The 52102-nt window shown below is 62.6% G+C and carries 72 protein-coding genes, 1 tRNA gene and 1 other RNA gene (2 of these 74 only partly in view); 53 read left to right on the forward strand and 21 right to left on the reverse strand.

Annotated elements, in window-relative coordinates; translation table 11 throughout:
• Nucleotides 1-504: the 3' portion of an alpha/beta fold hydrolase gene (locus HLH45_RS01630; RefSeq protein WP_008577653.1), read on the forward strand. The gene continues 282 nt to the left of window position 1, outside the view; 504 of the gene's 786 nt are visible here — the last part of the coding sequence; its start codon lies beyond the left edge, outside the window; its stop codon occupies nucleotides 502-504.
• A 51-nt stretch (nucleotides 505-555) separates the two neighbouring features.
• Here HLH45_RS01630 and HLH45_RS01635 read toward each other — a convergent pair.
• Nucleotides 556-632, reverse strand: a non-coding RNA gene (locus HLH45_RS01635) — sX9 sRNA.
• 60 nt (nucleotides 633-692) lie between these two features.
• Nucleotides 693-1619: a LysR family transcriptional regulator gene (locus HLH45_RS01640; RefSeq protein WP_008577652.1), complete on the reverse strand. Its 927-nt coding sequence runs from the start codon at nucleotides 1617-1619 to the stop codon at nucleotides 693-695.
• Nucleotides 1620-1751: 132 nt separating this feature from the next.
• Between HLH45_RS01640 and HLH45_RS01645 the strand changes: the two genes are divergently transcribed.
• A complete protein-coding gene (locus tag HLH45_RS01645) occupies nucleotides 1752-2414 on the forward strand; it encodes an FMN-dependent NADH-azoreductase (protein WP_008577650.1) in 663 nt (220 codons plus the stop codon).
• Nucleotides 2415-2417: 3 nt separating this feature from the next.
• Nucleotides 2418-2702, forward strand: a complete 285-nt coding sequence (locus tag HLH45_RS01650; protein ID WP_008577649.1) for a YciI family protein — start codon at nucleotides 2418-2420, stop codon at nucleotides 2700-2702.
• A gap of 68 nt (nucleotides 2703-2770) precedes the next feature.
• Here HLH45_RS01650 and HLH45_RS01655 read toward each other — a convergent pair whose 3' ends face one another.
• The 3 genes from HLH45_RS01655 to HLH45_RS01665 form a co-directional block, all read right to left on the reverse strand.
• Nucleotides 2771-3142, reverse strand: a complete 372-nt coding sequence (locus HLH45_RS01655; RefSeq protein WP_008577647.1) for a hypothetical protein — start codon at nucleotides 3140-3142, stop codon at nucleotides 2771-2773.
• A gap of 54 nt (nucleotides 3143-3196) precedes the next feature.
• Nucleotides 3197-3427 (reverse strand): DUF1653 domain-containing protein, encoded by a 231-nt coding sequence (locus HLH45_RS01660; protein ID WP_008577645.1) that lies wholly within the window; start codon nucleotides 3425-3427, stop codon nucleotides 3197-3199.
• 282 nt (nucleotides 3428-3709) lie between these two features.
• Nucleotides 3710-3892, reverse strand: a complete 183-nt coding sequence (locus tag HLH45_RS01665; RefSeq protein ID WP_008577644.1) for a hypothetical protein — start codon at nucleotides 3890-3892, stop codon at nucleotides 3710-3712.
• Nucleotides 3893-4089: 197 nt separating this feature from the next.
• Here HLH45_RS01665 and HLH45_RS01670 point away from each other — a divergent pair, with 197 nt between their 5' ends.
• A complete protein-coding gene (locus tag HLH45_RS01670; RefSeq protein ID WP_029820410.1) occupies nucleotides 4090-4335 on the forward strand; it encodes a hypothetical protein in 246 nt (81 codons plus the stop codon).
• Here the strand turns inward: HLH45_RS01670 and HLH45_RS01675 are convergent.
• Entirely contained in the window at nucleotides 4288-5766 is a 1479-nt protein-coding gene (locus HLH45_RS01675; protein ID WP_033479353.1) for a SulP family inorganic anion transporter, read from the reverse strand. The genes HLH45_RS01670 and HLH45_RS01675 overlap by 48 nt on opposite strands.
• A gap of 262 nt (nucleotides 5767-6028) precedes the next feature.
• A complete protein-coding gene (locus HLH45_RS01680; RefSeq protein ID WP_029820412.1) occupies nucleotides 6029-7786 on the reverse strand; it encodes a chloride channel protein in 1758 nt (585 codons plus the stop codon).
• 259 nt (nucleotides 7787-8045) lie between these two features.
• On the opposite strand from HLH45_RS01680, the gene HLH45_RS01685 reads away from it, so the two are divergent.
• Nucleotides 8046-8591 carry a hypothetical protein gene (locus HLH45_RS01685; protein ID WP_008577635.1) on the forward strand — a complete coding sequence of 182 codons (546 nt, stop codon included), beginning with the start codon at nucleotides 8046-8048 and terminating at the stop codon, nucleotides 8589-8591.
• A gap of 30 nt (nucleotides 8592-8621) precedes the next feature.
• Here the strand turns inward: HLH45_RS01685 and map are convergent, their stop codons facing one another.
• The 3 genes from map to HLH45_RS01700 form a co-directional block, all read right to left on the reverse strand.
• Nucleotides 8622-9398, reverse strand: coding sequence for a type I methionyl aminopeptidase (map, locus tag HLH45_RS01690; protein ID WP_008577633.1), 777 nt, complete (start codon nucleotides 9396-9398; stop codon nucleotides 8622-8624).
• Nucleotides 9395-9619 carry a ParD-like family protein gene (locus HLH45_RS01695; RefSeq protein WP_008577631.1) on the reverse strand — a complete coding sequence of 75 codons (225 nt, stop codon included), beginning with the start codon at nucleotides 9617-9619 and terminating at the stop codon, nucleotides 9395-9397. Before HLH45_RS01695 ends, map begins: the two co-directional genes overlap by 4 nt.
• Before the next feature lie 248 nt (nucleotides 9620-9867).
• Complete coding sequence (locus HLH45_RS01700) at nucleotides 9868-10791, reverse strand: LysR family transcriptional regulator (RefSeq protein ID WP_008577629.1); 924 nt, start codon at nucleotides 10789-10791, stop codon at nucleotides 9868-9870.
• A 131-nt stretch (nucleotides 10792-10922) separates the two neighbouring features.
• On the opposite strand from HLH45_RS01700, the gene HLH45_RS01705 reads away from it, so the two are divergent.
• The 4 genes from HLH45_RS01705 (at nucleotide 10923) to HLH45_RS21920 (ending at nucleotide 13566) form a co-directional block, all read left to right on the forward strand.
• Nucleotides 10923-11705, forward strand: coding sequence for an SDR family oxidoreductase (locus HLH45_RS01705; RefSeq protein WP_008577627.1), 783 nt, complete (start codon nucleotides 10923-10925; stop codon nucleotides 11703-11705).
• Between the two features lie 56 nt (nucleotides 11706-11761).
• Nucleotides 11762-12169, forward strand: a complete 408-nt coding sequence (locus HLH45_RS01710; protein WP_008577626.1) for a nuclear transport factor 2 family protein — start codon at nucleotides 11762-11764, stop codon at nucleotides 12167-12169.
• 246 nt (nucleotides 12170-12415) lie between these two features.
• Complete coding sequence (locus HLH45_RS21915; RefSeq protein WP_269147871.1) at nucleotides 12416-13039, forward strand: FAD-dependent oxidoreductase; 624 nt, start codon at nucleotides 12416-12418, stop codon at nucleotides 13037-13039.
• On the forward strand, nucleotides 13039-13566 hold the full coding sequence (locus HLH45_RS21920; protein ID WP_269147870.1) for an FAD-dependent oxidoreductase: 528 nt from the start codon (nucleotides 13039-13041) through the stop codon (nucleotides 13564-13566). Before HLH45_RS21915 ends, HLH45_RS21920 begins: the two co-directional genes overlap by 1 nt.
• A 286-nt stretch (nucleotides 13567-13852) precedes the next feature.
• Here the strand turns inward: HLH45_RS21920 and HLH45_RS21610 are convergent, their stop codons facing one another.
• On the reverse strand, nucleotides 13853-14197 hold the full coding sequence (locus HLH45_RS21610; protein ID WP_046934643.1) for a hypothetical protein: 345 nt from the start codon (nucleotides 14195-14197) through the stop codon (nucleotides 13853-13855).
• Nucleotides 14194-14361 (reverse strand): hypothetical protein, encoded by a 168-nt coding sequence (locus tag HLH45_RS01720; RefSeq protein ID WP_008577619.1) that lies wholly within the window; start codon nucleotides 14359-14361, stop codon nucleotides 14194-14196. Before HLH45_RS01720 ends, HLH45_RS21610 begins: the two co-directional genes overlap by 4 nt.
• 884 nt (nucleotides 14362-15245) lie before the next feature.
• Here HLH45_RS01720 and HLH45_RS01725 point away from each other — a divergent pair.
• Nucleotides 15246-16880 carry a hypothetical protein gene (locus HLH45_RS01725; protein WP_126952648.1) on the forward strand — a complete coding sequence of 545 codons (1635 nt, stop codon included), beginning with the start codon at nucleotides 15246-15248 and terminating at the stop codon, nucleotides 16878-16880.
• Between the two features lie 135 nt (nucleotides 16881-17015).
• Here the strand turns inward: HLH45_RS01725 and HLH45_RS01730 are convergent, their stop codons facing one another.
• Genes HLH45_RS01730 through HLH45_RS01745 form a run of 4 tightly spaced genes read right to left on the reverse strand, consistent with a single transcriptional unit; the run spans nucleotide 17016 to nucleotide 20691 of the window.
• Nucleotides 17016-17717, reverse strand: a complete 702-nt coding sequence (locus HLH45_RS01730) for a DNA-methyltransferase (RefSeq protein ID WP_046932103.1) — start codon at nucleotides 17715-17717, stop codon at nucleotides 17016-17018.
• Nucleotides 17635-17880, reverse strand: a complete 246-nt coding sequence (locus HLH45_RS01735; protein ID WP_043908800.1) for a Com family DNA-binding transcriptional regulator — start codon at nucleotides 17878-17880, stop codon at nucleotides 17635-17637. Before HLH45_RS01735 ends, HLH45_RS01730 begins: the two co-directional genes overlap by 83 nt.
• A 25-nt stretch (nucleotides 17881-17905) precedes the next feature.
• Nucleotides 17906-18928 (reverse strand): phage portal protein, encoded by a 1023-nt coding sequence (locus HLH45_RS01740; protein ID WP_008572701.1) that lies wholly within the window; start codon nucleotides 18926-18928, stop codon nucleotides 17906-17908.
• A complete protein-coding gene (locus HLH45_RS01745) occupies nucleotides 18928-20691 on the reverse strand; it encodes a terminase ATPase subunit family protein (RefSeq protein ID WP_008572703.1) in 1764 nt (587 codons plus the stop codon). Before HLH45_RS01745 ends, HLH45_RS01740 begins: the two co-directional genes overlap by 1 nt.
• A gap of 142 nt (nucleotides 20692-20833) precedes the next feature.
• Here HLH45_RS01745 and HLH45_RS01750 point away from each other — a divergent pair, with 142 nt between their 5' ends.
• From HLH45_RS01750 to HLH45_RS01800, 11 genes are all read left to right on the forward strand, one after another.
• The gene (locus HLH45_RS01750) at nucleotides 20834-21676 is read left to right on the forward strand and encodes a GPO family capsid scaffolding protein (RefSeq protein ID WP_008572705.1); all 843 of its coding nucleotides are present in this window, start codon (nucleotides 20834-20836) and stop codon (nucleotides 21674-21676) included.
• A gap of 46 nt (nucleotides 21677-21722) precedes the next feature.
• Complete coding sequence (locus HLH45_RS01755; protein WP_008572708.1) at nucleotides 21723-22742, forward strand: phage major capsid protein, P2 family; 1020 nt, start codon at nucleotides 21723-21725, stop codon at nucleotides 22740-22742.
• A 3-nt stretch (nucleotides 22743-22745) separates the two neighbouring features.
• Nucleotides 22746-23465, forward strand: coding sequence for a phage terminase small subunit (gpM, locus tag HLH45_RS01760; RefSeq protein ID WP_008572710.1), 720 nt, complete (start codon nucleotides 22746-22748; stop codon nucleotides 23463-23465).
• 98 nt (nucleotides 23466-23563) lie between these two features.
• A complete protein-coding gene (locus tag HLH45_RS01765) occupies nucleotides 23564-24031 on the forward strand; it encodes a head completion/stabilization protein (protein WP_008572712.1) in 468 nt (155 codons plus the stop codon).
• Nucleotides 24031-24240 carry a tail protein X gene (locus HLH45_RS01770; protein ID WP_008572714.1) on the forward strand — a complete coding sequence of 70 codons (210 nt, stop codon included), beginning with the start codon at nucleotides 24031-24033 and terminating at the stop codon, nucleotides 24238-24240. The genes HLH45_RS01765 and HLH45_RS01770 overlap by 1 nt, the downstream gene beginning before the upstream one ends.
• A gap of 4 nt (nucleotides 24241-24244) precedes the next feature.
• Nucleotides 24245-24601 carry a phage holin family protein gene (locus tag HLH45_RS01775; protein ID WP_005929454.1) on the forward strand — a complete coding sequence of 119 codons (357 nt, stop codon included), beginning with the start codon at nucleotides 24245-24247 and terminating at the stop codon, nucleotides 24599-24601.
• Nucleotides 24594-24869 carry a phage holin family protein gene (locus tag HLH45_RS01780; protein ID WP_008572717.1) on the forward strand — a complete coding sequence of 92 codons (276 nt, stop codon included), beginning with the start codon at nucleotides 24594-24596 and terminating at the stop codon, nucleotides 24867-24869. Before HLH45_RS01775 ends, HLH45_RS01780 begins: the two co-directional genes overlap by 8 nt.
• On the forward strand, nucleotides 24869-25507 hold the full coding sequence (locus tag HLH45_RS01785; protein ID WP_008572719.1) for a glycoside hydrolase family 19 protein: 639 nt from the start codon (nucleotides 24869-24871) through the stop codon (nucleotides 25505-25507). Before HLH45_RS01780 ends, HLH45_RS01785 begins: the two co-directional genes overlap by 1 nt.
• The gene (locus HLH45_RS01790) at nucleotides 25507-25995 is read left to right on the forward strand and encodes a hypothetical protein (RefSeq protein WP_008572722.1); all 489 of its coding nucleotides are present in this window, start codon (nucleotides 25507-25509) and stop codon (nucleotides 25993-25995) included. Before HLH45_RS01785 ends, HLH45_RS01790 begins: the two co-directional genes overlap by 1 nt.
• Entirely contained in the window at nucleotides 25992-26411 is a 420-nt protein-coding gene (locus HLH45_RS01795; protein ID WP_008572723.1) for a phage tail protein, read from the forward strand. The genes HLH45_RS01790 and HLH45_RS01795 overlap by 4 nt, the downstream gene beginning before the upstream one ends.
• Nucleotides 26399-26848: a phage virion morphogenesis protein gene (locus tag HLH45_RS01800; protein ID WP_008572725.1), complete on the forward strand. Its 450-nt coding sequence runs from the start codon at nucleotides 26399-26401 to the stop codon at nucleotides 26846-26848. The genes HLH45_RS01795 and HLH45_RS01800 overlap by 13 nt, the downstream gene beginning before the upstream one ends.
• A gap of 7 nt (nucleotides 26849-26855) precedes the next feature.
• Here HLH45_RS01800 and avrXv4 read toward each other — a convergent pair whose 3' ends face one another.
• Nucleotides 26856-27935 carry a type III secretion system YopJ family effector AvrXv4 gene (avrXv4, locus tag HLH45_RS01805; protein WP_008572727.1) on the reverse strand — a complete coding sequence of 360 codons (1080 nt, stop codon included), beginning with the start codon at nucleotides 27933-27935 and terminating at the stop codon, nucleotides 26856-26858.
• Nucleotides 27936-28352: 417 nt separating this feature from the next.
• Between avrXv4 and HLH45_RS01810 the strand changes: the two genes are divergently transcribed.
• The 16 genes from HLH45_RS01810 to HLH45_RS01885 all read left to right on the forward strand — a co-directional run bounded on the left by HLH45_RS01810 (nucleotide 28353) and on the right by HLH45_RS01885 (nucleotide 41908).
• A complete protein-coding gene (locus tag HLH45_RS01810) occupies nucleotides 28353-29243 on the forward strand; it encodes a baseplate assembly protein (protein WP_008572729.1) in 891 nt (296 codons plus the stop codon).
• Entirely contained in the window at nucleotides 29236-29781 is a 546-nt protein-coding gene (locus tag HLH45_RS01815; protein WP_033478665.1) for a phage tail protein I, read from the forward strand. The genes HLH45_RS01810 and HLH45_RS01815 overlap by 8 nt, the downstream gene beginning before the upstream one ends.
• Before the next feature lie 12 nt (nucleotides 29782-29793).
• Complete coding sequence (locus tag HLH45_RS01820; RefSeq protein WP_008572732.1) at nucleotides 29794-31593, forward strand: hypothetical protein; 1800 nt, start codon at nucleotides 29794-29796, stop codon at nucleotides 31591-31593.
• A gap of 77 nt (nucleotides 31594-31670) precedes the next feature.
• The gene (locus HLH45_RS01825) at nucleotides 31671-31964 is read left to right on the forward strand and encodes a hypothetical protein (RefSeq protein WP_008572734.1); all 294 of its coding nucleotides are present in this window, start codon (nucleotides 31671-31673) and stop codon (nucleotides 31962-31964) included.
• A 3-nt stretch (nucleotides 31965-31967) separates the two neighbouring features.
• Complete coding sequence (locus HLH45_RS01830) at nucleotides 31968-32642, forward strand: hypothetical protein (protein WP_008572736.1); 675 nt, start codon at nucleotides 31968-31970, stop codon at nucleotides 32640-32642.
• 143 nt (nucleotides 32643-32785) lie between these two features.
• The gene (locus HLH45_RS01835) at nucleotides 32786-33349 is read left to right on the forward strand and encodes a phage baseplate assembly protein V (RefSeq protein WP_008572737.1); all 564 of its coding nucleotides are present in this window, start codon (nucleotides 32786-32788) and stop codon (nucleotides 33347-33349) included.
• The gene (locus HLH45_RS01840) at nucleotides 33346-33705 is read left to right on the forward strand and encodes a GPW/gp25 family protein (RefSeq protein WP_008572739.1); all 360 of its coding nucleotides are present in this window, start codon (nucleotides 33346-33348) and stop codon (nucleotides 33703-33705) included. Before HLH45_RS01835 ends, HLH45_RS01840 begins: the two co-directional genes overlap by 4 nt.
• Before the next feature lie 11 nt (nucleotides 33706-33716).
• Nucleotides 33717-34883 carry a phage tail sheath protein gene (locus HLH45_RS01845; RefSeq protein WP_008572742.1) on the forward strand — a complete coding sequence of 389 codons (1167 nt, stop codon included), beginning with the start codon at nucleotides 33717-33719 and terminating at the stop codon, nucleotides 34881-34883.
• 29 nt (nucleotides 34884-34912) lie between these two features.
• Nucleotides 34913-35422, forward strand: a complete 510-nt coding sequence (locus HLH45_RS01850) for a phage major tail tube protein (RefSeq protein ID WP_008572743.1) — start codon at nucleotides 34913-34915, stop codon at nucleotides 35420-35422.
• Between the two features lie 45 nt (nucleotides 35423-35467).
• Nucleotides 35468-35770, forward strand: a complete 303-nt coding sequence (locus HLH45_RS01855; RefSeq protein ID WP_008572745.1) for a phage tail assembly protein — start codon at nucleotides 35468-35470, stop codon at nucleotides 35768-35770.
• Between the two features lie 8 nt (nucleotides 35771-35778).
• Complete coding sequence (locus HLH45_RS01860) at nucleotides 35779-35892, forward strand: GpE family phage tail protein (protein WP_005922203.1); 114 nt, start codon at nucleotides 35779-35781, stop codon at nucleotides 35890-35892.
• A 29-nt stretch (nucleotides 35893-35921) separates the two neighbouring features.
• On the forward strand, nucleotides 35922-38792 hold the full coding sequence (locus tag HLH45_RS01865) for a phage tail tape measure protein (protein ID WP_008572751.1): 2871 nt from the start codon (nucleotides 35922-35924) through the stop codon (nucleotides 38790-38792).
• A 12-nt stretch (nucleotides 38793-38804) separates the two neighbouring features.
• On the forward strand, nucleotides 38805-39206 hold the full coding sequence (locus HLH45_RS01870) for a phage tail protein (RefSeq protein WP_008572753.1): 402 nt from the start codon (nucleotides 38805-38807) through the stop codon (nucleotides 39204-39206).
• Nucleotides 39203-40192 (forward strand): phage late control D family tail protein, encoded by a 990-nt coding sequence (locus HLH45_RS01875; protein WP_008572755.1) that lies wholly within the window; start codon nucleotides 39203-39205, stop codon nucleotides 40190-40192. Before HLH45_RS01870 ends, HLH45_RS01875 begins: the two co-directional genes overlap by 4 nt.
• 133 nt (nucleotides 40193-40325) lie before the next feature.
• Entirely contained in the window at nucleotides 40326-40775 is a 450-nt protein-coding gene (locus HLH45_RS01880) for a hypothetical protein (RefSeq protein ID WP_126952649.1), read from the forward strand.
• Nucleotides 40776-40843: 68 nt separating this feature from the next.
• The gene (locus HLH45_RS01885) at nucleotides 40844-41908 is read left to right on the forward strand and encodes an N-acetylmuramoyl-L-alanine amidase family protein (protein ID WP_228996798.1); all 1065 of its coding nucleotides are present in this window, start codon (nucleotides 40844-40846) and stop codon (nucleotides 41906-41908) included.
• Between the two features lie 267 nt (nucleotides 41909-42175).
• Here HLH45_RS01885 and HLH45_RS01890 read toward each other — a convergent pair whose 3' ends face one another.
• Nucleotides 42176-42613: a helix-turn-helix domain-containing protein gene (locus tag HLH45_RS01890; RefSeq protein ID WP_008572760.1), complete on the reverse strand. Its 438-nt coding sequence runs from the start codon at nucleotides 42611-42613 to the stop codon at nucleotides 42176-42178.
• 70 nt (nucleotides 42614-42683) lie between these two features.
• Here HLH45_RS01890 and HLH45_RS01895 point away from each other — a divergent pair, with 70 nt between their 5' ends.
• The 16 genes from HLH45_RS01895 (at nucleotide 42684) to HLH45_RS01960 (ending at nucleotide 50617) form a co-directional block, all read left to right on the forward strand.
• The gene (locus HLH45_RS01895) at nucleotides 42684-42941 is read left to right on the forward strand and encodes a BcepMu_gp16 family phage-derived protein (RefSeq protein ID WP_008572763.1); all 258 of its coding nucleotides are present in this window, start codon (nucleotides 42684-42686) and stop codon (nucleotides 42939-42941) included.
• 2 nt (nucleotides 42942-42943) lie between these two features.
• A complete protein-coding gene (locus tag HLH45_RS21980; protein WP_008572766.1) occupies nucleotides 42944-43264 on the forward strand; it encodes an ogr/Delta-like zinc finger family protein in 321 nt (106 codons plus the stop codon).
• 10 nt (nucleotides 43265-43274) lie between these two features.
• On the forward strand, nucleotides 43275-43553 hold the full coding sequence (locus tag HLH45_RS01905) for a hypothetical protein (protein ID WP_008572768.1): 279 nt from the start codon (nucleotides 43275-43277) through the stop codon (nucleotides 43551-43553).
• Nucleotides 43550-43762 (forward strand): hypothetical protein, encoded by a 213-nt coding sequence (locus tag HLH45_RS01910; RefSeq protein ID WP_008572770.1) that lies wholly within the window; start codon nucleotides 43550-43552, stop codon nucleotides 43760-43762. The genes HLH45_RS01905 and HLH45_RS01910 overlap by 4 nt, the downstream gene beginning before the upstream one ends.
• A 9-nt stretch (nucleotides 43763-43771) precedes the next feature.
• Nucleotides 43772-46468 carry a toprim domain-containing protein gene (locus tag HLH45_RS01915; RefSeq protein ID WP_033478667.1) on the forward strand — a complete coding sequence of 899 codons (2697 nt, stop codon included), beginning with the start codon at nucleotides 43772-43774 and terminating at the stop codon, nucleotides 46466-46468.
• A 326-nt stretch (nucleotides 46469-46794) separates the two neighbouring features.
• Nucleotides 46795-47013, forward strand: a complete 219-nt coding sequence (locus HLH45_RS01920; protein WP_014091199.1) for a hypothetical protein — start codon at nucleotides 46795-46797, stop codon at nucleotides 47011-47013.
• Nucleotides 47010-47297, forward strand: a complete 288-nt coding sequence (locus tag HLH45_RS01925; protein ID WP_228996796.1) for a hypothetical protein — start codon at nucleotides 47010-47012, stop codon at nucleotides 47295-47297. The genes HLH45_RS01920 and HLH45_RS01925 overlap by 4 nt, the downstream gene beginning before the upstream one ends.
• Nucleotides 47297-47569, forward strand: a complete 273-nt coding sequence (locus HLH45_RS01930; RefSeq protein WP_008572778.1) for a hypothetical protein — start codon at nucleotides 47297-47299, stop codon at nucleotides 47567-47569. Before HLH45_RS01925 ends, HLH45_RS01930 begins: the two co-directional genes overlap by 1 nt.
• A gap of 78 nt (nucleotides 47570-47647) precedes the next feature.
• Nucleotides 47648-48073 carry a hypothetical protein gene (locus HLH45_RS01935; protein ID WP_033478668.1) on the forward strand — a complete coding sequence of 142 codons (426 nt, stop codon included), beginning with the start codon at nucleotides 47648-47650 and terminating at the stop codon, nucleotides 48071-48073.
• On the forward strand, nucleotides 48066-48248 hold the full coding sequence (locus HLH45_RS01940; protein ID WP_008572783.1) for a hypothetical protein: 183 nt from the start codon (nucleotides 48066-48068) through the stop codon (nucleotides 48246-48248). Before HLH45_RS01935 ends, HLH45_RS01940 begins: the two co-directional genes overlap by 8 nt.
• Nucleotides 48241-48513, forward strand: coding sequence for a hypothetical protein (locus tag HLH45_RS01945; protein ID WP_008572785.1), 273 nt, complete (start codon nucleotides 48241-48243; stop codon nucleotides 48511-48513). The genes HLH45_RS01940 and HLH45_RS01945 overlap by 8 nt, the downstream gene beginning before the upstream one ends.
• Nucleotides 48510-48734, forward strand: a complete 225-nt coding sequence (locus tag HLH45_RS01950) for a hypothetical protein (protein ID WP_008572787.1) — start codon at nucleotides 48510-48512, stop codon at nucleotides 48732-48734. Before HLH45_RS01945 ends, HLH45_RS01950 begins: the two co-directional genes overlap by 4 nt.
• A gap of 65 nt (nucleotides 48735-48799) precedes the next feature.
• The gene (locus tag HLH45_RS01955; protein ID WP_008572791.1) at nucleotides 48800-49003 is read left to right on the forward strand and encodes a hypothetical protein; all 204 of its coding nucleotides are present in this window, start codon (nucleotides 48800-48802) and stop codon (nucleotides 49001-49003) included.
• The gene (locus tag HLH45_RS21695; RefSeq protein ID WP_008572793.1) at nucleotides 49000-49209 is read left to right on the forward strand and encodes a DUF7696 family protein; all 210 of its coding nucleotides are present in this window, start codon (nucleotides 49000-49002) and stop codon (nucleotides 49207-49209) included. The genes HLH45_RS01955 and HLH45_RS21695 overlap by 4 nt, the downstream gene beginning before the upstream one ends.
• Nucleotides 49206-49430, forward strand: a complete 225-nt coding sequence (locus HLH45_RS21700; protein ID WP_008572794.1) for a hypothetical protein — start codon at nucleotides 49206-49208, stop codon at nucleotides 49428-49430. Before HLH45_RS21695 ends, HLH45_RS21700 begins: the two co-directional genes overlap by 4 nt.
• Nucleotides 49430-50617: a site-specific integrase gene (locus tag HLH45_RS01960; protein WP_033478669.1), complete on the forward strand. Its 1188-nt coding sequence runs from the start codon at nucleotides 49430-49432 to the stop codon at nucleotides 50615-50617. The genes HLH45_RS21700 and HLH45_RS01960 overlap by 1 nt, the downstream gene beginning before the upstream one ends.
• A gap of 67 nt (nucleotides 50618-50684) precedes the next feature.
• Here HLH45_RS01960 and HLH45_RS01965 read toward each other — a convergent pair.
• From HLH45_RS01965 to rpoD, 3 genes are all read right to left on the reverse strand, one after another.
• A tRNA-Ile gene (locus HLH45_RS01965) sits at nucleotides 50685-50760 on the reverse strand.
• A 272-nt stretch (nucleotides 50761-51032) separates the two neighbouring features.
• Nucleotides 51033-51353, reverse strand: a complete 321-nt coding sequence (locus HLH45_RS01970) for a hypothetical protein (RefSeq protein WP_011348769.1) — start codon at nucleotides 51351-51353, stop codon at nucleotides 51033-51035.
• 193 nt (nucleotides 51354-51546) lie between these two features.
• Nucleotides 51547-52102 carry the 3' end of an RNA polymerase sigma factor RpoD gene (gene rpoD, locus HLH45_RS01975; protein ID WP_008572798.1) on the reverse strand. Its footprint extends 1322 nt past the window's final position, so 556 of the gene's 1878 nt are visible here — the last part of the coding sequence; the start codon falls outside the window, past its right edge; it ends in the stop codon at nucleotides 51547-51549.

Below are 52102 nucleotides of genomic sequence, written 5' to 3' on the forward strand. Positions count from 1 at the left end.
GGGCACTCCTGGGGCGGCGCGGTGGTGACCGAATCGGGCAACGCCGACAACGTCAAGGGCATCGTCTATCTGTCGGCCCTGGTACCCGATACCGGCGAGTCGGTCGGCACGCTGCTGGCACGCCTGAAAGCGCCGATGGAAGGCCTGCAGCCGGATGCGCAGGGCCTGGTCTGGCTCGACGACGCGGCGACCTACCAGCACGTGATGGCCGCCGATGTGCCGCTGGCCAAGGTCAGGCAGCTTGCCGCCGTCCAGCAGCCGATGACCGCCGCCGCGTTCGGCGACGCGGTCTCGCAGGCCGCGTGGCATCGCAAACCGACGTGGTACCTGATCACCGACAACGACAATGCGTTGCGTCCGGATGTGCAGCGCGCCATCGCCAAGCAGATCGGTGCCACCAGTACCACCATCGCATCCAGCCATCTTTCGCTGGTTGCGCAGCCCGCCAAGGTGGCCGAGTTCATCGCACGTGCCGCGCGTACCATCGGTACGCCATCGCGGTGAGCACCAACACGAACCTGGCCTGTCGCGGCGGCCCTTGCATGCGCTCAGGTCGGCTAACAAAACGTAGCGAGCAGTCGTCCGGCGGGTGCGGACGGCGCGCTCGGAACCGCAGTGTACGAGTGGTATATGCCGATTCCGGGCAGCGGCCGCGCCCGCCTGGCGCTGCACAGTCGTTTTGTTCGCTGCGCTTAGCCTGATACCTCGTGTTCGGCGCTCTCCAGCACCGCAGGCAGGACGTCGACCAGGAACTCGATCAAGGCGCGCACGCCTGGCGCCAGTCCGCGACGCGAGGGATACACGGCGTGTAGTTGATGCACCGGCAACGTGTGGTCGCCCAATAGCACCACCAGTTCGCCACGGGCGATGCTGCCCCTGCACAGGGCCAGCGGCAACTGCGCCACGCCCATGCCGGCCAGCGCAGCGTGGTGCAGCAGCTCGACATCCTCGGTGAACAGGCGCGAACGGTAGTCCACCAGTTCGCTGGTGCCTTGCGGGCTGGTGAGCCGCCACCGGGGCGGCTCGCCATTGACGCCACGCGGGCCCATTCCCAGTACCTCATGCAGTGCCGCCGCAGAGGCGAACGGCCCATGCGCGTGCACGAACCCGGGGCTTGCCACCAACGCCTGCCGGCTGACGCCGAACGAGCGCAGGATCAAGCCGGAATCGTCCAGGCTCGAACGCACCCGTATCGCCACGTCGATGCCTTCGGCAATCAGTTCCACCCGTCGACTGGTCAGCTCCAGATCGACCTGCACATCCGGATGCGCCAACAAAAACCGCGGCAAGAGCTTGGCCAGAAACAGATGCGCCACACCGGTCGGGCAGCTCACGCGGATCCGGCCGGAGGGATGCTGCGTGGCGCGCTCGGCCACATCCAGCGCCCATTGCGCCGAGCGGGTGATGGATTTGCAGTGCGTATAGAACTCGGCACCGACCTCGGTGAGGCTGACCGCACGGGTTGAACGCTGCAACAGCCGCACGCCCAGGCGTTGCTCCAGATCTGCCACCCGCCGACTGACCTTGGAGCGGGGAAACCCCAACGCGCGACCGGCCGCCGAGAAGCTGCCGTGGTCGACCACTGCCACCAGCAGCGCGAAGTCGTTGAGGTCTTCCATCTGAATCCAACCCCACGCAAGGAGGCCGTCATTGTCCTGCCAGGCAGGACAGTTTGTCATCCGCCAGCGGCCTACCTGCGCCCGAGGGCGCTTCGTAGAGTGCCGCCACCGACCACAGCACACGAGCCCACCATGCGCTTGCTCCATCTCGATTCCAGCATCCTGACCGACACGTCGGTCTCCCGCCAGCTCACCGCCCAGGTGGTGCAGGACCTGCACGCAGCGATTGACGATCTACACGCCACCTATCGCGACCTTGCCGCGGTTCCCATCGCGCACCTTTCCGGCGCGATTGCTGCCGGCTTCCGCCCGCTGCCGCAACCAGCCAGCGACGCGGCATTGGTGGCCGAACATGCATTGTCCGAGCAACTGGTGGACGAATTCCTCGCCAGCGACATCGTGGTGATCGGCGCGCCGATGTACAACTTTTCGGTGCCGACCCAACTCAAGGCCTGGATCGATCGCATCGCCCAGCCCGGCCGTACGTTTCGTTATACCGCTAACGGGCCCGAAGGCCTGGCCGGCGGCAAGCAGCTGATCGTGGCGTCCTCGCGCGGGGGCATGTACACGCAAGGGCCGATGGCCTCACTGGATTTTCAGGAGGCGTATCTGACCGCAACGTTCGGCTTTCTGGGCGTGCGCGACGTGCACTTCGTGCGCGCGGAAAATCAGTCGCGTGGTCCGGAGCCGGCCGCGGCCGCATTGATCAGTGCGCAGGCCTCCATTGCCGATGTCGTGCGCAGTGTCGGGCGCGGGGTCGGGCGCGGGGTCGCGCGCGCGCGCGTGGAGGCCTGAGCCATGTTGCATCTCATCACCCTCACCTATCGCGTCGCCCCGCCGGCACTGGCCGCACATCTGGACGCCCACAAGCAGTGGTTGCGGGAGCACATCGACACGGGGCTGTTCCTCGCGGCCGGCCCATCGGCCGATGGTCTTGGCGGCATCGTGCTAGCCCACCACACCGATGCGTCGGCACTGGATCGGGTTGTGGCGCAAGACCCGTTCGTGCTGCATCAGTTGGTGGATGTCGGCATACGCCGTTTCGAGCCAGCACTGCGCGCCAAAGGGTTTTTGCCCGGTTGAACGAGACCATGCCGGTGGAATGCGACGCCGCGGTCAGGGCATTCGTCGTAGCGACACAGGCGTCGTTGTCAATCGAGACCTGCAGGCGTGTCGACGCTTGCAGGCCGGGGCGCGGGGCCGCTTGCCGCAAACCACGCAGCGTACGGGGTGTTCTTGACCAGATGCCGGTTGAAATCCTTGGCACCATCGGTCCACCACACCGCGCCGCGTTCACCCAAGGCGACCTTGGCTGCATCGACCGCACCGCGCGCGGCCAACAGGCGTTGTGCATCGTCGTCGCGCTTGGCGGCCTTGACCGCGCGTCGCGCATCCATGAGTGCACTGACCAACGCGGCACGCACCTCTTCGCTCAGGTGCGGGTTGCTGGTGCGCCACAGGCGCTCTCGCACGATGAGGTAACGGCCGTCGGGCGTCGTGAGGGGCGTGGTCGCGGCAGTCATCGCGCGCTCAAGGCCAGGCGTACGGTTGCCGCATCGCGGCAGTGCGCGCGGCACTCACTCCACGCGTTCGAAGCGAGCGCGGGCAACACCGTCCACCTCGACCTGCTCGACGAACATCGCATACGGGCGCACCCACAACCCGATATCGCGCTCCAGTGGCCGATACAGCACCAGCGGCTCCAGGGTTTCGCTGCTGCGCACCACACCGAGCACCTCATAGCGGCCGCCTTTGAAATGACGGTACTCGCCCAGTGCGATGGAAGGTAACGGCGGCAGGGTGTCCATGGCGGTATCAACGCGATCGAAAGGCCCTGGAGTTTAGGACCGCACGCAATGTGTGGCGAGCCGGCTTGTGTTGACGCTGGCCGCCGGCGGTCGATGACGGACATCCACACGCCTTGCATTCTCGGCAGGCCGGGTCCGCCGTGTCGCTGGCGCCTGCCTTGAAAGAGGCGCACCGGCCGCCACTGCAGCGACGGCCATGGCACCTCGCGCCGTCGACAGCATCGGGGCCTGTCGTGCGCCGTCGGGGCTCGCCGCAATCGCGTGCGTCCCGCAGAGCCAACCTCAGGTGTCCTCTTCGTCCTCTTCGTCCTCATCCAGTTCGTCCTCGATGCTGTCGTCGTCATCGATTTCGCTGTCCTGCGCAGGCCCGTCCTGCAGCAGATCCTCATTCTTGCCCGGCGCCTTGACGCCGTTGGGTGGCGTCGGGTCGTCGATACCCCGGTTGGCATTCTGGTTGTTGCCCATGGTCAGCTCCCGCGGCAGAAGACCGCCTGCCCACCCTCCTCCCGGCCCTGTGATGCGCACGTGTGCCGCACCCAAAAAATGCGCCGTTCATCGCAGTATCTGAACCATTGTGGCTCAGCGCAGGGTCGCCCCGCGCCGGCTTGCATCCGCGTATCGCCTCTCCCCGTAGACAGCAGGACGCCTACCGAGGAAACACCATGCCGAGCTTGATCTGCGATCTGGAAGACCTGCTCGCCTCCTGGAAGGCCGAGGCACGCACCTTCGACGCCTGCGACATGCCGGCCTCTGCACTGGCCTTCCGCGATTGCCATCGTCGACTGTCCGCATTGCTGGACGCGCATGCACGCCAATCGGCCTCGCCGACAGCCGCGCTGGCTGGACGCGAGCAGCCCAGCTCAGTGACCGAGCTGGAGCCGCGCGCCATCGCGCCGATGGGTTCCTAGGGTGTCGATCAGCGCGTCGCTGGCCTGATTCGCGCCAGCCACCTCGACCTCGGCGCCGTGCGCACGCAATTTGAACACCACCCGATCCAGCGCCGCTACCGCACTGATGTCCCAGAAATGCGCGTGGCTCAGATCGATCAGCACCTTCGGCGGCGTGCCGAGGAAATCGAAGCTGGCGACGAATTGCCCGGCCGATGCGAAGAACACCTGGCCGCGCACCGCATACACGCGTACCCCATCGTCACCATCGCTGGCCTGCACCTGCAGCATGCGCCCGACCTTGCGCGCGAAGAACAGTGCCGACAGCAGGACGCCGGCCAACACGCCGCGCGCCAGATCGTGCGTCCAGACCGTGACCACGACGGTGCCCAACATCACCACCGACGAACTTGCCGGGTGCCTGCGCAGATCGCACAGCGATCCCCAGTTGAAGGTGCCGATGCTGACCATGATCATCACCGCCACCAGTGCCGCCATCGGAATCTGGCGCACCCAGGCCGCGCCATAGACCACCATCAGCAGCAGGACGACGCCGGCCACCAGGCACGACAAGCGCCCACGTCCGCCCGAGCGCACATTGATGACCGACTGCCCGATCATCGCGCAGCCAGCCATGCCACCGAAGCAGCCCGCCACCATGTTCGCCAGTCCTTGACCTGCGCATTCGCGGTTGCGCTGCGATGGGGTATCGGTCAGGTCTTCGACAATCTGCGCCGTCATCAACGACTCCAGCAAGCCGACCACCGCCAGCGTCGTCGATACCGGCAGCAGGATGCGCACGCTGTCCCATGTCAGCGGCACGTCCGGCAGCAAAAATACCGGCAGGCTATCAGGCAGGTGGCCCATGTCGCCCACGTGCCGGAGATCGAGGTGCCAGTACGCGCATGCCGCCGTCAACACCACAATTGCGACCAGCGGCGAAGGAATCGCCGTGGTGACGCGCGGGAGCAGATAGATGATGACCAATGCCGCTGCACACACGGCATACACCGGCCATGGCATGCCGACCAACTCCGGCAGCTGTGCCAGGAAGATCAGAATTGCCAATGCGTTGACGAAGCCGGTGATCACCGAGCGCGAGACAAAACGCATCAATGCGCCCAGACGCAATGCGGCTGCAATCAGCTGCAGCACGCCCGCCAGCACGGTCGCCGCCAGCAGGTACTGCACCCCATGGTCCTTGACCACATCCACCATCAACAACGCCATGGCACCGGTGGCGGCAGAAATCATGCCTGGCCGACCACCGGCGATCGAAGTCACCACTGCAAGACAGAACGCCGCGTAGAGCCCAACCTTGGGATCAACGCCGGCAATGATCGAAAACGCGATGGCTTCGGGAATCAGCGCAAGCGCGACCACGATGCCGGCGAGCACATCGCCACGCACGTTGCCGAGCCATTGCTGGCGCAACGGGAAACTTCTGGACATTGAACGACTCCATGCGCCGGCAACCACACGGCGCATTACATGCACGTCAAACACCTGGACCTTCGCAGCAACTGCGAGCGCGTAAGGCCTGAGGTCAGGGTGGTGTCATGTGTCCAAGGAGATCGTTCTTGAGCAGTGGCGATACTAACGCGCTCAGGCCAGCCCGAACAACCCGACGCTGCGCCTGTGTCTGCGCATCGAACATCAGACACAGATCAACGATGCGCACGCATGCGCGCAGCCGTTGCTGACAGCACGCGGCTCAGTCGTCGCTAGCCACGCGTTCGCCCATCAGTTCGCGCTCGCGTTTTTCCAGTTCTTCGGCGTAGCGCTTGCGCACGAATCCCTCCGACAGCACGCCCAGTACCTTGCGATCGCTGTCGATCACGGCCAACTCATCGGCCTGTGTCGTATCGAAGACCTTCATGATCGCCACGATGTCGGTGTCGGCCAGCAGCGCCGCATCGCGGTGCTTGGCATAGTCGCCGACCGGGGCGTCCAGCTGCACATTGTCGGCGTACAGCACGGCCAGCGGCACCACGCCGGCATAGTGTCCGTCTGCATCTTCCAGCACCACGCGTTGCGTGGAGCCCAGCGGGAACCGCCGCCGGAATTCGGCCACGCTGATGTCGTACGCGGTGTGGTTGGCATCCTTGCGCATCATCTTGCCAGCCGACAGATTGCGCACCCAGCCCACATCGCGCGCACTGCGGATGTTTTCGCCGCGCAGATGCAGCCGCCAGGTGGAGAACGAATAACCGAACACCTGCCGCACCACGGTATTGGCCACCAGCACCGCCGCCATCACTGCGCTGGCCAGCACGAAATCGTGCGTGCCTTCCAGGATCAACATGGCCATGGTCATCGGCGCGCCAACGATGGCCGCCGCCAATGCAGCCATGCCCACCAGCGATGCACTGGTGGTGTCCACCACCGCAGCGCCCAGCAACAGGTTCAGGCTCACCGCGAACAGGCTGCCCACCAGCGAGCCCATGAACAACGAGGCGAAGAACAGACCGCCGCGGAAGCCGAAACCCAGCGAAATTCCCGACGCAATGCACTTGAGCACCAACAGGATGGCGAGCACCTGCAAGGTACTGCTGCTGGTCAGGTCTAGATGCAATGCGCCATGCCCCGAGGACAGCACCTGCGGCGAATACAGCGCCAACGGAATCAGCAGCAACCCACCGATGACCGGGCGCCCCCACACCGGCAGATTGATGCGGCCCACGCCACGTTCGATGCCGGCGACCAGGCGCATCACCGCAATGCCGATCAACGCGCACGCCAGGCCCAGCGCGATGTAGACCGCATAGTCGCGCGGCTGCAATTGGTAGGCCACCGCAGCAGGCAACGAGTACGGCGCTGCGCCCAGGGCATTGGCCATGAACGCGCCAGCCAATGCGGCGGCGGCCACCGGTGCCAACGCCGATGGCGTGTAGGCACCGATGACGATCTCGAACGCATAGAACGCACCGGCCAGCGGCGCGCCGAAGGCGCCGGCAATCGCACCGGCCGCGCCGGCGCCCACCAGCGTGCGCATGTCGGCACGCCGCACCCGCAACACGCGCCCCAGCTGCGAGCCGGCACCCGACCCCATTTGCGTGTAGGTCGCCTCCAGTCCCACCGACGCACCGAAGCCGTTGGACAACAAGGTCTGCACCGCAACGATCAGGTTGTCGCGCATCGACATGCGCCCGCCATGCAAGGCATTGGCTTCCACCGCATCCACGAGGGGCCGCTTGCGCCGCCGCGCCATCAGCGTCACCAGACCAACCAGCAAGCCGCCCAGCGGCAACACCAGCAACTGCGTTGCCGTCATCGAGGTGGCCGTGCTGAGCCGCTGCTCGGGCGCGAGCGCGTACAGCCAGCTCTGCAGGCCATGCGCGATACCGGCCTGCAGCACCATCAATCCAGCCGCGATCAGCCCCACCAGCGCGGCCAGGGCGATGAACCAGAGATCGTTGGCGCGCAGCTGCCTGCGCAAGCCGTCCAGCGGCCGGCGGAGTTGCGCCGCCATGGCGTGCACGGCCGGCAAGGTGTGGGAAAGTGGCTGCATGGGACCAATGATTGCGGGATCGGCACCGGCAGAGCCGGCGTCCGCTGTGGGGCCTAGTGTGCATGAGCGCCGCTGACCTGAGCCAATCTGGCGCGGCGATGAAACGCGCGCCGCGCCGCAGGCGTGATTGCAGGGCCAGGCATTCAGGCGCCAGAATCGGAGCCGGCACGCGGCGCACCATGCGCGTGCGATCGTTGAGCCACTCGAACAGGGATGCACGATGCTCTACCTGCTGCTGGGCTTGATTGCCACCGAAGGCCTCTTGCTGATCACCTGGAACCGCCCCTACTTCAGCTGGGGCCTGCCGGTGTTTACACGGCGTATTGCGGTGACCCGCGATGCGTTGGCCTGCTTTTCGCTGGCGCAAGTGGAAAATGCGGTCGAGCCATCGCGCTGGCCCGACTTGCGGTTCCATCGTCTGTCCGAAGACGTGTATGCGTTTCGCGAAACCTTCCTGTTCGTCGGCGGTGTCTATCCGATGATCATGCGCGGGCGCATCGTGATCGACCGTCGGCGACGCGAGATCATCGTGAGCGGTTTCTGCAACTGGACCGTAGTGATGATGGTGGTTGGGTTCTTGGTTCCGGCAGCCGTCGTCAGGCCAGGGGCCACGCTGATGTTCGCGGGACTTCTCATGCTGTCCTATCTGCTGCAACGCAGCCGTTTCATCAGTGTCGAAGCGGCCGTGCGCATGCTTCTGCACACCAACACCACGCCACTGATTCCGCGCCGGCCAGAGGCGACGCCGCGCGTCCCGGCCGACTGACACCCGCCTGACGCAATGCGTTGCGGTGCGTCACTCCACCACGCACAGCGGCACTTCGGTAGGCCGCAAGGTCAACACACGTACGCCAGTGCGCGTCACCGCCACGGTATGCTCGAACTGCGCCGACAACCTGCCATCGCGCGTATGCACCGGCCACTGATCCGGTTGCGAACGGATCGCCGCACGGCCCTGGTTGATCATCGGCTCGATGGTGAACACCATGCCTTCCTGCAGTTCCAAGCCGGTGCCCGAGTGGCCGTAGTGCAGGATCTGCGGGTCTTCATGCATCTCACGGCCGATGCCGTGCCCGCAGTATTCCTTGACCACGCTATAGCCGTGCGCACGCGCGTGCCGCGCAACGGCATGGCCGATATCGCCCAAGCGCGCGCCCGGGCGCACCGCTGCAATCCCTTTCCACATCGCCTGATACGTGGCCTGCACCAGGCGACGCGCCGGGTAAGCGACCTCGCCCACCAGGTACGTGGTACTGGAATCGGCGATATAGCCGTTCTTTTCCAGCGTAATGTCCAGGTTGACGATCTGCCCGCTGCGCAACACGTCGTCGGCCGATGGCACGCCATGGCAGACCACATCGTCGATGGATGCGTTGAGTACGAACTCGAAACCGTACTGCCCCTTGCTCGCAGGCCGTGCGTCGAGCTCATCGACAATCATGCGCTCGACAAACCCGTTGAGTTCCAGCGTACTGCGACCTTCCAGCGGCAAGCGATCCAGCGCATCGAACACCTGCGCCAGGAGCTGGCCAGACACCGCCATCAGCGCGATCTCGTCGGGCGACTTGATCACGCCCGGCCCGGCTTCAAGGCTTGCGGCCGTACGCCCGGCCGTACGCCCGCCGCGCGCAATTGTTCGGCCACGATCTGCTGAAACGTCGTGTCCGGATGCATCTCGCACAGCATGCCGACCTTGATCCAGAAATTGGCCTGCGCATTGATCGAACGGCTACTCACCGTGCACGCACGGCGCAGTTGGTCGTGCAGGTCGTCGTCGATATTGACGATGCCCATGATGGCTCTCGTTTTGCGTCGATATACGAATTGTATATGAAACGTATATTTGCACGCAATCGCTCCGGGGCGGGGCGCCGTGGAGGGCGATGCCTGTCCGGCGCGTGCTGCGTGCCTTGTCGGAAAGGCCCGGCAGCCTCGCAGTACGGTGAGCACGGCACAAAAGCGAATCGGCCCCGGGCCGATGCGATGCCACAACGCCCGGAAGCAAACGCCGCACATCGCGTGAACGCCACAGGTTACGTTCGTCAGCGCTCGATTGCCGAATGTGTTCGCCCGATCCGGGCATAGATCTCGCTTACCCACTCGATAAACACACGCACCTTGGTGCTCAACTGTCGGCTGGGCGCATAGGCGATGAAGACATCCAATGGCGCCGGGCGCCAGTCCTGCAGGACCGGCACCAGCGCGCCGCGTTCGATGGCCGGCCGCACCATGAAATCGAGCGTGTGGATCAGCCCGAGCCCGGCCAATCCGGTCGCCAGATGCGCGTTGCTCTCGTTGACCATCACGCTGCAGTTGGGAACGATCTCCAGCGGCGCGCCATCGTCCAGGAAATGCAACGGCGGCGCTTTGCCGCTATGCGCGGAGAAGTAACCCACCACGGGAAACGCCGGGCTTTTCAGCTGTTCCGGGTGGGTCGGGACACCGTAGCGTGCGAGATAGTCAGGACTCGCGCAGGTGGTCCAGGCAAGGCTGCCGATCTTGCGCGATATCAGCGCGCCGTCGTCTGCCGTGCTGCGGATCGCGCAGTCGATGTTTTCGCCGATGACATCCACCGTGCGATCGGTGACGCCAAGCTGCAGCTGGATATCCGGATAGCGCGCACAGAACTCCGGCAATGCGGGGATCAACAATCCGCACGCCGTCGAGCCGCCCGTATCTACACGAAGCCGGCCCTTGGGGCTGCCCTGGGCACGCCCCAACGTGGCTTCCACGTCGTCCAGCTCCGTGAGTAGGTGCCGCACGCGCGCGTAATACGCAGCGCCGTCGTTGCTGACACGCACGCGGCGCGTGCTGCGTTCAAGCAATGTGACTCCCAGATGTTTTTCCAGCGCGCTGATCGACTTGCTCAGCGTGGCATTGGGCATCTGCAGCGATTCCGCCGCACGGTTGAACCCGCCGGTTTCCACAACGCGCGCAAAGGCACGGATTGCCTGCAGGTGATCCATTGATCGCTCCGTCTAGAGCGCCGGATTATTCCCGCAGGGAAATAAAGAATCAACAATACGCCGATTTATCGCCGCGGCGAGGGTCAATAGACTGCCTGCAACGCAGAAACTCCGCTCAAGAGGCAAACACCATGCACGTCCACGATCTGGCCAACATCCACCCCACCAAACACGCCGGGAAGATTGCCCTGGTCACCGGCGGCAGCTCGGGCATCGGCCTGGCCGCCGCAAAGCGGCTGGCACTGGAGGGTGCAACGGTGGTCATCAGCGGCCGCCGGCAGCAGGAACTGGACCGGGCGGTCGCCGAGATCGGCCACGGCGCCACGGCGGTACGCGCCGACATTTCCGTTGGTGCAGCGCTTGACGCCGTCATGGACGTCATCGCCACCGCGCATGGACGACTGGATCTGCTGCTTGCCAACGCAGGCGGCGGCGAATTTGCACCAATCGAATCCATTACCGAAGCAGGCTTCGACAAGTACTTCAACATCAACGTCAAGGGCACCCTGCTGACCGTGCAGAAGGCGCTGCCACTGATGCGCGCCGGCAGCGCCATCGTGGTGACGGGCTCCATCGCGGCCAATCAAGGCGTCGCCAATTTCGGCGTGTATGCCGCAACGAAGGCGGCACTGCGCTCTTTCGTCAGGACATGGGCATCCGAACTGAAAGGTCGCGACATTCGCGTCAACCTGATCGCGCCCGGCGTCGTGGTCACACCCGCCTATAAATCCGAATTGGGCATGAGCGACGAAGACATCGACGCCTACCTGGCCGAGATCCAACTGAAGGCACCACTGGGCCGCGCAGCGAGCCCGGATGAGATGGCCAAGGCGATGTCCTTCCTGGCATCGGACGATGCCTCCTACATCACCGGCATCGAGCTGACAGTGGACGGCGGCCTGACCCAGATCTGACCATACGTGCAGCGCGCTACCGTGAGTGCACTTCCAGCCCACCAGAGACAAACAAGATGAGCATGCAAAACAATTTGGCGATTGCGCAAAACTTCCTTGAAAAGATCGGCTCCGGTGCATCGCCTGAGGCGATTGCGGCGATGTTCAGTGCGGATCTGCAATGGCATATCCCAGGCGATCCATCCGCACTGCCGTGGATTGGGCGACGCAGCGGGCGCGGCGCGGTAGAAGCGTTCGTGCGTGATTCCGGCACCCTGATGGAGCGCATCCGGTTCGAGGTGCATGACCTACTGGCCAGCAACGACCGCGCTGTCATCGTGGGCGAGCTCGCCAGCCGCATTACCGCCAGCGGAAAGCTCATCGAGACGCCGTTTACGATCGTGCTCACCATCACGGGGAACGAGATCTCGCACTTCCTGATGCTTGAAGACAGCTTTGCGGTGGCTGCCGCGGCGCGGCGCTGATCCGCCCATGTTCGGAGTGCGGCCGACGCGTTACGAACCTGCTCTCCCAAGGGATTGTTCGAGGAAGCGGATCAATGCAAGAATGCGCGCGACGCGAAAAACGTTCGCCTGCGTGCCGTCGGCACCAAGAGATCGAATACACGCCATCCAGCATGCTTGCTAGGTTGGCCAGCGCCCCTCGCCGAGATCACCCGGCCTTTCTTCGAGCTGCCGCCTGTGCGAACGCTCGTTGTATTTGGAGCGCTCATGACAGCCAACAACACCAACCCACGTCCATCTTCAACTGATCAGATCGCTATCGTCGGTGCTGGTCTGGGCGGTTTGACACTCGCACGTGTCCTCCACATCAACGGCATCTCCGCCACCATCTATGAGGCCGAGGCTTCACGCAACACCAGATCACAAGGCGGCCTGCTAGACATACACGAATGGAACGGGCAGCTAGGCTTAACCGCGGCAGGCCTCCACGACGCCTTCCTGTCCCTCGTCCTCCCGGGCGAGGATGCCAAGCGCGTGAGTGACAAGCACGGCACGATTCTGTTCGACAGACAACGCTCTGTCGGCTCTCTCAGACCGGAGGTGGACCGCAGCGCACTCCGCCGGCTGTTGATTGACTCCCTGCCCTCCGATGCCATTCATTGGGGTCGCAAGCTCATACGGGCAGCACGCAATGCGGACGGAGCGCTTGCCCTCACTTTTGCCGACGGTTCATCGATCACGGCGGACCTGGTTGTCGGAGCGGACGGCGCATGGTCGAAGGTTCGGCCGTTGCTGTCGACCGCACCCCCCGCATACGTGGGCACCACTTTTATCGAGACATCTCTCACCGATGCCAGGCTAGCGCCAAGATGGTCGGGCGCGGCACATTGATGGCTTTAGCCCCCGGCCAAGGCATCTTTACCCACAGATACGCAGACGGCGCGCTACGCAGCTACATTGCGTTGACCAAGCCCGAAGCATGGTTTCGCGAGCTCGATTTTGGCCGGCCTACAGCCGCGATGCGCCGCATTGCCAAAGAGTTCGAAGATTGGGCTCCAGCTCTGTTGGCCATGATTACCCACACTGACAGCGCGCCCATCATTCGCCCGATTTATGCATTGCCGATCGAACATGCTTGGGCACGCACTCCCGGCGTAACGCTCGTCGGCGACGCTGCGCACCTGATGTCACCGTTTGCGGGAGAAGGTGCAAACCTCGCCATTTACGACGGAGCCGAGCTCGCACGTTCGCTCATTGAGAACCCGGGCCAGATCGAGGCGGCACTGAGTGCCTATGAAAATGCGCTGTTCCCACGTAGCACCGCTCTCGCGGAGCAGAGTGCGAGCAATCATGCACAGTTCTTCGGCTTCAATTCGCCTGCCAGCGTGGTGAACTTGTTTTCTGCCCACGAGGTGTAACGGAAGTAGGTGGCGTTCAAGCGCGACGCGCTAACCGCGGCGGTCTTGCGTCGGCGGAAACTAGCTTGGCGGGGATCCTCAAGCCAACTATGCCTACAGGAACAGGAGAGCGCTACGCCTGCGCAATTGGTGGGCCCACCAGGATTCGAACCTGGAACCAAAGGATTATGAGTTAGCGCTATTGAGCTTGCGAATCAGCAACTTACGCTGCTTATTTTTCCCGGCCACCAGCGCCGGAGACCTTATGCGGGCTTGGGCCTACGGCCAATTTTCCCGATCGCTGCGATCACCGACCTGCACCTAGATGGCGCGGGTTCGCGGCGATTCGTGCGGCCACTTCGCTTCGAATCCTGACCTCGTGGCGAGTCGCCCACATGGCTGTGCCACGCCGCCCCTGCTCAAAGCTGCTGCAGTCTCGCGTAACCAGCGGCGCAAACGGCTCGCCTGGCGGGCTCGGTCGCTGACGTTCCAGCAGTACAAACCAGCCTCCCGCGACCTTATCCATCATTCGGGCTATTTCTACGCCGTCGAGCGTGAGAGCGGTGGGCGGTCCCTCTTCATGCTGGGAAGCCTTCTCCCACCGGAAGCCAGACGGCAGAACAGGCTCATCGCCGGTATCGATCACGCTCATACGGCATCCATATAGAAGGTGTGCCGCTGGCTATCTTGCTTGTTGGCCAACCGGCGGCCGCGCTTGAGCATGGCTACGGCCTGGTCTACCAGCCACCAATGCTTCCCGCCGGCAACGTGGACGGGATCGAGGTGAGTCTGCAGGGCATCGCGAGTCAGTGCCATTGCGGGGGATCCGGCGTTAGCGAGTTGGTGGCAACCCACTCTAGCGCGCCCCAATCTCAATTTTTCAGATGACCAACGGGGAGAGGTAATTTAGGTAACCAACCTCTAAAAATTACACATATATCCATATGCATCAATGACTTACGAATCAATTTCAAAGGTAATTAAAGGGTAATTGAGAGGTAATGGGATTACCTTTCGCGGAGGTAATCAAGCTCCCAAAAAATATCCTTAAATTTCAATCACATAACTTTTCTATGGGAGCCTAATTACCTTAAATCACCCCAAAAGGTAATCCAGAAATTCCCATTGACATCAATTGCTTAGGCCTTGCTTCAGGCTCCGGATTACCGATTACCCGGTTCCGATGGTCATTTGCCGAAATGCGCTGGGAGGCCTAGCAACGGATCGCAGCCGATCGCCCCCGCCAAGCCCCCCAGGCGCGCAGGGATCTGCAGGGAAGAGAGGCCTCCTTGAATCGCACGGATCGGTAACAGCAGCGCGGCCTAGGCCCACCCTGCGGGGGTGCAGCGAAAACCATGCATGAAGACCGCAGGCGTGGCGGGGCGACGATTGCGCGTGACTGAGGCAGAGCAGGCAACCTGTGAGGGCGCGAGGGTGCCAAGTGGCCACAGCGCGCCAGATGTACTCTTCCGGCTTGACGTGACGCACAACCGCTTATAAGAGAGACAACTTAGGACGCCGCAAAATGCTCGTGCAGGAGTGATGGAGCTCAAGCGCCCGCAGCCTGCCAACCTCTTGGGACTCGTGTCCGGGAAGCCTGAGCGAATCGTAGTAAGGCATCCACAAGGCAGAGGTACCACTGCGGTCTTGCGCTATGGTCTCGGCAGGTCGACCATGACACGACCTTCAAGGACGATCCTATGCCTCAGTTGTTGACACGAAGCACGGTGCGCCTGCTCGAAGCGAGCATGGATAATCTATCGCTCGCGATGACAGCAGCAGCTACGCCGGTTCGCCACTCGTCGAAATCCTCGGAGGCAGGCTTTGCCGGCTTGATAGGCCTGGCAGGTGTCGCCGCTGAGCAGGCTATTTCCTCCATCCTGATACAGATCGACGGCGATGGGGCTGCATTCGCTGATGGGAATCGATACAAAACAGCCGGCCAGGTGTTGGCTGACGTTCGTCATATTTTGACGGCACCACCGGTGGCGCGGGCGGCGTTCCTGACTACTGGTATTGACCAACCGGAAGAGCATCGCCAGGCACTACGCCTAGCTCTCGAACCATTCACCCTTTTGATTAGCCAACGTGCTGCAGCTCTACACGGAGGTCTGGGGGTAAGCCGCGGTGTTGCGCTGGTTGCAATTCGCATGGTTCATCATTTCCTCCGCTTGCTAGGCCAATCACAACGAATTAACGCGTATCTGAAATCGATGCCTGATCTGCCGGAGCCACCAACTGAGCCCACCCTGCTCTTAGATGAATTGATTGCCCGGTTTACCTCCGCTACGACAACAGCGCAGAAGGGCGTGTTGTTACGGCAGCTGTTCCTCGTGCTGCCAGAAGTTCCGCCGAATCAACCAGACTGGCTAGAAGCGTTGGACCGCGTGGCAGTTGTGCCCCAAGAAAGTGATATTCGCCTCTTGATGACTACATTGCAGACAGCACATCCAGCCCGGTTCACCCGCTTGTCAGGTTCTGGCCAAGCGTTAGCGGTTACCGTCACCCAGTCAGCTTCGGCACTACCCATCGAAGTTCAGGCCCTGCGCACTGCGTTCATGAGGGTTCATGAGCAGATCGGTGGTGACATAGCAAACGCAAACGGACGTTTGGGTCAGGGCTTCTTGCATGTGCCCCCTGACCGGGTAATGGTGGCGCTATTTGCGATGGGTCCACACGATTTGGCTGAAGCATTTGGCAGCGCGCAATTGACTGCTCACAAGGCATGGCCGTTTGTCGTTGCTGCGCTCAACACCACTCCTGGTACACCTCGGCCATACTGGTTTCTCGTGCGGCGTGTCACTGAACTCGGACAGCTGCGGGCTCAACTAACACGAGCAGCATCCTTTGGTCGTCCTCAGCTGGCGCGGCGCATCCACGACGAAGTGCTGCAGGGTATTGATTGCCTGGAGAAAGGCAGGCAGCTCCCGACACGGCACACCTTGGCGGTTTCTTGCCAAGCCTGGATCGCTGGCGCTGCCTCACATTCCGAAAAGCTTGCCGAGGCAGTGGAACGCTCTAAGGGCGATGCATCTAAAGCTCTAACCGACGCTGCAGCAGAGGCGGTGCGAGAAGTTGCAACTGGCTTCGGCACCGTTGCCGAAGCATGGTCAGCGATTGAGCAATCTGGCCTCACAAATGCAACAGAAGCGCCCAGAGCACGGGTTTATTGGGCTCGTAAACTTGCCGAGGCTTCCACTGAACCAAATGACATTACATTCCTGTCGGCTGTCGTATTGGACGAAACACTTATAGGTGCGCACAGCGCTGCTCGACAATCGCTGAGGATGATCGATGCGACGAAGTATGGGCCATCCATGGCACTTCAGGCTTAAGTGATCAGCTATTAGAGAACCGAAGCGTAACGCTAGCTCAGCAACAAAATCTCAGCGCTGATCAACCCGCACCATACTTTTGATAGGACAGCACCTACGTGATGCCGGCGGCGGCGGACTTGTCGCCGGTATTAGTTAGAGTAAAGCAAAACGGTTCCGCACCACTTCGGCGTAGTGCGGTGATATCTCAACGCCGGTCCAGCCATAGCCTTCCAGCTTTGCGGCCACCAGAGTCGTGCCGCTGCCCGCAAAGGGGTCGAGGATCTGGCCACCTGCTTCACAGATCGACACCAGCCGCCGCATCAGCTCCGTAGGCTTGCCGGTCAGATGGTGCTTGTCCGCTTTGCGCACCGACTCACGGATCACGCCGGGCAACACCGGCGCGCGCCGATCCAGCGGCATGTTGCCTTTACTGCCCCACACGATGTATTCGGCCTGATTCCGGAAGCGTCCCAACTGCGGCCGAACACCCTCGGTCTTGTCCCAGACGGTGATGCCGCGCCAGGTGAAGCCGGCGATCTGCAGCGCGTCGGTGGTCAGCGGCAGCTGCCGCCAGTCGGTGAACAGCAGCACCGGCGCGCCGTCCTTGAGCACGCGCGCGCATTCGGACAGCCACAAGTGCATCCATTTCAGGTGAGAGCGCTGGTCGCGCTCGTCACCAACGAAGTCGGCATGCCCACCATCCCGGCAGTACTTCGTCGACGGCGGCCGGGCACGGGCGGCGGCGGTCAGGCCGCCACTCGCGTAAGGCGGGTCAGTGATCAGCGCGTCGAACGAATTGGCTTCGAGCGTGGGCAGGATGGTCAGGGCGTCGCCCTGCAGGAGCTGGTTTTTCATGGTGAGAGCCTTCTTGGATTCGCTCGCGGCGATCAGAGGTGAGGCTCTCGGCCTTCAGGTGATTGAGAGTGCCGCAGCGCGGGCACTTGATCTGGATTTCGTCAAAGGCGCCGGCCTTGCAAAGCAGGCGAGCGCATTCGCCACAACGGAGGTTCTTGAGCATTGCGTGGTCTTGCAGTGGGAAAGGATTACGCGGCCGCTGGCGGCGCGTAGGGGGAGAAGGCGATCACCTCATCGCCCACCCAGTCGTTGATCTTCAGCATGCGCGCCTGCAGCGGTTCCAGCTCGTTGGCGGCCCACACGGCAGCGGCCTCGCGGATGGACCCGAAGCCGCCAGCGTTCTGCGGCACGATGCCCATGAGCTGCGGCGGGATGCGCAGCGCGGCCAGCATGTCGTCGCGGGTAATGCCCTTGATACCGCTGAACTCATCCTTGGCCGCCACTTCGCTGACCGGAATCAGCTTCAGACCGTCCTTGTTGCCGCCTGGCGAGTACAGGAAGAGGTTGCGGAAGTTGCCCGGCCCCTTGGCGCCCTTCATGGCGGTGCGCAACGCATCCACGTCTTCCTGGCTCTGCTGGGGGTCGGTCAGGTACAGGATGAAACCGGCGTGCGAGCCGTTGTTGTAATACTTGCGGCGGAACAGCGTGGCCGACTCGTTGAGCAGCGCCGACTGCATCGCCGGCATCCATTCGGGCAGGCCGTAGAGTTCCTGATCGACATCGGCTTCGCGCAGCTGGAAGACGCTGCCCGGTTCGAACACGTGCTCGTCGTGCCAGGTGCGCACTTGGAAGTACTCGCCCTCGGTGATGCCGCGCCGCATGTACTTGGACAACGGCGCAGCCAGCGACAGCGCACCGCCCATGCGGTTGCGGCGCCGCTCAAGGTAGCCATTGCCCAGCGTGATCCAGTCCAGCGACAGCTGCTCGAAGGCTTCGCGCGTCAGCAGCCGGTGCGGCTTGAAGGTGCGCGCCAGCATGTTGCGCTTGAAGATCAGCCCGGACTGCAGGAACGGGTTGCTGCGTGTCGTCTTGGACAGGCCATCCAGGGCAACTGGCGGCTCGTACCAGCGCCCGTTCTGCCAGCACTCCAGATAGTCCAGCACGCCGCGCCCATCGAGCACCGGCGTCGGGTCACCAAAGGTGAACGCCTCGGTGCGTGCGGGCACGGCTGGCGCTGCAGGCGCGGTCGCGGGCAGCTGGTCGGTCAACATCAAGAGATCTCCATGAAGCCGGAATTGCGCGCGGTGCGCCCTTCCAGCGGTTCGTTCTGCAGCGCGTGGAACAGTGCCCACGCCAGATCCGCGTGGCCGGTCTCTTCCGAGCGGCCGGCGGTGAAGGTGGATTGCCGGCCGCTGGCCGTCATGGTCTTGCGGATGGCCATCAACGACTGCGCCACATCGGTCCAGCCGGCGTCGAACTCCAGCCGCTCGTTGTGGATCACATCGAACGCCTTGAGCACCAGGCGCGTCTTGACCTCCGGCGAGTAGCTGAAGGTGACCAGATTCGGGAAGAACTGCTTCACCAGCTGCGCCACGCCGCTGCCCATGCCGGTGGTGTCGATGCCGATGTAGGTCACCCAATAGCGGCGCGTGATGCGCTCGATCTCGGCGGCCTGCTTGGCAAAGTCCATGCCCCGGAACTGGATGCGCTCCAGCAGCCGGAACTTGCCGCCAGGTTGCTGCGGTGGCGCCAGCACGACCAGGCCAGCAGTGTCACCGGTTTCAGCTGGGTCGTAGCCGATCCACACGGCGCGATCGCCGTAGGGGCGGGCGGCGAACGGTTTGTATTCCTGGCCCCACTCCACCCAGCTGTCGACCATGCACGGCTGCAGCATCGCCAGCGGGAAGATGCTGGCGCCGTCGTCGACGAAGTCGCACATCAGCAGGTTGGCGAACGCGTCCGGGCTGTATTCCTCGCGCAGCTCGTCGATGTCGAACAGGTCACAGCCACGGCGCTGGGCGTCGAGGATGTTTACGATCTGCCGCCAGGCGCGGTCCTGGCAGCGGCGCCCGCCGGCCAGCGCGTCATGCGACACATCGATCTGGATGCGCTGCGCGGCCGGCTTGCCCTTGTTGCGGCGCTCGCCGGTCCAGAATGTATAGGCCTCGTGGGCCATGCTCGACGGCGTGCTGAAGTAGGTCTTGCGCCACTTTTTGTGCATCGCCATGCCGCTGGCGACCTTGTTCAACTCGTTGAACCCGTAGGTCCAGAAGAACTCGTCGAAGTAGAAATTGCCGTGGTAGCCCTGGGCGGTGCGCGCATTGGTGCCCAGGAAGAACAGCTCGGCGCCGTTGGGAAAGACGATGCTGTCCCCGCCGGAAAGCGTCTCGTCGATCGTCTCGCGCACAAACTGCTGCATGTAGCCGCGGAACAGATGCGCCTGCGCCTTGGACGCACTGAGGAAGATCTGGTTGCGCCCGGTGGTGAGCGCATCGATCAGCGCCTCGCGGGCGAAGTAGAACGTGGCGCCGATCTGGCGTGACTTGAGGATGATGCGGGTGCGCTCGTTGCCGGCCCGATACCAATCGCGCTGATAGTCGAAGCAGCCGTCGACGAACGCGGTGGTTAGCTGCTCGACCTGTTCTTCGGTGAAGTCGTTGCGCTTGGGCTTCTTCTTCGGCGCGGCATTGCGGTTGGCAACAGCCGGATTCAGGTCGGTCTCATTGCCCCCGCCTTGATAGCGCTGGATGCGCGCCTGGCGCTCCAGCTGCCGGTGCAGCAGATCGATTTCCTTGAAGTCGCCCCCGGACTTTTCCGGCTTCATGATCAGCACGACCAGGCGCGCTTCGAGCGCGCCACCGATGCGCTCAACGTTGTCTGCGCGATCCCACTCGTCACGCGACTTCCAGCTGTGTACAGTCTTCTCGTTCTCGCCGATGGCCTGCGCAATTTCGGTCACGCGCCAGCCCATCCAGTACAGGAATTTGGCCTGTCTGCGGGTGTCCATCGGGAGCTGGGTGGCAACGCTTTGCATGCCGATCAGGGTGCAGCACACCTCTTAATCCCGACAGTTGAGCAACGCGTAATCGCCTGGTTTACATGGTGTTTTCGTTGCTGCGCTATGCGTCGCGTTTGACCATGGGTCATCGCAAACGCATCCAGCGCAGAGGACACCCATGTCGGGCAAGACCAAGAAGTTCCGTTCCAACTGGTTCCGCGTGGCCGTCGAAGGCGCCACCACCGATGGCCGCACGATTCAGCGCAGCTGGATCGACGACATGGCCGCCACCTACAACCGCGAGACCTACAACGCCCGCATCTGGATCGAGCATATGCGCAGCCTACTGCCGGACTCGCCATTCCGTGCGTATGGCGATGTCACTGCAGTGAAGGCCGAAGAGGTCGAGATCGACGGCAGCAAGCGCCTGGCGCTGTTTGCACAGATCGAGCCAACTGCCGATCTGATCACCATCAACAAGTCCAAGCAGAAGCTCTACACCAGCATCGAGGTGCAAGAGAAGTTCGCCAACACCGGCAAGGCGTATCTGGTCGGCCTGGCCGTGACCGATTCACCGGCGAGCCTGGGCACCTCCATGCTCAGCTTCGCCAGCCAGCACCCCGATGCTAATCCGCTGGCCGATCGCAAGCAGTCACCGGGCAACCTGTTCACCGTCGCCGAAGAAACCGCGCTGGAATTCAGCGAAGTCAGCGAAGGCCCGGTCGCCGGTCTGCTCAGCCGGATCCGCACCGCGCTCAAGAGCGAGGATGCCACCGGCATCACCGCCGCGCAGTTTGCAGACCTCGGCGAAGGCATCGAAGAAATTGCCGAGCACGTGCGCGGCCAGGACGAACGCTTCGACCGCCTGCAGGCCGAACACATCGAGCAGGCGACCAAGCACGCGCAGCTGGCGGACGACCTGGCGCAGCTGCGCGCCTCGCTCTCACAGCAGCCTGACCCAGCACAGCCCGCACGCCCGGTGGTCACCGGCGGCGGCGCGGCCGTGCTGACCGACTGCTGATCCCACACCACACAAAAGCCGCAGCGCCACATCCTTCGGAGCCACCATGCAAAACGCCACCCGCCTGCAGTTCAACCAATTCGCCGAGCAGATCGCCAAGCTCAACGGCGTCGCCTCGCCATTCCACTCCTTCGCTGTCGATCCGACCGTGCAGCAGAAGCTGGAATCGCGCATGCAGGAATCGAGCGAGTTCCTGTCCAAGGTCAACATCGTCCCGGTGGACGAATTGTCCGGCCAGAAGGTGGGCATCGGCGTCACCGGCAGCATCGCCAGCCGCACCGATACCGGCGCCGGCAAGACCCGCACCCCGCGCAACGTCGCCGCACTCGACAAGAACGAGTACCTCGCCAAGAAGACCGACTTCGACACCGCCATCCCGTATGCGCTGCTCGATTCCTGGGCCAAGTTCCCGGACTTCCAGGCACGCCTGCGCGATGCCATCGTCAAGCGCCAGGCGCTGGACCGTCTGCAGATCGGTTTCAACGGCACGCATGCGGCCGCCGACACCGATCGCGCCGCGTTTCCGCTGCTGGAAGACGTCAACATCGGTTGGTTGCAGCAGTACCGCACCAACGCCGCCCAGCGCGTGCTCGCAAGCGGCAAGACGGCAGGCAAGGTGCTCATCGGCGCCGATAAGGACGCTACCGATTACCGCAACCTCGACGCGCTGGTGTACGACGTCGTGAGCAACCTGCTGGATCCGTGGCACCGTAAGGATCCGAGCCTGGTCGTGGTGCTCGGCCGCGACCTGATGCACGACAAGTATTTCCCGATGGTCAACAAAGACCAGCCGGCCAGCGAGAAGATCGCCACCGACCTGATCCTGAGCCAGCGCCGCGTCGGCGGCCTGCAGGTGGCCGAGGTGCCGTACCTGCCGGACGGCGCCTTGATGGTCACCTCGCTGGCCAACCTGTCGATCTACTACCAGACCGGCGGCCGTCGTCGTTACATCCAGGAAGTGCCCGCACGCGATCGCATCGAGAACTACGAGTCCTCCAACGATGCCTACGTGGTCGAGGACTACGGCCTGGGCTGCGTGGTCGAGCACATCAAGATCGAGGCCTAAGCCATGGCCGACAGTCCCGCCAAGCGTCACCACAGCCGCGTGCTGGCCGAGCTGGAAGCGGCGCAGCGTGCTCCGCACCAGCTCATGGCCGGTGCCACCGCCTACGAGCAGCACATGGCGCAGCTGCAGAGCGATCGCCTGCGCCTGAAGCAGATCCAGTCCGACCAGGGCAAGGCCGCGCTGAAGGTGCAGCTGTTGCCCGCCTATGTGCCGTACCTGGCCGGCGTGCTTGCCGGCGGTCAGGGCGCGCAGGACGAGATCGTTACCACGTGCATGGTGTGGCGCATTGATGCCGGCGACTATGCCGGCGCGCTGGAGCTGGGCGCCTATGTGCTCAAGCACCAGCTGCAGATGCCGGACCGCTTCACCCGCACGGTGGGCTGCGTGCTGGCCGAGGAAATTGCCGAAGCCGCGTTGTTGGCGCAGAAGACAGGCCAGCCGTTCGATGCGGCCGTCCTGGCCGACACCGCCACGCTGACCGCCGAGCAGGACATGCCCGACGAGGTGCGCGCCAAGCTGCACCTGGCGCTGGCCCGCGCATCGCTGGCGGGCATCACCGACGAAACGCCCGCCGACCAGGCGCAGCCGATCGCCGCTGCCGCTGTGGCCGACCTGCAGCGCGCCATCGCACTGCACGGCAGCTGCGGCGGCAAGAAGGATCTGGAGCGCGCCGAGCGCCTCCTGAAGAAGTTCAGCGCTGAGCCTGCGGGCACCAGCGCATAACCGAGCGTCCCTGCAACCCTCGCCGGCTCGGGGCTGATCCACAGCACTTCATCGCTGCGGTGACGCCCCGACCACCGGCGATCTCTTCCGAGCCATCCATGAGCGGATTCACTGCCACCGGCACCACCAGCGCCACGCCCGATGCGATCGCCAACGCGCCGTTCTGGCCGGCGATCGCACCGGCGAGTGTGCGGGCAAGCATGCGCCTGGATGGCACCGTCACCGATGCGCGCCTGCGCCAGGCCATCGTCGCCGCCATGTTGGCGGTCAACGATGAGCTCCAGACCTGGGCGCAGACGCAGCAGACCGCCGGCTACGCATCGCTGGCCGATGTGCCCAGCACCACAGTGGATGGCATCTCGCGCCGCCTGCAGCTGTACCTGCGTGCGGTGGCCTGTGCCACCGCCGTCGAGGTGGCTGAGCGTTATCGCAGCTTCGACGCGACCGACAGCGCCAACCAGCGCGCCGATGACTTGTCACCGAGCATCACCGAGTTGCGCCGCGACCAACGCTGGGCCGTGCGCGATCTGCAGAACCTGCCGCGCAGCACGGTGGAGCTCATCTGATGCGCGTGCACGCCATGCAAGGCGACACCGTCGACCTGCTGTGCTGGCGCCACCTGGGCAGCACGACCGGCCTCGTCGAGCGCACCTATCTCCTCAATCCCGGCCTGGCCGAACTGGGCGCCGTGCTGCCGCATGGCACGCCAGTGGAGTTGCCCGAGGTAACCACCACCACAGCGGCAATGACGCCGCTTGTGCAGCTATGGGACTGATCTGATGACCGAACCCACTTCCGTATCGAGCGGCTTTTTGATCGCCACCGGTGTGGGCCTTGCCTCCGTGCTGCCTGGCATCGACGGCGATGCGCTGATCGGCGCGTTTGCTGGCGGCGCGCTGTTTGTCGTGTCTGCCGCCAAGCAACCGCTGCTGGCGCGGCTGATCTATTTCCCGGTGAGCGTGATCGCCGGTTACCAGCTGGCGCCGGAGATCCTGCGCTGGTTGCCGATCAAGTCCAGTGGCGTGGCCGCCTTCGCCAGCGCGGCGTGCGCCATCACGGTGACGCTGGGCCTGATCGAAAAGAGCAAGTCCTTTGACTTTTCCTTCCTACGTCGTGGAGGTCCGCCCAGTGCATAGCCTGGTCACCGTCCTGACGTTGATGGCCTCGCTCGCCATCTGCGTCCGCCTGCTTACCTACCACCGCCCGGTCGATGCGCGCCATCGGCGCGGCGCGTGCTGGTGCGCGTGGTTACTGATCGCCAGCACTGGCGGGCAGGCACTGCACATCCTGCTGGCCGGCGCCGGCTCGCAAGTCAGTCTCTGGCACCTGGGCACGTTGATCGTGCTGGCGGTGCTCACCTACCGCGCCCAGGGCAATGTGGCGCGCATCCTGAAGGTCGATTGATGTTCACCGATACCCAGCTCGCCTCGATCATGCAGTGCTCGCCGCAACGCGCCCAGCGCTGGCACAACCCGCTGCTTGCCGCCGCCAACCGCTTCGGCATCACCACCAAGCGCCGCGCCGCGCACTGGCTCGGCCAGGTCGGCCACGAAAGCCTGAGCCTGTCGCGCATGGAGGAAGGGCTGACCTACACCACCAGCGCCCGGCTGCTGGAAGTGTTCGGCGCACGCATCACCCCGGCGCAGGCGCCGCAATTCCTGCGCAATCCGGTCGGGCTGGCCAACTTCGTCTACGCCGACCGCCTGGGCAACGGCAACGCCGCCAGTGGCGACGGGCACCGCTACCGGGGCCGTGGACCGATGCAGCACACCTTCCGGGGCAACTATCGCCGCATCGGTGAGCTGATCGGCCTGCCGGTGGAAGATCAGCCGGATCTGCTGCTGCAGGTCGAGCCGAGTGCCCTGGGTGCGGCGGCGTACTGGCACGACAACGGCCTCAACGGGCTGGCCGATACGGGCGACGTGCTGGGCCTTGGCCGCAAGATCAACCTGGGCAACGTGCGCGCCAAGCGCTTGCCCGAAGGCCACAGCGATCGCGTCACGCGCACGCAGCGCGCCCTGCAGATCCTCGGCGTGCCCTGATGGTTACGCGCCTGATCATCCTGCTGGCGCTGATTGCAGTGCTCGTCGGCGGCTGCGTGTGGCAGGAGCAACGCGTCAGTGCAGCGCAGCAAGACCGCGATGCAGCGCTGCAGGCCAAGCGCCAGGCCGAAGCGGAACGCGACAGCGCTAGAGGTTCCACCACCGTCGTGACGCAGTACGTCGACCGCGTGCAGATCGTGCGCGAAGCCGGCGCCACCATCACCCGCGAGATCCCGATCTATGTCACCCAGAAAGCCGACGCTGCTTGCGCTATCCCTGCTGGCTTTGTGCGGCTGCACGACGCCGCCGCCACGGGCAACCCTGCCGGGCCGCCCGCCGGAGATCCTGATGCGCCGGCCGCCGGTATTACGCTCTCTGCCATCGCCGGCACCGTCGCCGACAACTACACCAGCTGCCACGCCACCGCCGCGCAGCTGAGCGCGCTGCAGGACTGGATCGACCTGCACGCACCGGAGCCGACGCCATGATCAAGCCAGCCAGCCTGCGCGCGCATCTGGTCGCGGCATTGCCGGATCTGGCACGCGACGCCGACCGGCTGCTGGTATTTATCGACGCTGGCAGCCTGGTCAGCACAGTCCAACCGGGGCTGTCGTTCGAATACCAATACACGCTCAACCTGATCTTGACCGACTATGCCGGGCATCCCGACAGCGTGATGCTGCCGCTGCTGGAATGGGTGCAGGTCAACCAGTCTGAGCTGCTGTCCAATCCCGCGCGACGCGGCGAGATCGCTTTCGAGGCTGACATCCTCGCCAACGATGCCGTGGATCTGTCGATCAAGTTGCCGCTGACCGAGCGCGTCGTGGTGACAGCGAAGGATGGAGGCGGCTACGACATGACCCATGCGCCCGAGCCGGTGATCGATCCCACATGGATGAGCTGAACGCACTGGAGAACTGGGCCGCGCCGTTGCTGGCCCGCCTGCAGCCGGGCGAACGCCGCACGCTGGCACGCAAGATCGGAACGGAACTGCGGCGTTCGCAAAGCCAGCGCATCGGTAAACAGCAGGCGCCTGACGGTTCGCAGTACGCCCCGCGCAAGCAGCAGCTGCGGCAGAAATCAGGGCGCGTCAAACGCGCGAAAATGTTCGTCAAGCTGCGGCAGGCGAAGCACTTCAAGATCAGCGCCAGTCCCAACGTGGTGAGCGTTGGTTTCTTGGGGCGCGTTTCGCGGATTGCACGCGTCCATCAAGAAGGTCTGGCCGAGAAAATCCGGCCAGACGGGCCTAAAGTTAGCTATGAGAAACGCACCTTACTAGGGCTGGCGGAGGGTGATTATGCACTTATTCGTGACATGCTAATTAATCGTCTAGTCACTTAAGGGATTATTAGCTACGACTCAACGCATGACGAATTTTTGTGGCGCGAGAGGTTTCTATTGAAATATTTCTCGGCCGGTAACCACGACTGTCTGTAAAAGCTTCCATCCGCTCAGAAAGCGACTCATCCTGCTCTCTATTTCCTCCCGTACTAACATTTGTATCCAAGCTCCCAGGCTGTCTCTTCTCGACTCCTTGAAGAACTTCACGAGACTGACAGTGCTTGTAAAATATAGGTGGAAGCACACCCCACCCCTTAATCAAAAACACCCCGTGATTACGAAATAGCCCGGAGTCAAACGGACCATATTTTCTATGTCTTTCGCCTTGGTCGGCAATTGATCCGTGACTCGCCAAATTGTCATGCCACCCCTCGAATACGCTATTACGCTTCTGATATGCTGCCAAAGCAAAATCCAATGCAAAAATCACACAGTCATTCAAGGATTTTTGTGCCTCCGCCTCAATCACCACCATGCGTGCACTGCCGCCAAACTTTGACCGGAGCATGGATGCGAGTTTTGTATATCCTGGCAAGGCTATCTCGTTCCCGGCTGATGCAGACTCAAGAACAATCAATGTAGATGCCCCATTCTCATGATGTTTAACATCAACTGCGAAGTGGTGGACGTTAGGGTAATCGCGCACGATAGCGCGTTGCCGACTTTGCGAACTACGTCCGGCCTCAAGGGAATCGATGAAATTTTCTATAGAATTAAATGCGCGCAGATTTAAATCTTCGTAGCGATAAGATGCAACCACCTCATGCAAATTTTCGATGTCAATCATAGTGTCGCCAGGAGTTGGCTGGATCCCATTCTCCAGGTTATTCAATGTATTCCTAGCATATTGCTGCAGGCTTGAATTATTGGCGCTGGAGGATTGCGCTTTCTGCAATTCGCTAGCTAGTAACTCAGCTTTACGACGCGGGCGACTCGCCAACCCTGAAAAGGTCGTAGGCCTAGCAGGTGATGACCGGTCCGGCGATGATTGCGGAGAGTTATCAGAAGATGATGGCGCTTGATAGCTTGGCTCCGGAGCACTGCTTCTGCTTGACTTGAGACCAAGTGACCTAAATATGTTTTTCATCGATCAAGTCCGTATAAAAGAATTTAAAGCATGCCTGACCCAGAATTGGAAAGCATTGCTGCCAGCGAAAACCATTTGACATATGCGAAGCGTCAACCCTCAATAGGTTTTCAATAAAGTGTTTGAGATTTTCGGTTAAGCACATTGTGTTTTTTATATTTAAAAACTGCATGGGCGAACAAGATCAACCTAGATCAAGTAAATACAACTGGACGGCGGCATGTATTAGCTCTGAAAATCGTCATATACGATGAATTCTGTCAAATACACCTATTCCGTGAACCCGCATCAAATCGGCCCATGACTAGCGGACTCGATGTGTGCTGCAGAACCTGTAGCGCGTCGCTCTACAGGACATATGTGTTGGCCTATAGGCATCGACAGGGAAATCTACAAGGGTTTCCTATCGGTGCCATCATGGCTTCTTTCACTGCAGTGGACCTGTCTAAACTTCAAGCTCCAGATCTAATTGAGGTACTGAGCTTCGAAGCGATATTCGAGGAAGCGCTAACCCAATTTCGCAAGCTGCTGCCAGAGTTCTCCGCGCTCACGGAAGCCGATCCGGTCTACAAGATCCTGCAGCTATTCGCAGCCCGCGAGCTACTGCTCCGCCAGCGCGCCAACGATAAGGCGCAACAGACGATGCTGGCCTTCGCCACCGGCAACAACCTCGATCACTTGGGCGCCTTGTTTGGCGTCGCGCGCCTGGTGCTCGATCCAGGGCGGCCGGAGAACGGCATTGCACCGACCCGTGAGTCGGACGTGGACTTCCGACGCCGCATCCAGCTGGCGCCCGAGGGCTTCAGTGTGGCCGGCCCCGAGGGTGCCTACATCTACCACGCACTCAGCGCATCCGCGGATGTCATGGACGCCAGCGCGATCAGCCCTGCGCCTGGTCAAGTGTTGGTCACTGTGCAATCGCGCACTGGCGATGGCACGGCGCCGCAGAAGCTGCTCGACGAAGTGGCCGCCGTCCTCACCGATGCCGACGTGCGCCCGTTGACCGACGAGGTAGCTGTCCAGAGCGCCCAGATCGTCCCGTATGCCATTCGTGGGCGCGTCTACACCTACGCCGGCCCCGACTCGGCGGTGGTCATGCGCGAAGCGCTGCGCAGCCTGCAGGCGTATCTGGATGAGGCACACCGCATCGGTCGCGACGTGCCCGAGTCGGCCATCAAGGCCAAGCTATTTGCTGACGGCGTGCAGCGCGTTGAGCTGGAATCGCCTGCAGTCGACATCAGGATCAGTCGCACGCAGGCCGCCTACTGCACCGCGATCGACATCGTGCACGCCGGCATCGATGAGTAACTCCCCGCTGCCGCCCAATGCCACTCCGATGGAGCGCGCCCTGGCCGCCGTCACTGATCGCCTGGAAGCGATCCCACTGCCGTACCCGGATCTGTGGAATCCGGACACGTGCCCGGCCGGCCACCTGCCGTGGCTGGCATGGACGCTATCGGTGGACGACTGGAAGGCCGACTGGAGCGATGCGATTAAACGCTCTCGCCTGCGCAGCGCCATGGGGATCCAGCGGCGCAAGGGCACGGCCAACAGCGTCCGGATGGTCGTCGAGTCGTTCGGCGGCGCGGTGGCCATCCGCGAGTGGTGGCAAACCGAGCCGCGCGGCCGGCCGCATACCTTCGAGCTCACGCTCACGCTGACCGGCACCGACGGCCAAACCGCCACCTCTCGCTTCGTCAATGAGGTCATTGCCGAAGTCGAGCGCACCAAGCCTGTCCGTTCCCACTTCACTTTCACCCAGGGATTCCAAGCAGAAGCCCGCGTCGGCGTACTCGCCGTTGCGAGGCCAGCCGTCTATCGACGGTTGCTGATGGACGCCCAGTAACTGGACACCGACATGCCCGGTCTCAAGCTCCAAGTCACCACCGCCGGCCGCGCCGCGCTGGTCAATGCGCCCAACACCGGTACCAATCCGGTGCTGATCAGCCATGTTGGCATCGCGAACGCGCCATTTAGCGCCTCGGCCGCCCTGACCACGCTACCCGGCGAAATCAAACGGGTTGCTGCAGTCGGCGGAACCATTACCGCCGACGACACCATCCACGTGTCCATCCGCGATGAGTCCGATGCCGTCTATGACTGCTACGGGTTCGGCCTGTACCTGTCAAACGGCACACTGTTCGCCGTCTATAGCCAGCCGACGCTTCTACTGGGCAAGGCCGCCGCGGCCATGATGCTGCTCGCTCTCGATGCAGTATTTGCTGACATCGACGTACAGCAAATCACATTCGGCGGCACCAACTTCACCGATCCGGCCGCCACGACTGAGGTCGCTGGGATCGTTGAGCTAGCGACTGAAGAAGAAGCCGCTGAGGGTACCGACAAAATCCGTGTCATCACCGCATGGCTGTCGAAGAAGATCTTGGACGCTCGGCTGGGCGCCGGCGCTCCATCCGCGTTCATTCGAGGACTGCTCGGCCTGACAAGCGCTGCGCTGCTGCGCACCGCACTCGAACTGAAGGGCGCAGCCCTGAAGGACGAAGGTGCCGGCAACAACTTGGATGCCGACAAGCTCGACGGGCAGCATGGCGCCTACTACCGGGCGTGGGAAAACTTGACCGGCATCCCCGCCACCGCGAGCCAGTGGCCGTCGTGGGACCAGGTCGGCAACAAGCCGCAAACCTTCACCCCCGCCGAGCATTCGCACGCCAATTACGTGCTGAAGAGTGGCGACGCCATGACGGGGCAGCTCACGGTGCCGCGCTTGGGGATCAATCTGAGCGGCGGTGCACAAGGCGCATTCGACGCGATCGTCTCCACCGCCGGCCGGGTGCTCATGCGTGACTATGGCAACGGCACGCCTGTCATGGATTTCGTCAACACGGCGAACAATTCCTGGGTCGCAGGTCGCATCCGGACCGGCGCCAACGCGCTCCACCTCGAAACCACGCAGCTCGCCGTCACAGGTGCAGGCTCGTTCGGAGGGTCCGTGCACGCCGATAGCTTTGGCTCCGCATCGGGCTATTTCATCAGCAAGAGCAACGTCACCGTCCTCGGGGCTGAGGGTGGCACAAGTATCTATCTTCGACCCAACGGCGCTTTCAACGGCGCGGCAGAGGCCGTACTGAACACCGCAGGAAGCCTACTACTGAAGGCGACCGTGAGCAGTCCAGGCAACGGAGTCAACAGCTTTGCCCATCTGAGCTCCGGCAGCTTCGGTGGCGGCTTCGGACTGATCGACGGCGCCTACAACATCGGCTTTTGGAGCGAAAACGGTCACCTTCGTATCGGCATGGCGACCTACAACGGCGCATTGCAGCAGCGCATGGGGCTGACTACTTCTGGCGCGCTTTCAGCCGTTGGCGGGTTTGACTTCGGCTCTTCCCGCAAGCTGAAAAACATCATCGGCGCATTGCCCTACGGCTTGGCCGAGGTGGAACAGGTCACCACGCTGCTGGGGCGCTACAAGGAGCAGTACAACCCGGATGGCCGCGTGCGCCTATTTTTCGATGCAGAGCAGCTGCTGGAGGTGATGCCCGAGACAGTGGATGCACATGGCGTGAGCTTTCAGGGCGAACTGGTCCCGGCAGTGCACATTGACCAGCTGCTACCCGTCGCCTTCAACGCCATCAAGCAACTATCCACTGCCGTTCGACAGTTGCAGGCGGATCTCGCTGACCTACGCTCCAGTCACTGACCCAACAGGTAGATCCCATGCAGAGTAATTCTCGAATCCGCACACTTGCGCCAGGCGTTGACGTTGAGCGCATCGCCGTGGAGTCCCATTTCTTCTACGACCCGCTGACCGGCGTGGCAAACGTAGTCTTCCAGGGCATGGAGTTTCTGCTGCTGGATGGCGCTGTGAACAAGATGTTGGATGGCCGGGAGCCGCTCACCACAACCTCAGATGCCATCGCGACGCGCATGTTCGCCGCCGGCCTTGCGGATCCTGTAACCGGCCAGGATCTGTCAAATGTCAGCGCTGCAGGCGTCGTCGTCTACCTGAAGGCCGTCTATGACCGCCTCCATAACGAGGCTGCTGCAGCCCAGCCGCCGGCGGTCGCCTAGTTCATGGCGACGGGGTACCGCACGGGCGCAGGACTCGACTTCGACGACGTCTTTGACCTTTACGTGCAAGGCGAAATTGGCAGCGTGTCGGGCTATCGTTCCAGTGATGGCAATGATCTGCATCGGCGGTATGCACCCTTGGCGTTTGGCAGCAGGGCGGCGGACGTCGGCTACCGCGACAATGCCGGCTCGGATCTCAGCAACAGATGGGCAAAAAAAGGCAGTGCCGTCTATTCGCTCTCCAACAACGGCGTGCACTACTACGCTGGCAGCCAAGCAGCCACTTCCGAGGGCGGCAGCCAGACGGCAAGCGTTTCGTTCTCGATTCGGGCCAATGGAACCTGGGCGCTCGGCCTCTCCGGGAAAGGGGTGAGCGGCTCGCCAACTTCCGGAACGTGGCTGCCCAACGGTCAGCCGGCGAGTAACTATTCTGTGCAGCTGGATTTTTCCGTTTCATGGCTGCGCGGCAATCGCAACGGGACATCGTCCAACTCGGCTGCGAATTATTCGCCGATGACCGGCGACTATGGCTGCAGCATCACATCCACAGCGCTCTCGGGATCGGGCAACGAGTGCTATGGGGAAGGCAAGCTGACGATTCGGATCCGCAACAATGCCACTGGCTATGTCTCTACCACTGCCATTTCGCTCGTCGCTGAAGCAGTTGGCTTCGCCTGACGCTTGGTCCAGCGCATACTGGTTCGTATAGCGCCGGACGTCATCTTCGCTCGATTGGATACACCCGACTGCGCTCCGTGTAGCCAACCGTTATACGCATCAATGCAAGTGCGCCACAACATGCAGCCACGGACCATGGCTGCATGGGCAACGCATCCTCCGCACTGAGTAACGCCATTCGTCTCGGCACCGTGGCCGAGGTGAATCTCACCACCGCGCGATGCCGCGTACAGGTTGGCGAGATGCTGACCGACGATCTGCCCTGGGTGGTCACCCTGGCCGGCACCACCATCATCTGGTCGGCGCCGGCAATCGGCGAACAAGTCGTGGTACTGTCGCCGGCTGGCGACCTGGCCGATGGTCTGGTGCTACGCGGCCTCTATTCCGATCAATTCGCCGCGCCTGCCGCATCCGACACGCTCCACGTGCTGCGCTTTGCCGATGGCGCGCAGATTCACTACGACACCGAGGCGCATGCGCTGCAGGCGACACTGCCCAGCGGCGGCACTGCAACCATCACCGCCGATGGCGGCATCACCCTCAACGGCCCGCTGACGGTCAACGGCCCCACCCAAATCAATGGCGATGCCGGCATCACCGGCACGGCCACCGTCGACACCGACGTGATCGGCGGCGGGATCAGCCTCAAGAACCACAAGACCACCGGCGTGACCGCCGGCAGCGCGCTCAGCGGCGGCCCGCAGTGATCGGCGTCGATGCCACCACCGGGCACGTGATCGAGGGCGAGCAGCACTTGGCTCAGTCGATCGCCTGCATCCTCACCACGCCCATCGGCACGCGCGAGCAGCGCCGCGACTTTGGCTCGCTGCTGCCCGAGCTGATCGACCAGCCGTTCAACGGCGCCACCCGCACGCTGCTCTACGGCGCCACGGCCACCGCGTTGATGCGCTGGGAGCCGCGCCTGCGCCTGACCCGCGTCGACCTGGTCATCGGTGATGCGCCTGGCAGCTTCGTGCTGACGATCGAAGGCGAACGCACTGACGTCGCCCCCGCCAATGCGCGCTCGCGCATGACCATCCCGCTCCGCTTCCGCTCGTCCTGATCGAGGAATCTATGTCCACTGCCTACCACCACGGCGTTCGCGTCATCGAAGTCAGCGCGGGCACGCGCACCATCCGCACCGTCTCAACCGCTGTCGTCGGCCTGGTCGCCACGGCTTCTGATGCGGATGAGAAAATCTTCCCGCTGAACAAGGCGGTGCTGATCACCGATGTGCTGGGTGCTGTCGCCAGCGCTGGCATCAAGGGTACGCTGCGCGCCGCGCTGCAGGGCATCGCCGACCAGACCAACCCGGTGACCATCGTCGTGCGTGTGGCCGAAGACGCAGATGCGGCCAAGACCACCGCCAACGTGATCGGCGAGCCGAAGTCCAGCGGCTACACCGGCCTGTATGCCTTGCTCTCCGCGCAGGCACAGCTGGGCGTGCGCCCACGCATCCTGGGCGCCCCGGGTCTGGACACGCTGGAGGTGGCCAAGGCGCTAGCGACTGTCGCCAGGAAGCTGCGCGCAATGGCGTATGTGCGCCCCGTCGCCGATACCGTGGCCGAGGCGGTCACGTATCGCGGCCAGTTCGGCGATCGCGAGCTGATTATGATCTGGCCGGACTTCCTGGCCTTCGATACCGCCACCAGCACCACGAAGGCGGCGTATGCCACCGCACGTGCGCTCGGCCTACGCGCCAAGATCGACACCGAGCAGGGCTGGCACAAGAGCCTGTCCAACGTGCCAGTGGCTGGCGTCACCGGCATCTCGAAAGATGTGCATTGGGATCTGCAGGATCCCGCCACCGATGCCGGCGTGCTCAACGAAGGCGACATCACCACGTTGGTGACCTTCAACGGGCAACGCTTCTGGGGATCGCGCACGTGCGCCGAGGACAGCATGTTCGCGTTCGAGACGGCCACGCGAACCGCGCAAATCCTGGCCGACACCATCGCCGAGGGCGTGGCGTTCTACGTCGACAAGCCGATGCATCCCTCGCTGGTCAAAGACCTGCTGGAAACGATCAACGCCAAGTTCCGCGACCTGAAGTCGTCCGGCTATTTGATCGATGCCAACGCCTGGTACGACGGCTCGGTCAACAGCGCCACCACACTAGCCGATGGCGCGCTGCGCATCGACTACGACTACACGCCCGTGCCGCCGCTGGAGAACCTGCAGCTGTACCAGAAGATCACCACCAGCTACCTGGCCGACTTCGCCGAACGCGTCAACGCGTAACGCACCCGATCTGATTCCCGGAGAACCCCATGGCGTTGCCCAAGAAACTCAAGGCGCTCAACCTGTTCAACGACGGTGAGAGCTATCTCGGCCAAGTGGTCGAAGTGAAGCTGCCCACGCTGTCCCGCAAGATGGAGGAATACCGCGGCGGCGGCATGAATGGCCCGGTCGATATCGACTTCGGGCAGGAGAAGATCGAGCTCGAATGGAAGTGCGGCGGCCTGATGCGTGGTGTGCTCAATCAGTACGGCGCCACCACTCACAACGCCGTGCAGCTGCGCTTTGCCGGCGCCTACCAGCGCGACGACGCCACCGAGGTGGATGCGGTGGAAGTGGTCGTGCGCGGCCGTCACAGCGAGATTGATCCAGGCACCGGCAAGTCCGGCGATGACACCGAGTTTTCGGTCAAGACCTCGGCCAGCTATTACAAGCTGAGCATCAACGGCGCCACTGTGATCGAGATCGATTTCGTGAACATGACCGAGATCGTCAACGGCGTGGATCTGCTCGCCGCCCAACGCCGCGCCATTGGCGCCTGACCCTTCCGGCCTGGCGCCGCCAGGCCTTCGCCCTGAGACCTTCCGATGACCCCGACCTTTTCCCCAGCCATTTCCCTCGACCAGCCGATCACGCGCGGCGAACAGACCATCACCGACCTCAAGGTGCGCAAGCCTGGTGCGGGTGAGCTGCGCGGCCTCAAGCTCACCGACGTGCTGCAGCTGGATGTCACCGCGCTGGCGACGCTGCTGCCGCGAATCTCTTCGCCCACGCTGACCACCGCCGACGTCAATGCGATGGATCCGGCGGACCTGCTGGCGGTAGGTCAGGAGGTACAGGTTTTTTTCTTGCCGAAGGCACAGAGGGAAGCGGACTTCCCGACTGCGTAGAGGATGCGATGGCCGACATCGCGGCCATCTTCCACTGGCCTCCGTCTGAGATGGACGGCTGGTCGCTGCACGAACTCACGGCGTGGCGCGAGCGTGCCCGCCTGCGAAGCGGAGCCGAATGATGCCCTACCCGAACCACGAGGCCGCCTAAATGGCGGCCTCCGACAATCTGCGCCTGCAGGTCATCCTGGCCGCCGTCGACCGCGCCACCGGTCCGTTCCGGCGCGTGCTGAGCGGTAGCCGCGGCGTCGCCACCGCACTGCGCAACCAGCGCGACGCGCTGCGCCAACTCAACAGCCAGCACCGCGACATCGGCGCCTATCGCGAGCAGGTCGCGCTGGCACAGCGCGCCAAGGCCGCGCTCGATGCGCAGCGGCAATCGGTACGCACGCTTGCCCAACAGATCAAGGCCACCAGCACGCCCACCGCTGCCATGAATGCCGAGTTCGAGCGTGCCGTGCGCACCGCACGGGAACTCAAGACCGCACACGGTGCGCAGGAGGCCGGCCTGCAGCGCCTGCGTGGTCGCCTGGAGACGGCCGGAATCAGCACCCGCGAGCTGGTCACGCATGAGCGCCGTTTGCGCGGCGAGATCGAGAGCACCACCACCGCCATGCGCGCCCAGCAGCAGCGCCTGGTGGCAATTGACGCTGCCCAGCGCCGCAGCGCCCGGATCCAAAGCGCTGGCCTGCAGGCGAGCGCCTACGGCGCCGGCATGGCCTTCGCCGGCCAGCGCGCCTTGCGCGCCTCGGTGCTGCCGATCAGCGATGCGATGGAGTTTGAGTCGGCCATGGCCGACGTGCGCAAGGTCGTGGACTTCAAAACGCCGCAGCAGTTCCTGCAGATGGGTCGCGATGTCGAGAACCTCTCGATGCGACTGCCCATGCTGCCGGCCGAGATTGCCAAGATCGTGGCAGCCGCCGGCCAGGCCGCTATCCCGCGCCAGGAACTGGTTCGCTTCGCCGAGGACGCGGCCAAGATGGGCGTGGCATTCGACAGCAGCGCCGAGGAAGCCGGCCAGACCATGGCCACCTGGCGCACCGCTTTCCGGATGGGCCAGGATGAGGTCGTCGTGCTGGCCGACAAGATCAACTATCTCGGCAACACCGGCCCGGCCAGCGTCAACAAGATCAGCGCAGTGGTGAACCGCATTGGCGCCCTGGGCGAGGTCGCCGGTCTGCAGAGCGGACCGCTGGCTGCGCTGGGCGCCACCGTCGCCGGCATGGGTATCGAGTCGGAGGTCTCGGCCACCGGCATCAAGAACATGCTGCTCACCCTGGCCTCGGGCGAGTCGGCCACCAAGAGCCAGCGCGAGGCCTTTGACAAGCTGGGCATCAAGGCCACGGCCATGGCCCAGGTCATGCAGAAGGATGCCGGCGGGGCCATCATGTCAGTGCTGCAGAAGCTGCGCGCACTGCCCAAGGCCGAGCAGGCCGCGACCATGACGCAGCTGTTCGGCCGCGAGTCGATCGGTGCGATCGCGCCGCTGCTGACCAATCTGGAGCTGCTGCAGGGCAACTTCGCCAAGGTCGCCGATGCGCAACGCTACGGCGGCTCGATGTCGGCTGAGTACGCATCGCGAGTGGCCACCTCGGCCAACTCGCTGCAGCTGCTGAAGAACACCGCTGTGGTGGTGTCGCAATCGATCGGCCAGACCCTGCTGCCGCAGTTCAAGGAACTGACCGAGCGCACCGCTGCCGTGGTTGGCCAGGTCACAACCTGGATCCGCGCCAATCCTGCGCTGGTGGGTGCGATCGCCAAGGTCGTCATCGGAGGCGCGGCGTTGCTCACCATCCTGGGCGGGCTGCTGGTCGCCGGTGGTGTCGCCGCGATAGCGTTCTCGCAGATCCACGGCGCCGTCGCGCTGCTATCGGGCGGTGGCGGCTTTGGTGCGCTGCTGCGGCAGGGGCTGGCGTTCGGCGGCCGAGTGCTGCCGATGCTCGCCAATGGCGCCCGCCTGCTGCTGCCACTGCTCGGCGGCGTCAGCCTGCCGGTGCTGGCCATCGGCGCGGCCGTCGCTGCCGTGGCGCTGCTGGTGTGGAAGTACTGGGGGCCGATCAAGGCCTTCGCCGTTGGCGTCTGGCAAGGCATCGTCGATGTCGCCGCGCCGGTCCTCGCCGAGCTGAAGGCCGCGCTCGCGCCACTGGCGCCGGTGTGGGACACCGTGGCCGCAGCGATGGGTCAGGCCTGGGCATGGGTCAAGCAGCTGCTGACGCCCTTCGAGGCCACCACCGCGCAGTTGCAGGGTGCAACGCAGGCCGGTCGCGGCTACGGGCAGATCCTGGGGGCAGTGCTGGTCACCCAGCTGCAGCTGGCGGTCAAGGCGATCGGCTGGCTGGTGCAGGCGTTTGTGTTCGTGCTGCCGGTAGTCAAGCAGATCCTCGGCGGCGTATGGCAAACCGTCCAGGGCACGTGGTCGCTGATCGTGGGCGTGTTCACCGGCAACGGCGATCGCATCCGCCAGGGGCTGCTGCAGCTGTGGGCAGGCATCAATCTGCAGCTGGCCAACTGGCCGGCCCGGATGCTGCAGGCTGGCGCCGACATGATCAGCGGCCTTGTCCAGGGCATCCGTTCCAAGCTCGGCGCGGCCGGCGATGCGATCGCCAGCGTCGGCACCGGCGTGGTCGATCGCTTCAAGGGCCTGCTGGGTATCCACAGCCCCTCGCGCGTGTTCGCCCAGCTGGGCGACTACACCATGCAGGGCCTCACGGTGGGCCTGCAGCGCGGCCAGGGCGCGCCTGTGCAGGCCGTCATGGCGCTTGGCGACCGGATGCGTGCCGTGGGCGCAGGCCTGGCCCTGGCGACGGCCACAGCGCCGGTGGCGGCGATCGACAGCCGGGCGCCGCTGTCGGCCCCTGTGCGCGCCGCCAGCGCGCCTGCAGGCGGCAACAGCTTCGTCATCCACGTCCATGCCGCACCCGGTATGGATGCCAACGCCCTGGCGCGCGAAGTCGCCCGCCAGATCGAAGAGCGCGAGCGGCGCACGGCGGCCACCCGCCGCTCCAGCCTGCGCGACGACTGAGGATCCACCCCAATGATGATGTCCTACGGCACCTTCGTGTTTTCTCTCGACAGCGCCGCGTTCCTGCAGCTGCAGCGGCAGATGAGTTGGCGTCATGCCACCAGCGAGCGCGTCGGCGCACGGCCAGCCAGCCAGTTCCTCGGCCCAGGCGATGACAGCATCGACCTGTCTGGTCTGATCGCTCCCGAACTCACTGGCACACGCGCGTCGCTGGACACGCTGCGCCAGCTTGCGGCCGATGGTGAGCCGCTACCGCTGGTGGATGGCGCAGGCGTGGTCTACGGGCCGTATCTGCTGCTGTCGATCAACGAAACTGCCTCGCTTTTCTTCGAGGACGGCACGCCCCGACGGATCGAGTTCCAGCTGAGCCTGCGCCGCACCGACGACGTTACGCCAGAGGCGAACGCCGCATGAGCTACTCGATTCCGCAGTGGCGCGTGGTGCTCGATGGCATCGACCTCACCGAGCGCATCGCACCGCGCCTGCTCGATCTCACCCTCACCGAATGCCGAGGCGGCGAAGCCGACCAACTGGATCTGCGCATCCACGACCACGACGGCAAGATAGCGCTGCCCAAGCGTGGTGTGCGCCTGGCCGTGGCGCTGGGCTGGAAAGCCACCGGCCTAGTCGACAAAGGCTCCTTCATCGTGGACGAGGTGGAGTACAGCGGCGCGCCTGATGTCATCACCGTGCGTGCGCGTAGCGCAGATCTGACCGCCAATGTGCGCACACGGCGCGAGCGCAGCTGGCACAACACCACGCTGGGGGCAGTGCTCAATACGCTGGCCGGCGAACATGGTCTGACGCCGCGCGTCGCAGAATCACTGGCAAAGATCAAGCTGCCGCACCTTGACCAGGCCAACGAAAGCGACATGAATTTGCTGACCAGCCTGGGCCAACGCTTCGATGCAGTGGCAACGGTGAAGGGAGGCGCGTTGGTGTTTGCCCCCATCGGCGCCGGCACCACGGCGACTGGCAAACCCCTGCCCGCCGTCACACTGACGCGGCGCGACGGCGACCAACATCGCTATTCGGTTGCCGACCGGGATGCCTACACCGGTGTACGCGCGTATTGGGTGGACAAAGGCAAAGCGCGGCGGCAGTCGGTGCTGGTAGGCACGGACGACAACGCCAAGCGCCTGCGGGAGTCCTATGCCGATGAGGCAACGGCACGCCAGCATGCGCACGCGGAGCTGGAGCGGGTGAAACGCGGACTGGCGAAGTTCGATTTCAAGCTTGCTATAGGTCAAGCGGAGCTATCGCCGGAGCAGAGCCTAAAGCTCATCGGCTTCAAACAAGAAATTGATAGGCAACGGTGGTTGATCGCAACTGCAACACACGTGATGGACAGCATGGGCTTCACCACATCTTTGACCCTTGACGCCAACTTCGAACGCTGAGGACGTTACAAAATGTGTGATGGACAAGAAATATTGCGTCGTATACGCTCGGACTGGGGTGGATCCGAGGCTCGGCTAGCACAAAATTTGAGCAAGCCGTGTTCTATCTAGGAATTTCTCACGGAGTAAGAGAATGAAATCGTCATTGGAATTGAATTTGTCAGGGCTTGCTATTGCTACTTGCCTATTCATCACCTCTCAAGCTAGTGCGAGTGAGACAAAGAGTGATGGAGTCGCCACCACCAGCCTTTCTGCAATCGATCGAAGTTCAGTTGAAGAGTCGCTGACAAAGCAACTGCGTTCACAAGCCAGCAAGACTACAAAACTACCTGGCCAAAAGATGTTTGACGTTAAGGCTCACTTGTCTTCAACAAAGAGCAAACTCACAATTGAGCTTGGTAGGGATGCTGTTCCTGACACGGCGGGTGCTGACTCTGAAGAACAGTGCAGCAGTTTCGCAACCACGGCTCGCTATCTGCTGCGTGGCGAAGTCAGCGTCACTGAATATGAATGCACGTACGGCGGCAAAAGTATTTATTTCTACCACCCAGAGCCCGGCTCTGAAAAAAAAAAGCTGAACTAATCCGGCCTGCCGAGGACCCTCTCCCGCTCCTTTTATTAGCTGCCGGGCACGGATTATACATAAAGCACATTGGGACGAACTCCGAGTGGAGCTATCAGCGAGACGCTAAGAACGGGATGCTGGAAGACAAAACAACGCCCGGATATGCTACTGCGGTAAACAGCGCTCTGACTGCAAATGGGTCACAGGTTAATACCGCACTAGTTCGCAGCGAATCTACTGCTATACACACTCCTTCAGGAAAACCTTGGTGGGAGGTTTCAGCCAAGTATTATTTAATGGATCTACTACCTGACCAGTCGAAAATTTGGGCATCAATACCGAATGACAAGACAAGCGTCGAGCGTGAAAAGAATGAGGATATTCGTTCCAGACCACTCTATGGAAATTATCTAAAGGCTAGTTACGGCCTTAACATCCACACGAACGCGGAAAACAGTGGGAAAATTAGAGGAACAATTGGTTTCTATCAGCCAAACCATCCGTTCTCCGAGCAAAGCAAACTGTTGACTTCAAAAGTCGTTTGCTCAATGAAAGAAATTATCAACTCGGACGCGGCGTATGAGCAATGGGATGTTGATACTGCACCCCGCGGTGAGGATAAAGGCGAGAACAGAGTCGCCAACTACCCATCTACCATTATCGAGGTAGGATTTCACACCAATGCGGCAGATGCCATAGCCTTGCAAAACACAAAGTTCAGAACATTGGCTAGCAAAGGGATGGCCAAAGGTGTCAAGTTGTATAAGGAGGGAAAAGAGTGCGCCCCCTTTAAAATTGACTCAATTCCAACTGTCTCGGGGCCTATTGGCACCCCTTTTGACTACAAAATAAATTATTCGGGAAACCCCGCCTTTCCAGTCAAAATGTATTTTGAAGTTGTTAGCTGTCAAAGCGGCTGGAGTTGCTCGGGTGGCACCCGTACTGTGAATGTAGTGAGCTCTCCACTTACTTTCCAAATTAGCTGCACGGGTAAAACAACTGCTGGCACTTTTGTATACAGGCGCTGGCTCGAGGACGCTGATGGAGTAAAGACAGCTCCTGTCGACCACACGTACAGCTGTGTACCACCTAAGTCAAAGATGGCATCTCCCGTTATTGCGGATGAGTCTATCGGGATAACGAACTCTTAACTCAGCCTGGTTCGACGCCGTCATGGTGACAAGGACTTTTCCTACACACCAAAGTCTAGGAATTGCGCCATCATTGGCTTGGATGTCTGGTCATATCGTGCTGTCAGGATGATGGCAAATTGATCGCATGGAGCCTCGCGCCGACACCAAAAAGCCGCCGTTCAAACCGGCGGCTTTTTCTTTGCGAGCTAGCAAGCTCTACAGTTCACGCAGGTATAGCCGATAACGGCAAATTTCTTACGAGCAGCTGCCCAATCGCGATGCTGATCACTTGCTCTTTTTTTTGCGTCCACCAACAACAATCTGCATGTTGCTTTGATCCACGATCGCTGTCGTCGAAACCGCTTGGCCCACGTCACTATTGTCGAACGACAGTACCGGGCCGGCACCTGTATTGAAGGACGAGGCATCGCTTACCAAGCCCAATGCAGCCAGCACAGCACTGCGAGCAGCCGGTGACGCATCCTTGAACGCAGACAGCAGTCGCCTGTCGGCGAGGTCTAACTGCGCCCGATGTCCGGACAACACGTACATGACATCAACACCACGGTCCAGCGCGGCCAGTAGATACGCTCCGCCGGGCAGGTTGATGTCCTTCTCGAAGTTCAGTTGCGCGTATCGGGTCAGGCCGAACTGCAAGGCCATCTCTTCCTGGGTAAGGCCAAGGCGCTTGCGTTCTTCCTTAAGGCGTTTCCCTACAGTCATACGGGCATTCCCTTACTTGACAATGTTGAGTTAAGTCCACAAAATTCCTAAAAGCAAACGGAACCGCCACATGCCCCCGAAGAGCCAGATGCAGCAGTTCACGCCTCGCAGCCCGGAACAGGCGCGACAGTGGCTTGAAGCAAATGGCATCACGGTCTCGGCATTCGCTAGGCAGAACGGCGTGGATCGGTCGGTCGTGCATGACCTGCTTCGCGGCCGTTCTCAAGGCAAATACGGCGAGTCCCACAAGGCGGCGATCGCCCTGGGCCTCAAGGCACCACCCAATAGTGCCACAGAAATCCCAACCGCCAAGAGCTCAAGGGGGTGAGAATGTTCGGTCGGAAAAAGATCGTTTTTCGCTGCGAGGCATGCAGTGCAAGGCTCATCAAACGCACCAGCGTCCTTGCACATAAGTTCCTGCGGCACGACTCGTATGTCTGTGAAAACCCCATGTGTGGCGCAACCTACACGGGCCATTCGGAGTTGACGGGTATTGCCAGCCCCAGCGGCGTACCCACCGCACACAGCGAACTTCCACCGACACCTGCCTATCAGCGCGCCCAAGCGTTGCAGGCCTACCGCGAGTCGCTGGGCGACCGCCAGCTGGACTTGATCCCCATGGGCGGCGAGCCGTTCTTCCCTCACCTCTGAGGTAACCCGAATGCGAAAGACCATTGATTGGGCGGCACTGCCGCCCACGGCGAAGCTTTGCCTGGAAGTTGCGCGCATCCACCGCGGCCTGGTGAAGACCGAACACGGCTACATCGGCCGCAATGCCGCGCCTGACACGGATCAGCGCTTCGGCGCGGTTGTGGTTGCCGCGCTCATGCGCGATGGACTTGCCACCGCTGACGTCTTCGACGAGCGCCTGGTCGTGCTGACCGATGCCGCCACCGCTTTATTCGATTTCCAACACACAAACACCGAGGTCGGCTCGTGAGGCATGCCAACAGCTGGTTCACCGCACAGGAGCCGCGATTCGTTGATGCGGCCAGCAACGTGCCGCAGCGCATCGCGCCGCACGCCAAGCACGAAGAGGCACGCCTGCTCGCTGCCGCAGTTGATGCGCACCGCCGTGCCGGCGGCGCTTATGTCGTGATCGACAACGCCCCCTCTCCGCACGCGCCTCGGCGCTGGCTCGGCGTCTAAGGAAGTTCGATGCAAGAGGATCTGCGGCAACAGGTGCTGTCCCGACTAGAGCGGGATTACGGACTCAAGCACCGGAGCGGTACCGAGTACATGCGCGGTGGCAAGTGCCCGTCGTGCAGCAAGAAAGAGCTCTACACCAACCATCTCAAGCCATGGGTGGTGAAGTGTGGCCGCCAATCCAAGTGTGGGCGCGAACTGCACGTCAAGGATCTGTACGACGACCTGTTCGACGACTGGTCCAAGCGCTTCCAGCCAACGGCTGCGGCTCCAAATGCTGCGGCCGATGCCTACCTGCAGTTCTCCCGTGGTTTCGACCTGGCTCCGCTGAAAGGTCTTTACACCCAGGACAGCCATTACGATCGCAAGATCAGCGCCGGTACCGCGACGGTTCGTTTTCCGCTGGTCAAAGGCGGCTGGTGGGAGCGCCTGATCGATCGCCCGCACCGCTTCGGCAAGCAGAAGGCGCGCTTTGCGCCAGGCCAGAGCTATGCGGGCGTCTGGTGGGCCGCGCCTGCCGCGCTCAAAGCCATGCAGACGGTGCGCGAGGTATGGATCGTCGAGGGCATCTTTGATGCGATCGCGCTCCTGCAGCACGGCATGTGCGCAGTGTCGGCCATGTCCTCCAACGCATTTCCGGAAGAATCGCTACGCGAGCTGGCAAAGGCACGCATGGCCCATCTTCCGACGCTCGTGTGGGCGCTGGACAACGAGCCGGGCGCCCGTGCGTACACGCATAAGCACATCAAGCGCGCAGCGGCGCTGGGCTTCGACTCGCGGGCCGCGCAGATCGTCCAGCGCGACGGCAAGAAGACCGACTGGAACGACCTGCATCTGCGCGCTATCGCGTCCGATGATCCCAAGCAATGGGACAACGACGTCAACGAAGCCCGCTACCAGGGCGACCTGCTTGTGGCTCGCTCGGCCGTGGATAAAGGCCTGCTGATGTTCGAGCACGACGGGCGCAACGACTTCTGGCTGGACTACCGCTCTCGCCTGTACTGGTTCGATTTCGATACACAGCGCTTCGACAAGCTGCGCAAGGAGAAGCTGGGCGACATCGATGCTGACGACGGCGATGAGGTTGCGGCCGAGGATCTGAAGAAGATCAAGCGCGCCGCGTGCTCCGTCCAGAAGATCGCCAACTGCTACCCGGAAGCGCTGTATTTCCAGCGTCAGGAGGTCACTGACGAAAGCTGGTACTACTTCCGCGTCGATTTTCCGCACGACGGACCCAGCGTAAAGGGCACCTTTACAGGTGGCCATGTCGCGAGCGCCTCCGAGTTCAAGAAGCGCCTGATCTCCCTGGCCGCCGGTGCCATGTTCACCGGTACCGGCCACCAGCTGGACCGCCTGATCGAAGAGCAGACCGAGGCGATCAAGACGGTGGACGCCATCGACTTCGTTGGTTACAGCAAGGAGCATCGTGCCTATCTGCTCGGCGATATGGCCGTGCGCGATGGCGACTTGGTGACCGCCAACGAAGAGGACTACTTCGAGTTCGACAAGCTGCGCTTGAAGACCACTCAGAAGTCCATCCGATTGGAGATCCAGCGCGACGCCGACGCGTTCCGCGCAGATTGGCTGCCGTGGCTGTGGCAGTGCTTCGGGACGCACGGCATGGTCGCCATGACGTTCTGGTTTGGCTCGTTGTTCGCCGAGCAGATCCGCGCCGGCCACAAGAGCTTCCCATTCCTCGAAGCCACCGGTGAAGCCGGCGCCGGCAAGACCACGCTGCTGACGTTCCTGTGGAAGCTGCTGGGCCGCTCCGACTACGAGGGCTTCGACCCGGCCAAGTCGTCCAAGGCTGGCCGCGCACGCGCCATGGGCCAGGTGTCCGGCATGCCCGTGGTCCTGCTGGAAGCAGATCGCAGCGAGCCAGACAAGGCTCATTCAAAGACGTTCGAGTGGGATGAGCTGAAGGACTTTTTCGGCGGCGGCACCCTGGCAACACGTGGCGTGCGCAACGGCGGCAACGAGACCTACGAGCCGCCGTTTCGCGGCACGATCGTCATCACCCAAAACGCTGCGGTGGACGCCAGCGAGGCGATCCTCACGCGCATCGTGAAGCTGCACTTCAAACGGCCCCAGGTCACCACCGAAAGCCGCATCGCGGCCGACAATCTCAACGCGCTGCAGGTCGAAGAAGTCAGCCACTTCCTTGTGCGCGCCATTCGTCAGGAACGCGCCATCCTCGATCTGTTCGCCGAGCGGGTGAAGGTCTTCGAGGCCAAGCTGCGCGCGCAGCAGGATCTGCGCCTTGAACGCGTCATCAAGAACCACGCGCAGATGCTGGCGCTGTTCGACTGCCTGCGCCTGGTCATCACAATCCCTGACGATATGGTCGAGCAGACGCGGCTCGCGTTGTTGGACATGGCCCTGGAACGGCAGAAGGCGATCAGCGCCGACCACGCGATGGTCAACGAGTTCTGGGAGGTCTACGAATACCTCGAGGCCACCGGCCACGGTAAGGCCGTCGTCAACCATAGCCGCGACGCGCAGCGCATCGCGATCAACCTCAATCACTTCGCGGCGCGGGCCGCGCAGTTCAGCCAGGCCGTGCCCGATCTCAAGGTGCTGCGTGCGCTGCTCGGAGATTCGCGCCGGCACAAGTTCATCGGCGCGAACGTGGCCGTCAATAGCGCCGTCCTCAAGGACGATCTGACCGGCGTCGGCACCACCGTGAAGTGCTGGGTGTTTGCCAAATGAGAGCGCTCGCACATGTGGGAAATTTTGAGAAATTTTCGTTGACTTCCGACCGGGAGCGGAGCAACTATTACCGCGTCGCCGCAAAATCGGCGACCGGGATTAGCCTCCTGATATCTCAAGGCGCACCAGCGCCCATCGATCGATGCAAGGCGCTTTTTTGTCGCCCTGCGTTTGCTCGGGCGCTTGCCTGCCAGTTCTATGGCGGGCGGTACGTGGGGGCCGCAAGGCCCGCCGGTTCCTTGAGTCCGGTAAGGCTAACCCGTGCCGTCCGCCACCTCCGATTAGCCTCGGCAGTGGCGGATTCCAGTCAACTCAAGGAATCCACCATGCCCTACGACGCTCAAGAAGCGCCGGCCAACGCCGCGCGTCAGATCGCCCATTACTTCGGCCTGATCGCCAACACCCTCGACTGGAACCACACCGCCTGGCTCGCCCTGCAGGCGAAGCTGCAGGCCATGGGCAAAGCGCCCGAGGCCCTGACCTTGGCCGACGTTGAGGCCGCCATTTCCAGCATCAATGCCGATCTGGCCGAGGTACGCCAGTGAGCCGGCGCGACATGCACAAGGCCTTGCGTGTGGCCCCAGGCGTCTACCTGCTTCTGCAGATACGAAAGACCGACGTGCTGGCCGAACTGTATGCAGATGGCCTGCATGATCGCGCGCCGGTCATGTTCGCCTGCAGCGTAATTGAAGACGCTTGCGAGTTGTTCCTGGTCAATGACGGCACTGGCCTGGTCATCGGCTCGTTGCACGTGGTCATGCCGGAAGCCGACGCCGCAGCGCTGCTGGAGTGGGTGATCGAGCGCATGCCCGCATTGGAGGTGGCTTAATGGACGCCGCTCGCCCACACGCACAGCTGCCGGAAGACGCTGATTTCTCGATCAGCGAAGAAGAGCAATACCGCCTATGGCGCGCGTACCACGCGGCCGCATTGCTTGCCGCGCTGACCAACGATATCGCGATCGAAGCAGGCATCAATCACGACGGACCAGCAGCAGTGGCCGAATACATTCGCCACGAGCTGCTGGATGTCCTCAATGGCGCACAGCGCATGCGCGAGCCTGACCCCAGCAATCCGCCATCTGGCGTCGACCTGATCTAACCCCGTTTCAGCGGGCCGGCGGGCGGTGCTGTAACACCGCCCCAAGGCCCTCCACCAACGCAACCTTGGAGAGTCGATATGCAACAGCAAACTGGAACACGTCCAGCCGCGGCAGCACGTTCGCGGGCTTTGGGCACCGGACCTAACGCGGAGGCTAGCACGCCGGCCGGCGTCGCCTACGATCGCAGCATGGGCGACTGCTCAGCGACCATCACCATGCACGTCACACATGGGGCGGTCGTGGTCACTGCCGTCCTGAACATGGGACCGCTTCGCCAGGTGCGTCAGTCCTGGGAGCGGCGTCGCGGCACCGGTACTGGCTGGAAGCTCATCGACGGCCCCCGCTTGTGGACCACGGCGGAAGACCGCATCAGCACGGAGTTGGCCGAGTTCATGGACGGCCTAGATTTCCCTTTTGACCTGGCCAACATGTTGCCCCGCAGGCCGACTGCAGCTGCTGCAGCTGCGGTTGCGCAGGCCGCACGGGAGGTTGCCCATGGTTGAGTTGCTTGCCCTGGTGATGGTCCTTGCGCCGGCGGCCGGTGGCGCGTTGATCTACAAGCTGTGGACAACGCGCCGCCCGCGCCTCACCCAGACGGGCCTGGCCGTTGGACAGGTGCCGCAGCGCCTGCGTCGCCGCACCCGCATGGCTGTGCGGCGGGAGGCTGCTCATGGCTGAGTCGGTCATTCTTCTCGGCCCGCAGGGCAGCTGCAAATCGCTCAACGCCGAGGCTCTGTGTCAAAAGCTCGGCCTGCAGGAGGTCATCGAGCTGGACGATCTGTTGTTCGCGGTCCGCGCTGATCGCCTGGAGTCTTCCGGGCAGCTGATCCTGACCTGCAACGAGCAGCAGGCCCGCACCTGGTCGGTGCGCTGGGGCTTGCGCCTCATGCGTGTCGAGGAAGCACGTGCCCAGCTCGGCGACGCGTGGAGGACGCAGCCATGAACCTGCAGCGCACGATCGAGATTGCGCGCGCCGCAGCGCGTTTGGGAGAGCCTGGCCCCTTGTCCACCGGGGAGGCGCTCACAGCCGCTCTGGTGCTGAATCGCCACGACTGGCTGGCCGAAATGGGCTACACCATCGCCCAAGCGTTGGACCGGATCGACTCCGACACCGCGCAACATCTTCGGGACGCCGAGCGCGTGCTGCGCCTGGAGGTACCGTGACCCAACGTCAGGTCGACCACGACAGTCCTCTACCGCCGTGCACGAGCGGCCACCTGGCTCGTCACATGCTCGACGCCCGCCGCCCCGAGGCCGGCGGCGGGCATTTCATCGAGTGCGTGTGTAGGCGCACGCAGAAGCATCCCAGCTTCGAGTTGGCCATGACCGAATGGCGGCGTGCGCATCGCATCCGCACGCCTCGTGAGCCCCGGCCGTGCGCCCATAACGTTGTGCAGCTCGGCCTGCGATTCACCGGCACGCGTCAGCGATGATCGATGGCGCAAAAGTGGAAGGGTTCCGTAGGGCTTGCGAGGCGCGTCACTGGCTACGGCAGGGCTACACGGATGCAGCCAAGGTGCAAGAGCTTCGGCTCCGCATCGCTACTCAGCGCGGCTACGCCGCTGCTGACTTGCTCGTCGAGGAAATGCGCGAGCAATGGAGGCACAGGCGGGAGTGGGCCAAGGAGCAAGGTGCATGAGCAGTGGGGTGCTTACATTTGAGGACCTGCGGCGCCTATGCGCGCCAATTGGCCCCTCCCCGCGTGCAGCGACCGTGGTGCGCTGGGCCAACGATCAGGGCATCCGTTACAGGTATGACGGTCGAGGGGGAATTTGGACAACGCTAGATGCGCTCAATGCCGCATTGGGCTTGCAGCAAGACAACGCTATCGAGATGGATACAGAACAGGAGCTTATGTAATGGCAAGAGGCCGCAAGCGAAAATTTAATCCGCTCATACCAGCCCATATTGACCAGGCCGCGCTCCCGCGCGGCCTGTATTGGGAAGATGGACGATGGTACGTCGTCGAACCGCATCCAGAAGGCGGAGCCACACGAAAGCAAACCGTGGCCTACGCTGGAGCTCGTCTATCGGAATTGCATGGAATCGTCGAGGAACGTGCGGGCAAAGGCACGCGCGGCACGTTGCGCTATATCTTTGATCGCTTCCACGAGTCGTTGGAGTTCAAAGAACTGGCTATCGACACGCAGGGTGACTATCGGCGTTATGCCGACTCCATTGCCAACTATCTTCGCAAGGACGGGTCGAAGTTGGGTTCAGTGCAGGTTGATCGGATCACCACGCCTGTGGTCCAGCGGCTCGTGGAAGTCTTCGCAATGGGGCGGCCAGCCAACCGTTACCAACCCGCACTTCCAGCGACGCCCAGTAAAGCGAATCACCTTCACCGCTATCTACGTCGCACACTCGCGTGGGGCGTGCGTGTCGGCCTGTGCAGATCCAATCCAGCCATCGGGGTGAGGCAAGCACGCGAAGCAAAGAAGCACCGGATGCCAACGCCAGCCGCGTTCGACAAGGTGCTGACCTTCGCTCGAGAGCGCGGCTCTCTCATGCCGCATACGAAAGGCAGCTGCCCGAGCTATCTGGCACCGGTCATGGTGCTGGCGTATAGCGCACGCCTACGCGGGATCGAGGTTTGCACGCTCAACGACACACATAAGCTACCGACAGGCATCCATGCTCAACGGCGCAAGGGATCACGCGACACGCTTACTGAATGGGATCCAGAAATGATCGAAGCGTGGGATCTTCTCGTAGCACGACGTAGCGCCATCTGGACTAAAAACGGTCGCAATTTTGCAGTTCCAATCCAGGCTGAGGATCGGCGCCTACTCGTTGAACAGACCGGTAATCCGATGGCTAAGTCATCGCTGGATAGCGCGTGGCAGCGATTCATCAAGCTCGCAATGAAAGAAGGGATCATTTCGAAGCAGGAGCGCTTTTCGTTGCACGGCCTTAAGCATCGCGGCATTACCGACACACTGGGTAACCGGGGCGACAAACAAGACGCCGCAGGGCACGTGACACCAGAAATGACCGGCCGCTATGACCACGCGTTGCCGGTGGTAAAACCTCCAAAGCGCAGCTAATTTTCCCGGCAATTTTCCCGGCAGCCTCAGCTTGAGGCGCCTGGCAGCAGCTAAGCGCTTGATTTTATGGTGGGCCCAGAAGGATTCGAACCTTCAACCAAAGGATTATGAGTCCTCTGCTCTAACCGTTGAGCTATAGGCCCGTGTGTCTGGCGGCGAGATGGCGAGCATGTCGGGCCGTGCCGCGGACGCGAAAGTTTACCTGTGTGGACGTTGCCGTGTCTGCTATGCGCCCTCTGCCTGCAGCAATACAGCGCTCACTGCCGCGAGATCCCGTGTCGGCTGCCTACAACGAAAAGCCCAGCGGCGGCTGGGCTTTGGCATCAGATTTCTAGCGTGATGCACGCGATCGCGTCATCTAGACGCACCCAGCAAACCTACCAATCCCGAATCACCAATCCCAAATCCCCGCCCCTTACGCATCAGCCGTCTCAAACTGCCCATCAATCAGCTGCCGACCCGCGCGGAAGCCGTGCGCAATGGCCTCCTGGTACGTCGCATAGGCCAGCCCATTGCAACCGATACGCGGCTGGCGCTTGCCGCCGAGCGCGTACACGTCCACCCAGAGCGTCCACTTGGCATCAGGGGAAGCCTGCTCGGCGCGTACGCGGATCTCGTGTTCGCGGTACGTGGTGGTTTCAAAGCGGCTTTGCCTGCTCATAAAGCAATCTCGTCTCCATTCGTCGGCCAACTTAGAAGTCGCGGTCAGAACGCCACGTGAGGTTTGCAGAAACATCGGTTTAATGTTGCGTGGCCGTGTAGCTTCGTCGGCGGTACGTGAAACATCGCGGCGCTACCTCACTGACGCATGCCTTGCATGCGACCAACCGCTACCCGCTACCAAGCATAGCCAACTGCCTGCGCCATAACGCAACAGCCCCGCATGAGCGGGGCTGCTGTGTGATCACTGCACGGTTACGACCGCGGCATCAGTCGATATCCAGAAACGAGCGCAGCTGTTCCGAACGGCTCGGGTGACGCAGCTTGCGCAACGCCTTGGCCTCTATCTGACGAATCCGCTCACGGGTGACGTCGAACTGCTTACCGACCTCTTCCAGCGTGTGATCGGTGTTCATGTCGATACCGAAGCGCATGCGCAGCACCTTCGCCTCGCGCGGGGTGAGGCCGGCCAACACGTCACGCACCGTCTCGGAGAGATTGATGTTGGTGGTGTTGTCGATCGGGGACTCCACATTGGTGTCCTCGATGAAGTCGCCCAGATGCGAATCCTCGTCGTCGCCGATCGGGGTTTCCATCGAGATCGGCTCTTTGGCGATTTTCATCACCTTGCGGATCTTGTCCTCGGGCATGTCCATTTCCTTGGCCAGTTCCTCCGGCGTGGCCTCGCGGCCGAACTGCTGGAGCATCTGACGGGAAATGCGGTTCAACTTGTTGATCGTTTCGATCATGTGCACCGGGATACGGATGGTGCGCGCCTGATCGGCGATCGAACGGGTGATGGCCTGACGGATCCACCACGTGGCA

Source organism: Xanthomonas euvesicatoria (genome assembly GCF_013112235.1).
Lineage (GTDB): Bacteria > Pseudomonadota > Gammaproteobacteria > Xanthomonadales > Xanthomonadaceae > Xanthomonas > Xanthomonas euvesicatoria.

Bases quoted from the DNA above. Each gene is read 5' to 3' on its own strand.
- HLH45_RS01640 (WP_008577652.1), bottom strand. From the start codon at position 1,619: ATGGAAGACCTCAACGACTTCGCGCTGCTGGTGGCAGTGGTCGACCAC.
- HLH45_RS01645 (WP_008577650.1), top strand. From the start codon at position 1,752: ATGCGCTTGCTCCATCTCGATTCCAGCATCCTGACCGACACGTCGGTC.
- HLH45_RS01650 (WP_008577649.1), top strand. From the start codon at position 2,418: ATGTTGCATCTCATCACCCTCACCTATCGCGTCGCCCCGCCGGCACTG.
- HLH45_RS01655 (WP_008577647.1), bottom strand. From the start codon at position 3,142: ATGACTGCCGCGACCACGCCCCTCACGACGCCCGACGGCCGTTACCTC.
- HLH45_RS01660 (WP_008577645.1), bottom strand. From the start codon at position 3,427: ATGGACACCCTGCCGCCGTTACCTTCCATCGCACTGGGCGAGTACCGT.
- HLH45_RS01665 (WP_008577644.1), bottom strand. From the start codon at position 3,892: ATGGGCAACAACCAGAATGCCAACCGGGGTATCGACGACCCGACGCCA.
- HLH45_RS01670 (WP_029820410.1), top strand. From the start codon at position 4,090: ATGCCGAGCTTGATCTGCGATCTGGAAGACCTGCTCGCCTCCTGGAAG.
- HLH45_RS01675 (WP_033479353.1), bottom strand. From the start codon at position 5,766: ATGTCCAGAAGTTTCCCGTTGCGCCAGCAATGGCTCGGCAACGTGCGT.
- HLH45_RS01680 (WP_029820412.1), bottom strand. From the start codon at position 7,786: ATGGCGGCGCAACTCCGCCGGCCGCTGGACGGCTTGCGCAGGCAGCTG.
- HLH45_RS01685 (WP_008577635.1), top strand. From the start codon at position 8,046: ATGCTCTACCTGCTGCTGGGCTTGATTGCCACCGAAGGCCTCTTGCTG.
- HLH45_RS01695 (WP_008577631.1), bottom strand. From the start codon at position 9,619: ATGGGCATCGTCAATATCGACGACGACCTGCACGACCAACTGCGCCGT.
- HLH45_RS01700 (WP_008577629.1), bottom strand. From the start codon at position 10,791: ATGGATCACCTGCAGGCAATCCGTGCCTTTGCGCGCGTTGTGGAAACC.
- HLH45_RS01705 (WP_008577627.1), top strand. From the start codon at position 10,923: ATGCACGTCCACGATCTGGCCAACATCCACCCCACCAAACACGCCGGG.
- HLH45_RS01710 (WP_008577626.1), top strand. From the start codon at position 11,762: ATGAGCATGCAAAACAATTTGGCGATTGCGCAAAACTTCCTTGAAAAG.
- HLH45_RS21915 (WP_269147871.1), top strand. From the start codon at position 12,416: ATGACAGCCAACAACACCAACCCACGTCCATCTTCAACTGATCAGATC.
- HLH45_RS21920 (WP_269147870.1), top strand. From the start codon at position 13,039: ATGGCTTTAGCCCCCGGCCAAGGCATCTTTACCCACAGATACGCAGAC.
- HLH45_RS21610 (WP_046934643.1), bottom strand. From the start codon at position 14,197: ATGAGCGTGATCGATACCGGCGATGAGCCTGTTCTGCCGTCTGGCTTC.
- HLH45_RS01720 (WP_008577619.1), bottom strand. From the start codon at position 14,361: ATGGCACTGACTCGCGATGCCCTGCAGACTCACCTCGATCCCGTCCAC.
- HLH45_RS01725 (WP_126952648.1), top strand. From the start codon at position 15,246: ATGCCTCAGTTGTTGACACGAAGCACGGTGCGCCTGCTCGAAGCGAGC.
- HLH45_RS01730 (WP_046932103.1), bottom strand. From the start codon at position 17,717: ATGAAAAACCAGCTCCTGCAGGGCGACGCCCTGACCATCCTGCCCACG.
- HLH45_RS01735 (WP_043908800.1), bottom strand. From the start codon at position 17,880: ATGCTCAAGAACCTCCGTTGTGGCGAATGCGCTCGCCTGCTTTGCAAG.
- HLH45_RS01740 (WP_008572701.1), bottom strand. From the start codon at position 18,928: ATGTTGACCGACCAGCTGCCCGCGACCGCGCCTGCAGCGCCAGCCGTG.
- HLH45_RS01745 (WP_008572703.1), bottom strand. From the start codon at position 20,691: ATGCAAAGCGTTGCCACCCAGCTCCCGATGGACACCCGCAGACAGGCC.
- HLH45_RS01750 (WP_008572705.1), top strand. From the start codon at position 20,834: ATGTCGGGCAAGACCAAGAAGTTCCGTTCCAACTGGTTCCGCGTGGCC.
- HLH45_RS01755 (WP_008572708.1), top strand. From the start codon at position 21,723: ATGCAAAACGCCACCCGCCTGCAGTTCAACCAATTCGCCGAGCAGATC.
- gpM (WP_008572710.1), top strand. From the start codon at position 22,746: ATGGCCGACAGTCCCGCCAAGCGTCACCACAGCCGCGTGCTGGCCGAG.
- HLH45_RS01765 (WP_008572712.1), top strand. From the start codon at position 23,564: ATGAGCGGATTCACTGCCACCGGCACCACCAGCGCCACGCCCGATGCG.
- HLH45_RS01770 (WP_008572714.1), top strand. From the start codon at position 24,031: ATGCGCGTGCACGCCATGCAAGGCGACACCGTCGACCTGCTGTGCTGG.
- HLH45_RS01775 (WP_005929454.1), top strand. From the start codon at position 24,245: ATGACCGAACCCACTTCCGTATCGAGCGGCTTTTTGATCGCCACCGGT.
- HLH45_RS01785 (WP_008572719.1), top strand. From the start codon at position 24,869: ATGTTCACCGATACCCAGCTCGCCTCGATCATGCAGTGCTCGCCGCAA.
- HLH45_RS01790 (WP_008572722.1), top strand. From the start codon at position 25,507: ATGGTTACGCGCCTGATCATCCTGCTGGCGCTGATTGCAGTGCTCGTC.
- HLH45_RS01795 (WP_008572723.1), top strand. From the start codon at position 25,992: ATGATCAAGCCAGCCAGCCTGCGCGCGCATCTGGTCGCGGCATTGCCG.
- HLH45_RS01800 (WP_008572725.1), top strand. From the start codon at position 26,399: ATGGATGAGCTGAACGCACTGGAGAACTGGGCCGCGCCGTTGCTGGCC.
- avrXv4 (WP_008572727.1), bottom strand. From the start codon at position 27,935: ATGAAAAACATATTTAGGTCACTTGGTCTCAAGTCAAGCAGAAGCAGT.
- HLH45_RS01810 (WP_008572729.1), top strand. From the start codon at position 28,353: ATGGCTTCTTTCACTGCAGTGGACCTGTCTAAACTTCAAGCTCCAGAT.
- HLH45_RS01815 (WP_033478665.1), top strand. From the start codon at position 29,236: ATGAGTAACTCCCCGCTGCCGCCCAATGCCACTCCGATGGAGCGCGCC.
- HLH45_RS01820 (WP_008572732.1), top strand. From the start codon at position 29,794: ATGCCCGGTCTCAAGCTCCAAGTCACCACCGCCGGCCGCGCCGCGCTG.
- HLH45_RS01830 (WP_008572736.1), top strand. From the start codon at position 31,968: ATGGCGACGGGGTACCGCACGGGCGCAGGACTCGACTTCGACGACGTC.
- HLH45_RS01835 (WP_008572737.1), top strand. From the start codon at position 32,786: ATGGGCAACGCATCCTCCGCACTGAGTAACGCCATTCGTCTCGGCACC.
- HLH45_RS01845 (WP_008572742.1), top strand. From the start codon at position 33,717: ATGTCCACTGCCTACCACCACGGCGTTCGCGTCATCGAAGTCAGCGCG.
- HLH45_RS01850 (WP_008572743.1), top strand. From the start codon at position 34,913: ATGGCGTTGCCCAAGAAACTCAAGGCGCTCAACCTGTTCAACGACGGT.
- HLH45_RS01855 (WP_008572745.1), top strand. From the start codon at position 35,468: ATGACCCCGACCTTTTCCCCAGCCATTTCCCTCGACCAGCCGATCACG.
- HLH45_RS01860 (WP_005922203.1), top strand. From the start codon at position 35,779: ATGGCCGACATCGCGGCCATCTTCCACTGGCCTCCGTCTGAGATGGAC.
- HLH45_RS01865 (WP_008572751.1), top strand. From the start codon at position 35,922: ATGGCGGCCTCCGACAATCTGCGCCTGCAGGTCATCCTGGCCGCCGTC.
- HLH45_RS01870 (WP_008572753.1), top strand. From the start codon at position 38,805: ATGATGATGTCCTACGGCACCTTCGTGTTTTCTCTCGACAGCGCCGCG.
- HLH45_RS01875 (WP_008572755.1), top strand. From the start codon at position 39,203: ATGAGCTACTCGATTCCGCAGTGGCGCGTGGTGCTCGATGGCATCGAC.
- HLH45_RS01880 (WP_126952649.1), top strand. From the start codon at position 40,326: ATGAAATCGTCATTGGAATTGAATTTGTCAGGGCTTGCTATTGCTACT.
- HLH45_RS01890 (WP_008572760.1), bottom strand. From the start codon at position 42,613: ATGACTGTAGGGAAACGCCTTAAGGAAGAACGCAAGCGCCTTGGCCTT.
- HLH45_RS01895 (WP_008572763.1), top strand. From the start codon at position 42,684: ATGCCCCCGAAGAGCCAGATGCAGCAGTTCACGCCTCGCAGCCCGGAA.
- HLH45_RS21980 (WP_008572766.1), top strand. From the start codon at position 42,944: ATGTTCGGTCGGAAAAAGATCGTTTTTCGCTGCGAGGCATGCAGTGCA.
- HLH45_RS01905 (WP_008572768.1), top strand. From the start codon at position 43,275: ATGCGAAAGACCATTGATTGGGCGGCACTGCCGCCCACGGCGAAGCTT.
- HLH45_RS01915 (WP_033478667.1), top strand. From the start codon at position 43,772: ATGCAAGAGGATCTGCGGCAACAGGTGCTGTCCCGACTAGAGCGGGAT.
- HLH45_RS01920 (WP_014091199.1), top strand. From the start codon at position 46,795: ATGCCCTACGACGCTCAAGAAGCGCCGGCCAACGCCGCGCGTCAGATC.
- HLH45_RS01930 (WP_008572778.1), top strand. From the start codon at position 47,297: ATGGACGCCGCTCGCCCACACGCACAGCTGCCGGAAGACGCTGATTTC.
- HLH45_RS01935 (WP_033478668.1), top strand. From the start codon at position 47,648: ATGCAACAGCAAACTGGAACACGTCCAGCCGCGGCAGCACGTTCGCGG.
- HLH45_RS01940 (WP_008572783.1), top strand. From the start codon at position 48,066: ATGGTTGAGTTGCTTGCCCTGGTGATGGTCCTTGCGCCGGCGGCCGGT.
- HLH45_RS01945 (WP_008572785.1), top strand. From the start codon at position 48,241: ATGGCTGAGTCGGTCATTCTTCTCGGCCCGCAGGGCAGCTGCAAATCG.
- HLH45_RS01950 (WP_008572787.1), top strand. From the start codon at position 48,510: ATGAACCTGCAGCGCACGATCGAGATTGCGCGCGCCGCAGCGCGTTTG.
- HLH45_RS01955 (WP_008572791.1), top strand. From the start codon at position 48,800: ATGCTCGACGCCCGCCGCCCCGAGGCCGGCGGCGGGCATTTCATCGAG.
- HLH45_RS21695 (WP_008572793.1), top strand. From the start codon at position 49,000: ATGATCGATGGCGCAAAAGTGGAAGGGTTCCGTAGGGCTTGCGAGGCG.
- HLH45_RS21700 (WP_008572794.1), top strand. From the start codon at position 49,206: ATGAGCAGTGGGGTGCTTACATTTGAGGACCTGCGGCGCCTATGCGCG.
- HLH45_RS01960 (WP_033478669.1), top strand. From the start codon at position 49,430: ATGGCAAGAGGCCGCAAGCGAAAATTTAATCCGCTCATACCAGCCCAT.
- HLH45_RS01970 (WP_011348769.1), bottom strand. From the start codon at position 51,353: ATGTTTCTGCAAACCTCACGTGGCGTTCTGACCGCGACTTCTAAGTTG.